The organism is Tsukamurella conjunctivitidis (assembly GCF_007858475.1).
GTDB lineage: Bacteria > Actinomycetota > Actinomycetes > Mycobacteriales > Mycobacteriaceae > Tsukamurella > Tsukamurella conjunctivitidis.
In genome coordinates this window covers 1-56,797 of record NZ_VIGX01000021.1, presented here as the reverse complement: position 1 = coordinate 56,797, position 56,797 = coordinate 1, and the positions used below count along the sequence as shown (strand labels likewise).

The 56,797-nt window shown below is 71.3% G+C and carries 49 protein-coding genes (1 of these 49 cut by a window edge); 28 read left to right on the top strand and 21 right to left on the bottom strand.

Going from position 1 to position 56,797, the window contains the following annotated elements; genetic code table 11:
* From FK530_RS21620 to FK530_RS21595, 6 genes are all read left to right on the top strand, one after another.
* A protein-coding gene (locus FK530_RS21620; protein WP_146489038.1) for a cutinase family protein crosses the window boundary here: on the top strand, positions 1 to 190 show its 3' portion. Its footprint begins 764 nt before the window's first position; the window shows 190 of its 954 coding nt (coding positions 765-954); the start codon falls outside the window, past its left edge; its stop codon occupies positions 188 to 190.
* A 383-nt stretch (positions 191 to 573) separates the two neighbouring features.
* On the top strand, positions 574 to 1,554 hold the full coding sequence (locus tag FK530_RS21615) for a TIGR03621 family F420-dependent LLM class oxidoreductase (protein WP_146489037.1): 981 nt from the start codon (positions 574 to 576) through the stop codon (positions 1,552 to 1,554).
* Between the two features lie 226 nt (positions 1,555 to 1,780).
* A complete protein-coding gene (gene fadD32 / locus FK530_RS21610; protein ID WP_146489036.1) occupies positions 1,781 to 3,691 on the top strand; it encodes a long-chain-fatty-acid--AMP ligase FadD32 in 1,911 nt (636 codons plus the stop codon).
* Between the two features lie 106 nt (positions 3,692 to 3,797).
* Entirely contained in the window at positions 3,798 to 8,897 is a 5,100-nt protein-coding gene (gene pks13 / locus FK530_RS21605) for a polyketide synthase Pks13 (RefSeq protein ID WP_146489035.1), read from the top strand.
* Between the two features lie 19 nt (positions 8,898 to 8,916).
* On the top strand, positions 8,917 to 10,491 hold the full coding sequence (locus FK530_RS21600; RefSeq protein WP_146489034.1) for an acyl-CoA carboxylase subunit beta: 1,575 nt from the start codon (positions 8,917 to 8,919) through the stop codon (positions 10,489 to 10,491).
* Complete coding sequence (locus tag FK530_RS21595; RefSeq protein WP_146489033.1) at positions 10,492 to 11,841, top strand: FAD-binding oxidoreductase; 1,350 nt, start codon at positions 10,492 to 10,494, stop codon at positions 11,839 to 11,841.
* A 126-nt stretch (positions 11,842 to 11,967) separates the two neighbouring features.
* On the opposite strand, the gene FK530_RS21590 is transcribed toward FK530_RS21595, so the two are convergent.
* Positions 11,968 to 12,453, bottom strand: coding sequence for a free L-methionine (R)-S-oxide reductase MsrC (locus FK530_RS21590; protein ID WP_205124235.1), 486 nt, complete (start codon positions 12,451 to 12,453; stop codon positions 11,968 to 11,970).
* A gap of 362 nt (positions 12,454 to 12,815) precedes the next feature.
* On the opposite strand from FK530_RS21590, the gene FK530_RS21585 reads away from it, so the two are divergent.
* From FK530_RS21585 to FK530_RS21575, 3 genes are all read left to right on the top strand, one after another.
* Complete coding sequence (locus tag FK530_RS21585; protein WP_146489031.1) at positions 12,816 to 13,793, top strand: alpha/beta hydrolase; 978 nt, start codon at positions 12,816 to 12,818, stop codon at positions 13,791 to 13,793.
* 301 nt (positions 13,794 to 14,094) lie between these two features.
* Complete coding sequence (locus FK530_RS21580; RefSeq protein WP_146489030.1) at positions 14,095 to 15,057, top strand: alpha/beta hydrolase; 963 nt, start codon at positions 14,095 to 14,097, stop codon at positions 15,055 to 15,057.
* A 114-nt stretch (positions 15,058 to 15,171) separates the two neighbouring features.
* On the top strand, positions 15,172 to 16,113 hold the full coding sequence (locus FK530_RS21575) for an HpcH/HpaI aldolase/citrate lyase family protein (protein WP_146489029.1): 942 nt from the start codon (positions 15,172 to 15,174) through the stop codon (positions 16,111 to 16,113).
* Between the two features lie 63 nt (positions 16,114 to 16,176).
* Here FK530_RS21575 and FK530_RS21570 read toward each other — a convergent pair whose 3' ends face one another.
* From FK530_RS21570 to FK530_RS21560, 3 genes are all read right to left on the bottom strand, one after another.
* Positions 16,177 to 16,713, bottom strand: a complete 537-nt coding sequence (locus tag FK530_RS21570; RefSeq protein ID WP_146489028.1) for a YceI family protein — start codon at positions 16,711 to 16,713, stop codon at positions 16,177 to 16,179.
* A 113-nt stretch (positions 16,714 to 16,826) separates the two neighbouring features.
* Positions 16,827 to 17,195 carry a VOC family protein gene (locus FK530_RS21565; protein WP_146489027.1) on the bottom strand — a complete coding sequence of 123 codons (369 nt, stop codon included), beginning with the start codon at positions 17,193 to 17,195 and terminating at the stop codon, positions 16,827 to 16,829.
* Between the two features lie 76 nt (positions 17,196 to 17,271).
* Positions 17,272 to 18,954 carry a putative PEP-binding protein gene (locus FK530_RS21560; RefSeq protein ID WP_146489026.1) on the bottom strand — a complete coding sequence of 561 codons (1,683 nt, stop codon included), beginning with the start codon at positions 18,952 to 18,954 and terminating at the stop codon, positions 17,272 to 17,274.
* A gap of 101 nt (positions 18,955 to 19,055) precedes the next feature.
* On the opposite strand from FK530_RS21560, the gene FK530_RS21555 reads away from it, so the two are divergent.
* The 4 genes from FK530_RS21555 (at position 19,056) to FK530_RS21540 (ending at position 23,237) form a co-directional block, all read left to right on the top strand.
* On the top strand, positions 19,056 to 19,829 hold the full coding sequence (locus FK530_RS21555) for a DeoR/GlpR family DNA-binding transcription regulator (RefSeq protein WP_146489025.1): 774 nt from the start codon (positions 19,056 to 19,058) through the stop codon (positions 19,827 to 19,829).
* Complete coding sequence (locus tag FK530_RS21550; protein ID WP_146489024.1) at positions 19,826 to 20,788, top strand: 1-phosphofructokinase family hexose kinase; 963 nt, start codon at positions 19,826 to 19,828, stop codon at positions 20,786 to 20,788. The genes FK530_RS21555 and FK530_RS21550 overlap by 4 nt, the downstream gene beginning before the upstream one ends.
* 44 nt (positions 20,789 to 20,832) lie before the next feature.
* The gene (locus FK530_RS21545; protein ID WP_146489023.1) at positions 20,833 to 22,911 is read left to right on the top strand and encodes a PTS fructose transporter subunit IIABC; all 2,079 of its coding nucleotides are present in this window, start codon (positions 20,833 to 20,835) and stop codon (positions 22,909 to 22,911) included.
* Between the two features lie 68 nt (positions 22,912 to 22,979).
* Positions 22,980 to 23,237, top strand: a complete 258-nt coding sequence (locus tag FK530_RS21540) for an HPr family phosphocarrier protein (protein ID WP_146489022.1) — start codon at positions 22,980 to 22,982, stop codon at positions 23,235 to 23,237.
* Between the two features lie 66 nt (positions 23,238 to 23,303).
* Here the strand turns inward: FK530_RS21540 and FK530_RS21535 are convergent, their stop codons facing one another.
* Positions 23,304 to 23,921, bottom strand: coding sequence for a hypothetical protein (locus FK530_RS21535; RefSeq protein WP_146489021.1), 618 nt, complete (start codon positions 23,919 to 23,921; stop codon positions 23,304 to 23,306).
* A 109-nt stretch (positions 23,922 to 24,030) separates the two neighbouring features.
* Here FK530_RS21535 and FK530_RS21530 point away from each other — a divergent pair, with 109 nt between their 5' ends.
* From FK530_RS21530 to pntB, 4 genes are all read left to right on the top strand, one after another.
* Positions 24,031 to 24,951 carry a D-isomer specific 2-hydroxyacid dehydrogenase family protein gene (locus FK530_RS21530; protein WP_146489020.1) on the top strand — a complete coding sequence of 307 codons (921 nt, stop codon included), beginning with the start codon at positions 24,031 to 24,033 and terminating at the stop codon, positions 24,949 to 24,951.
* Complete coding sequence (locus tag FK530_RS21525; RefSeq protein WP_146489019.1) at positions 24,951 to 25,457, top strand: MarR family winged helix-turn-helix transcriptional regulator; 507 nt, start codon at positions 24,951 to 24,953, stop codon at positions 25,455 to 25,457. The genes FK530_RS21530 and FK530_RS21525 overlap by 1 nt, the downstream gene beginning before the upstream one ends.
* 258 nt (positions 25,458 to 25,715) lie before the next feature.
* Complete coding sequence (locus FK530_RS21520; protein WP_146489018.1) at positions 25,716 to 27,242, top strand: Re/Si-specific NAD(P)(+) transhydrogenase subunit alpha; 1,527 nt, start codon at positions 25,716 to 25,718, stop codon at positions 27,240 to 27,242.
* Between the two features lie 7 nt (positions 27,243 to 27,249).
* Positions 27,250 to 28,698 carry a Re/Si-specific NAD(P)(+) transhydrogenase subunit beta gene (gene pntB, locus FK530_RS21515; protein WP_146489017.1) on the top strand — a complete coding sequence of 483 codons (1,449 nt, stop codon included), beginning with the start codon at positions 27,250 to 27,252 and terminating at the stop codon, positions 28,696 to 28,698.
* A 67-nt stretch (positions 28,699 to 28,765) separates the two neighbouring features.
* On the opposite strand, the gene FK530_RS21510 is transcribed toward pntB, so the two are convergent.
* Together FK530_RS21510 and FK530_RS21505 are read right to left on the bottom strand one after the other, a co-directional pair.
* Positions 28,766 to 29,416, bottom strand: coding sequence for an NAD(P)H-binding protein (locus FK530_RS21510; RefSeq protein WP_146489016.1), 651 nt, complete (start codon positions 29,414 to 29,416; stop codon positions 28,766 to 28,768).
* Between the two features lie 70 nt (positions 29,417 to 29,486).
* The gene (locus tag FK530_RS21505) at positions 29,487 to 30,098 is read right to left on the bottom strand and encodes a LysE/ArgO family amino acid transporter (protein WP_146489015.1); all 612 of its coding nucleotides are present in this window, start codon (positions 30,096 to 30,098) and stop codon (positions 29,487 to 29,489) included.
* A 71-nt stretch (positions 30,099 to 30,169) separates the two neighbouring features.
* Here FK530_RS21505 and FK530_RS21500 point away from each other — a divergent pair, with 71 nt between their 5' ends.
* Together FK530_RS21500 and FK530_RS21495 are read left to right on the top strand one after the other, a co-directional pair.
* On the top strand, positions 30,170 to 31,042 hold the full coding sequence (locus tag FK530_RS21500) for a LysR family transcriptional regulator ArgP (protein WP_146489014.1): 873 nt from the start codon (positions 30,170 to 30,172) through the stop codon (positions 31,040 to 31,042).
* 32 nt (positions 31,043 to 31,074) lie between these two features.
* Positions 31,075 to 32,571 (top strand): bifunctional phosphatase PAP2/diacylglycerol kinase family protein, encoded by a 1,497-nt coding sequence (locus FK530_RS21495; RefSeq protein WP_410468463.1) that lies wholly within the window; start codon positions 31,075 to 31,077, stop codon positions 32,569 to 32,571.
* Positions 32,572 to 32,574: 3 nt separating this feature from the next.
* Here the strand turns inward: FK530_RS21495 and FK530_RS21490 are convergent, their stop codons facing one another.
* Genes FK530_RS21490 through FK530_RS21470 form a run of 5 tightly spaced genes read right to left on the bottom strand, consistent with a single transcriptional unit; the run spans position 32,575 to position 37,586 of the window.
* Positions 32,575 to 33,399 (bottom strand): chymotrypsin family serine protease, encoded by an 825-nt coding sequence (locus FK530_RS21490; protein ID WP_146489012.1) that lies wholly within the window; start codon positions 33,397 to 33,399, stop codon positions 32,575 to 32,577.
* Positions 33,400 to 33,416: 17 nt separating this feature from the next.
* Positions 33,417 to 34,274 (bottom strand): P1 family peptidase, encoded by an 858-nt coding sequence (locus FK530_RS21485; protein WP_146489011.1) that lies wholly within the window; start codon positions 34,272 to 34,274, stop codon positions 33,417 to 33,419.
* 45 nt (positions 34,275 to 34,319) lie between these two features.
* Entirely contained in the window at positions 34,320 to 34,706 is a 387-nt protein-coding gene (locus tag FK530_RS21480; protein WP_146489010.1) for a DUF5313 family protein, read from the bottom strand.
* Complete coding sequence (locus FK530_RS21475; RefSeq protein WP_146489009.1) at positions 34,703 to 35,161, bottom strand: MarR family winged helix-turn-helix transcriptional regulator; 459 nt, start codon at positions 35,159 to 35,161, stop codon at positions 34,703 to 34,705. Before FK530_RS21475 ends, FK530_RS21480 begins: the two co-directional genes overlap by 4 nt.
* Before the next feature lie 43 nt (positions 35,162 to 35,204).
* Positions 35,205 to 37,586, bottom strand: coding sequence for an ATP-dependent DNA ligase (locus FK530_RS21470; protein WP_146489008.1), 2,382 nt, complete (start codon positions 37,584 to 37,586; stop codon positions 35,205 to 35,207).
* Between the two features lie 167 nt (positions 37,587 to 37,753).
* Between FK530_RS21470 and ku the strand changes: the two genes are divergently transcribed.
* Complete coding sequence (gene ku / locus FK530_RS21465) at positions 37,754 to 38,566, top strand: non-homologous end joining protein Ku (protein ID WP_146489007.1); 813 nt, start codon at positions 37,754 to 37,756, stop codon at positions 38,564 to 38,566.
* Here ku and FK530_RS21460 read toward each other — a convergent pair whose 3' ends face one another.
* The 3 genes from FK530_RS21460 to FK530_RS21450 form a co-directional block, all read right to left on the bottom strand.
* Positions 38,567 to 39,133, bottom strand: a complete 567-nt coding sequence (locus FK530_RS21460) for a TetR/AcrR family transcriptional regulator (RefSeq protein WP_146489006.1) — start codon at positions 39,131 to 39,133, stop codon at positions 38,567 to 38,569. It abuts the gene before it with no gap.
* Between the two features lie 9 nt (positions 39,134 to 39,142).
* Complete coding sequence (locus FK530_RS21455) at positions 39,143 to 40,027, bottom strand: SDR family oxidoreductase (RefSeq protein ID WP_146489005.1); 885 nt, start codon at positions 40,025 to 40,027, stop codon at positions 39,143 to 39,145.
* Between the two features lie 89 nt (positions 40,028 to 40,116).
* On the bottom strand, positions 40,117 to 41,874 hold the full coding sequence (locus FK530_RS21450; RefSeq protein WP_146489004.1) for a GNAT family N-acetyltransferase: 1,758 nt from the start codon (positions 41,872 to 41,874) through the stop codon (positions 40,117 to 40,119).
* Positions 41,875 to 41,925: 51 nt separating this feature from the next.
* Between FK530_RS21450 and FK530_RS21445 the strand changes: the two genes are divergently transcribed.
* The gene (locus tag FK530_RS21445) at positions 41,926 to 42,711 is read left to right on the top strand and encodes an alpha/beta fold hydrolase (RefSeq protein ID WP_146489003.1); all 786 of its coding nucleotides are present in this window, start codon (positions 41,926 to 41,928) and stop codon (positions 42,709 to 42,711) included.
* On the opposite strand, the gene FK530_RS21440 is transcribed toward FK530_RS21445, so the two are convergent.
* Positions 42,602 to 43,582, bottom strand: coding sequence for a DMT family transporter (locus FK530_RS21440; RefSeq protein ID WP_146489002.1), 981 nt, complete (start codon positions 43,580 to 43,582; stop codon positions 42,602 to 42,604). The two genes, FK530_RS21445 and FK530_RS21440, sit on opposite strands and share 110 nt — an antisense overlap.
* Positions 43,583 to 43,653: 71 nt before the next feature.
* On the opposite strand from FK530_RS21440, the gene FK530_RS21435 reads away from it, so the two are divergent.
* A complete protein-coding gene (locus FK530_RS21435; RefSeq protein WP_166443329.1) occupies positions 43,654 to 44,571 on the top strand; it encodes a LysR substrate-binding domain-containing protein in 918 nt (305 codons plus the stop codon).
* On the opposite strand, the gene FK530_RS21430 is transcribed toward FK530_RS21435, so the two are convergent.
* Positions 44,558 to 45,925, bottom strand: a complete 1,368-nt coding sequence (locus FK530_RS21430; protein WP_158645166.1) for an MFS transporter — start codon at positions 45,923 to 45,925, stop codon at positions 44,558 to 44,560. The genes FK530_RS21435 and FK530_RS21430 overlap by 14 nt on opposite strands.
* Before the next feature lie 85 nt (positions 45,926 to 46,010).
* On the opposite strand from FK530_RS21430, the gene FK530_RS21425 reads away from it, so the two are divergent.
* Both FK530_RS21425 and FK530_RS21420 read left to right on the top strand, forming a co-directional pair.
* The gene (locus tag FK530_RS21425) at positions 46,011 to 47,411 is read left to right on the top strand and encodes an MFS transporter (RefSeq protein ID WP_231706747.1); all 1,401 of its coding nucleotides are present in this window, start codon (positions 46,011 to 46,013) and stop codon (positions 47,409 to 47,411) included.
* A 10-nt stretch (positions 47,412 to 47,421) separates the two neighbouring features.
* Entirely contained in the window at positions 47,422 to 47,739 is a 318-nt protein-coding gene (locus FK530_RS21420; protein ID WP_146489000.1) for a helix-turn-helix domain-containing protein, read from the top strand.
* A 1-nt stretch (position 47,740) separates the two neighbouring features.
* On the opposite strand, the gene FK530_RS21415 is transcribed toward FK530_RS21420, so the two are convergent.
* The gene (locus tag FK530_RS21415) at positions 47,741 to 48,784 is read right to left on the bottom strand and encodes an adenylate/guanylate cyclase domain-containing protein (RefSeq protein ID WP_158645165.1); all 1,044 of its coding nucleotides are present in this window, start codon (positions 48,782 to 48,784) and stop codon (positions 47,741 to 47,743) included.
* Positions 48,785 to 48,815: 31 nt separating this feature from the next.
* Between FK530_RS21415 and FK530_RS21410 the strand changes: the two genes are divergently transcribed.
* From FK530_RS21410 to FK530_RS21400, 3 genes are read left to right on the top strand one after another with little or no spacing between them, the layout of a single operon-like run.
* Complete coding sequence (locus FK530_RS21410) at positions 48,816 to 50,204, top strand: L-serine ammonia-lyase (RefSeq protein WP_146488998.1); 1,389 nt, start codon at positions 48,816 to 48,818, stop codon at positions 50,202 to 50,204.
* 37 nt (positions 50,205 to 50,241) lie between these two features.
* Positions 50,242 to 50,646 (top strand): NUDIX hydrolase, encoded by a 405-nt coding sequence (locus tag FK530_RS21405; protein WP_146488997.1) that lies wholly within the window; start codon positions 50,242 to 50,244, stop codon positions 50,644 to 50,646.
* Entirely contained in the window at positions 50,643 to 51,800 is a 1,158-nt protein-coding gene (locus FK530_RS21400) for a winged helix-turn-helix domain-containing protein (RefSeq protein WP_146488996.1), read from the top strand. Before FK530_RS21405 ends, FK530_RS21400 begins: the two co-directional genes overlap by 4 nt.
* Here the strand turns inward: FK530_RS21400 and FK530_RS21395 are convergent, their stop codons facing one another.
* From FK530_RS21395 to FK530_RS21385, 3 genes are all read right to left on the bottom strand, one after another.
* Entirely contained in the window at positions 51,801 to 52,373 is a 573-nt protein-coding gene (locus FK530_RS21395) for a hypothetical protein (protein WP_146488995.1), read from the bottom strand.
* A gap of 41 nt (positions 52,374 to 52,414) precedes the next feature.
* Positions 52,415 to 53,221, bottom strand: coding sequence for a Fic/DOC family protein (locus FK530_RS21390; protein WP_146488994.1), 807 nt, complete (start codon positions 53,219 to 53,221; stop codon positions 52,415 to 52,417).
* 106 nt (positions 53,222 to 53,327) lie between these two features.
* Positions 53,328 to 54,863: an ATP-binding cassette domain-containing protein gene (locus FK530_RS21385; protein ID WP_146488993.1), complete on the bottom strand. Its 1,536-nt coding sequence runs from the start codon at positions 54,861 to 54,863 to the stop codon at positions 53,328 to 53,330.
* Positions 54,864 to 55,307: 444 nt separating this feature from the next.
* Here FK530_RS21385 and FK530_RS21380 point away from each other — a divergent pair, with 444 nt between their 5' ends.
* Positions 55,308 to 56,603 (top strand): ROK family transcriptional regulator, encoded by a 1,296-nt coding sequence (locus FK530_RS21380; protein ID WP_146488992.1) that lies wholly within the window; start codon positions 55,308 to 55,310, stop codon positions 56,601 to 56,603.
* Positions 56,604 to 56,797 lie beyond the last annotated feature (194 nt).

Genomic DNA, 56,797 nt, shown 5'->3' with positions numbered 1-56,797 from the left:
CTGCAACCAGCCCAAGGGCGGACTGCTCGGGCTCGCCACCGGCCTGCCGCAGGTGATCTCCACCATCACGCAGAACTCGCACGCCGCGTACGGCACCACCGCCAACTGGTCGCTCGACGGCAAGACCGCCACGCAGTGGCTCACCGGGTGGGCCACCGGCGTGATCGACAAGGCGCCTAAGACCAAGTAGCCGCGGCCCGCCCGCGCCTGAGTCAGGGACGGGCCGGCTGCTGCTGCGTCGCGCAGTGGATGCCGCCGCCCGCGGCGACGGGTCGGGACACCTACCGTCCCAGGTGTGACGACGGATCGCGATCGCCTGTCGCGGCGGTGTGGGCGCCGGCGACGACCGCGTGTGATTCCCCTCGCGCCCCTTGCCGAGCACGGGGTGAACGTGATCGACGTCTGCTGCTTACTCGCGCACTGAGCGGGCACCGCGAGTGGTCGCGGCGCCGTCGGACGCTCACGGAGGTGACCGGCACCGGAATCGCAGGGCGACCGAGGCACCGTCGGGCAGCGGTTAGGCTGTGCGCAACGTTGCACGACCGCACCCCAGTCGACCAGGAGTACCCACACGTGACCACTGAGCCCCGCAAGTTCCGGTTCGCGGCCGGCGGCGCCGGTAACGCCGACGAGGGCGGCGCGCGCAAGTTCGTCAAGCTGGCGCAGGAGGCCGAGGAGCTGGGCTTCGACACCTTCGCCATCCCGGACCGCCTGGACGCACAGGTGGGACCCCTGGCCGCGCTGGGCGCGCTGGCCGTGAGCACGGACAAGATCCGCCTGGCCACGTCGATGCTGGCCATGCCGTTCCGGCACCCCGCGGTGCTGGCCAAGGAGCTCACGACCATCGACGTGCTGTCCAAGGGCCGCCTCGAGATCGGCCTCGGCCTCGGCGCCTTCAAGGACGACTTCGACCAGTCGGGGATCGAGTTCGAGGCGCCCTCGCGCCGGCTGCAGCGCCTGGACGAGGGCCTGACGGTGCTCGACGCGCTGCTCCGCGGCCAGGAGGCCGAGTTCGAGGGCGAGGTCTTCCGGGTCAAGGAGCTCAAGGGCTACCCGCGCCCGCGGCAGGGCCCGCGCCCGCCGATCGCCATCGGCGCCGGCGCCCGCCGCACGCTCGAGCTGGCCGCCCGCCGGGCCGACGTGGTCTCCATCAACCCGCGCAGCTCGGCCGAGGGCAAGCTCAAGATCTCGGACATGTCGATGGACGCCGTGAAGAACAAGGTCGAGATCGTGAAGTCCGTCGCGGGCGAGCGCTTCGCCGACATCGAGCTCTCCTGGTCGATCGCCACCATCGTGGTGACCGACGACCGCGAGCAGGTCGCCGATTTCGCGCTCAAGGCCATCGAACGTGGACTCTCGGCCAACATCGAGGTCGACAAGGAGGTGACGATCGAGGACGTGCTGGGCTCGCCCTACCTCGCGATCGGCACCTTCGACGAGATCGCCGAGCAGGTCCGCGCCACCCGCGCCGCGACGGGCATGTCCTACGTCGGCGTCGTGCCCACCCAGATGGAGGCCTTCGCGCCCGTGCTGGAGCAGCTCAAGGGCGAGTGAATCCCGTCCGCCCCCGACCTCACGGTTTTCGTCCTGCCCGATGGTGCGCGGTACGATAGTCGGGTTTGCGGATTTTCACAGCGTGCGAACGCCCCGAACGGGTGAAACATGTTGCGGATATCAAGCACTATGAGGTGGCGCACAGGCCCGCAACGGGGCGTGCCCGCCACGCGATGTACCACTGTATGACTGTCAGCCGCCTGGCGACGGTTACGAGGAGCGATGCATGAACAACGAGTTTGACCAGTTTCTGGACGAAGACGGCAACATCTTCTTCCGCCCCGGAACCACACTGGTCGACTTCGTCGAGCGCAACGCACGGGAGCGCGCCGACACCCTCGCGTACCGGTTCATCGACTACAGCCGCGAGCGCGACGGCGTCGTCCACGAGCTGACCTGGTCGCAGTTCGGTGCCCGGCTGCGCGCGATCGGTGCCCGGCTGCAGCACATCACCAAGCGCGAGGACCGCGTCGCGATCCTGGCCCCGCAGGGTCTGGACTACGTGACCGCCTTCTTCGGCGCGCTCTACGCCGGCAACATCGCGGTGCCGCTGTTCAGCCCGGACGAGCCCGGTCACACCGACCGCCTGCGCATCGTTCTCGAGGACTGCAAGCCGACGGCGATCCTCACCTCCTCGGGCTCCGCCGAGGCCTGCCGCAACTTCTTCCGCCACCTCCCCGCCAAGGAGCGGCCGCGCATCATCGCCGTGGACGCCATCCCGGACTCGGTGGGCTCCACGCTCAAGCCCTTCCCGATCTACCGCGACACCATCGCGTACCTGCAGTACACGTCGGGCTCCACCCGGAACCCGGCCGGCGTGCAGATCACGTACGAGGCCGTCGGCACGAACGTGATCCAGATGATCCACGCGCTGGATCTCAACGAGAACTCGCGCGGCGTCACCTGGCTGCCGATGTTCCACGACATGGGCCTGCTCACGGTGATCCTGCCCGCGCTCGGCGGCAAGTTCATCACCATCATGAGCCCGTCGGCGTTCGTCCGCCGCCCCGGCCGCTGGATCAACGAGCTCGCCGCCGTCGAGGACGGTGCGGAGACCTTCGCCGCCGCCCCGAACTTCGCCTACGAGCACGCCGCCGCCCGCGGCCTGCCCAAGGAGGGCGAGACCCTCGACCTGTCGAACGTCAAGGGCCTGATCAACGGCTCCGAGCCGGTCACCGTCTCGTCGATGAAGAAGTTCAACGAGGCCTTCGCGCCCTACGGCCTCTCGCCGAAGGCGATCAAGCCCTGCTTCGGCATGGCCGAGGCGACGCTGTTCGTCAGCTCCACCCCCGTCGAGAACGAGGCCCGCGTCGTCTACGTCGACCGCGACCAGCTCGCCGCCGGCACCTTCGTCGTCTCCGAAGAGGGCGCCGAGGGCGCCGTCCCGCAGGTCTCCTGCGGCGACATCGCGCTGAGCCAGTGGGCCTGCATCGTCGACCCGGAGACCGGCAAGGAGGTGCCCGACGATTCCGTGGGCGAGATCTGGCTCCACGGCATGAACATCGGCTCGGGCTACTGGGAGCGCGACGAGGAGTCGCGCGAGACCTTCCAGAACTACCTCACCCCGCTCTCCGAGGGCAGCCACTCCGAGGGCGTGAAGAACCTCGAGAAGGCCAAGTGGATGCGCACCGGCGACTTCGGCGTCTACCACGGCGGCGAGCTGTACATCACCGGCCGCGTCAAGGACCTCGTCATCGTCGACGGCCGCAACCACTACCCGCAGGACCTGGAGTTCACCGCGCAGGAGTCGAACACCAAGTACATCCGCACCGGCTACGTCGCGGCCTTCTCCGTGCCGGCCAACGAGCTTCCGGCGGCGGTGTTCGAGAACGCCCACTCCGGCCTGACCTTCGACCCGAACGATCAGAGCGAGCAGCTGGTCATCGTCGCCGAGCTCGGCGCCGGCGGCGCCAAGCAGGACCAGCAGGCCCTCGCCGACGGCATCCGCTCGGCCGTGGGCGCCGCGCACGGTGTGCTGGCCCGCGACATCCTCCTGGTCCCCGGCGGCTCGCTGCCCCGCACCAGCTCGGGCAAGATCGCCCGCCGCGCGGGCCGCGCCGCCTACATCGACGGCACGCTCCGTGGCGGCTACACGCAGACGGCGTTCCCCGACGCCGACGCGAACAACGTCCAGTAGCGCCTGCAACCCGCTGCGCTGAGCATCACCCGGCGTACGGGACCACGACAACTTCATCACACGCGACTGGGTAACCCACGGTCTCGACGCGAAGGGTAGACACAACATGGCTGAGAACGAGTACACCCCCCATGAAGGCCCGACCGGCAAGGCCCGCGAGGATCTGAGCCTCGAGGAACTGCGTGCGTGGATGCGGCAGTGGATCGCCGACGCGACCAAGCAGCCGCTGGAGAACATCACCGACGACAAGTCGCTCGACGAGTTCGGCCTGGGCTCGCGCGACGCGGTCTCCATGGCCAGCGACATCGAGGACTTCACCGGCGTCCAGCTGACGGCCACCGTCGCCTTCCAGCACCCGACGATCGCCCTGCTCAGCCAGCGCATCATCGACGGTGACCCGGTGGTCTCCGACGACGACCTCGCGGCTGAGGCGGCGCAGTACGACCGCGGCGAGGAGTTCGAGGCGAACCGCGGCACGCACGACGTGGCCGTCGTCGGCCTCGCGACCCGCTTCCCCAAGGCCGGCGAGACCCCCGAGTCGACGTGGGAGTTCCTCATCGGGAACGGCGACGCCACCACGGATCTCCCCGAGGACCGCTGGCTCGAGTTCAAGCAGGACCCGCGCCTGAAGGCCGTCCTTGACGAGGCCAACACCTTCGGCGGCTACCTCGACGACGTGGCCTCCTTCGACGCCGAGTTCTTCCAGATGACCCCTCGCGAGGTCGAGATGGTCGACCCGCAGCAGCGGCTCGCGCTCGAGCTCACCTGGGAGGCGCTGGAGCAGGCCAACATCCCGCCCAGCTCGGTCAAGGGCACCCGCACGGGCGTGTGGATGGGCAGCTCGGCCAACGACTACCAGATGCTGGCCGTCGCCGACCCGACGAAGGCGAACCCGTACGCGCTCACCGGCACGTCGACCTCGATCGTCGCCAACCGCGTCTCCTACTTCTACGATTTCCACGGCCCGTCGGTCGCGATCGACACCGCGTGCAGCTCCTCGCTGGTCGCGATCCACCAGGCCGTGCGCAGTCTCCGCGACGGCGAGACCGACATGGCCGTCGCCGGCGGCGTGAACATGCTCATCGTGCCCGCCGCGACGCTGGGCTTCGACAGCCTCGGCGCGCAGGCGCCCGACGGCAAGATCAAGGCCTTCAGCTCCGACGCGAACGGCATGATCCGCGCCGAGGGCGGCGGCGTCGTGCTGCTCAAGCGCCTCGCCGACGCCGAGCGCGACGGCGACGACATCCTCGGCGTGATCGCGGGTTCGGCGGTCACCTCCGACGGCAAGTCCAACGGCATCTTCGCGCCGAACCCGGAGGCGCAGGTCATCAACCTGCGCGACGCGTACATCGACGCCGGCATCGACCCCCGCACCGTCGACTACCTCGAGGCGCACGGCACCGGCACCATCCTGGGCGACCCGCTCGAGGCCGACGCCATCGGCCGTGTCCTCGGCCGCGGCCGCGAGGCCGAGAAGCCGCTGCTGCTCGGCTCCGCGAAGACCAACTTCGGCCACCTCGAGGCGGCCGCGGGCATCGCGGGCGTCGCCAAGGTGCTGCTCGCCATCCGCAACGGCCGGATCCCGGCCTCGCTGAACTTCGCCGGCCCCAACCCGTACATCCAGTTCGAGGCGAACCGCCTGCTCATGGCGACGCGGAACACGGAGTGGCCCAAGTACTCCGGCGCGAAGCTCGCCGGCGTCACCGGCAACGGCTTCGGCGGCACCAACGCCCACGTGGTCATCAAGGAGTACGTCGCGCCCGAGGTCGTCGACGGTGCCGTCGATGCCGACGAGGCCCCGGCGGATGCCGTGCCGGACTTCCACCCCGCCACCGTCGAGGGCGCCGCGATCCCGCTGGTGCTCACGGCCTACGTCCCGTCGCGCCGGCGGGCCGCCGCCGCCGAGCTGCTCGCGTGGCTCGAGTCGGACGAGGCGAAGGAGTACACGCTCGCCGAGATCGGCCGCACGCTCGCGAGCCGCAACCACGGCCGCGTCCGCTCGGTGGTCATGGCCAAGGACCTCGACGAGGCGATCAAGGGCTTCCGCGCCATCGCGGAGGGCAAGAACGCCCCGAACGTGATCTCCGCCAACCAGCCCGACGCGAGCGGACCGGCGTTCATCTTCTCCGGCTTCGGCAGCCATCACCGCAAGATGGCCAAGCAGCTCTATCTCGAGGACGCCGTCTTCAAGCACTACTTCGACCAGGTCAACGAGCTCATCATCGACGAGTCGGGCAACGACTACGCCGACATGATCACCGACGACGAGCAGACCTTCCACATCGAGACCGGCCAGGTGGGCATCTTCGCCATCCAGGTCGCCCTCGTCGGTCTGTTCCGCCACTACGGCATCGAACCCGGTGTGGTGCTGCCGCACTCGATGGGTGAGGCCACCTCGGCGTGGGTCACCGGCGGCCTCTCGCTGGAGGACGCCGTCCGCGTGATCTGTCAGCGCTCGCGCCTCATGGGCGAGGGCGAGGAGATGCTGCCCGAGGAGATGGAGCGCTTCATGGCGCTCGTCGAGTACAGCGCCGCCGACATCGAGACCGTGCTCGGCGATTACGAGGGTCTGGAGATCTGCGTCTACGCGGCCCCCACCCACACCGTGCTCGGCGGCCCCGGCAAGGTCATCGACAAGATCGTCGCCGAGACCGAGGCCAAGGGGCTCATGGCGCGGAAGCTGGTGACCCGCGGCGCTTCCCACACCTCGCAGATGGATCCGCTGCTCGGTGAACTGCAGGCCGAGCTCATGGGCATCGAGCCGCACGCCCTGCAGTACCCCATGTACTCCACCGTGAACAAGGACGAGTTCTACAAGGCCGGCCACGCGCCGGTGCACGACGTGGACTACTGGATCAAGGGCCTGCGCCACAGCGTCTGGTTCACCCAGGCCGTGGAGAAGGCCGTCGAGGCCGGCTACCGCACCTTCATCGAGTTCTCGCCGAACCCGATCACGCTGATCTCCGTCGCCGCCGTCACGTTCGGCTCCGGCATCCAGGACGCCGCGCTGGTGCAGACGCTCAAGCGCAAGGAGGACGAGCCCGGCACGATCATGACGGCGCTCGCCACCGTCTTCGCGCGCGGACACCACGTGGACGTCGCCGCGCTGTTCGGCCCCGGCCGCTACGCGCCGGTGCCGCGAACGAAGTTCCAGCGCAAGCACATCTGGATCCAGACCAAGCTGCCCGACGGTGGCTCGGGCATGGTCCCCGGCGGCCACGTCGCGCTGCCCGACGGCCGGCACGTCTGGCAGCTCGACGCCGGCGCGCTCACCCTGGGCGACCAGACGCGCATCTCCCTGGTCGACCTGGCGAAGCACGCCGCCGTCCAGGTGCTCGACGGCGCCGCGGTCACCGCAGCGGTCGAGCACGGCGAGCCGAAGGACGGGCTCACCCTGACCACGACGCTGACGCCGCACCCCGGCGGCGCGTCGATCCAGGTGCACGAGAACACCGGTAAGGGCTTCCGGCTCCTGCTGGACGCCGTCGTCGTGGGCGGCGAGGCCTCCGGCACCGCCGCGGCGCCGCTCATCACCAAGGCCGCCGCGCCCGCGGTCGAGGAGATGGACGAGCTCGACGCCGAGCCCGCGATCACCGTCTCCGAGGAGACCGAGGCCCCCGCCCCCGAGGGCAGCGGCGAGCGCTGGTCGCCGGATTCGGGTGAGACGGTGGAACACCGCCTCGGCCTGATCATCGCCGAGATCATGGGCTTCGAGATCGAGGACCTCCCCAAGGAGATCCCGCTCATCGACCTGGGCATGGACTCGCTCATCGCGATGCGCATCAAGAACCGCGCCGAGTACGAGTTCGACATCCCGCCGATCCAGATCCAGGCGGTGCGCGACGCGTCGTTCAACGACGTGGTGCAGTTCGTCGAGTACGCGGTCGAGCACCGCGACCAGGTGGACGCGCTCGCCGAGCACCAGTCCGGGAGCGGCGAACTCGCCGACGCCGGGCAGCTCGCCGAGATGATGAAGGCCGCCAAGGCGGAGGCCGCGGCGAAGGCCGAGGCGCCCGCCGAGAGCCCGGCCGAGCCGGCTGCGGAGCCCGACGCGGCACCGTCGGACGAGAAGGCCGACACCCCGGACCTGCTCGACGGCGCGGCCGTCGCGGCGGCCGTGGGCGACGGCGTGCCCCCGCGCGACGCCGCGGAGCGCCTCACTTTCGCGACCTACGCGATTGTGGTGGGCAAGTCCCCCGGCGGCGTCTTCAACGAGCTCGACGTGCTGTCCGAGGACGTGGCGGAGAAGCTGACCGCCCGCCTCTCGGAGCGCGCCGGCGGCGAGATCGACATCGAGGACGTCATCGACTCGAAGAACATCGAGGAGATGGCGACCTACGTGGGCGCCGTCATGAACGAGGCGACCCCGGTGGAGGGCTTCGTCCGTACGCTGCGCAAGCCGGAGAACACGGACCGCAAGCCGCTCTTCCTCTTCCACCCCGCGGGCGGCAACACCACCGCCTACGAGGCGCTGCTGCGCAAGCTCCCGGACGACCTGCCGATCTACGGCTTCGAGCGCGTCGAGGGCGAGATCGAGGAGCGCGTCGCCGAGTACCTGCCCAGGCTCAAGGAGATCCAGCCGGAGGGGCCGTACCGGCTCGCGGGCTGGAGCCTCGGCGGCGCCTTCGCCTACGGGCTCGCGCGCGCGCTCGAGGACGAGGGCAAGGAGGTCGCGTACGTCGGTCTGCTCGACGTCGTGGCCCCGAAGGTCCCGCTCACCGACGAGCCTGCCGAGAAGAAGGCCCGCCTGGAGCGCTGGGAGAAGTTCGCGCGCAAGAACTACGACATCGGCGACGAGATCGAGCTGCCGATGGACCGGCTCAACGCGGCCGACGACGAGGGTCAGTTCCGGATCATCATGGAACTGGTGCAACTCTCCGACAAGAAGATCCCGACGTCGATGATCGAGCACCAGCGCACGTCCTTCGTGGACAACCGCATGCTGATCAAGGTGAACCCGGCCGACTACGGCACGTTCGGCGGCACGGTCACGCTGTACCGGGCGGACCGCATGCACGACGGTGCGGTCGAGCTGGAGCCGAACTTCGCCGACATCGCGCCGGACGGCGGCTGGGCACCGGTGGTCGAGGACCTGCGGATCGTCAAGATCGGCGGCGACCACCTGCAGATCATCGACGAGCCGTACGTCGGCAAGATCGCGACGCACATGGCGGACGAGCTCAACCGGGCCGACGGCGGCCGGTGAGCTCCGGGCAGGGGATAGGGTGACAGACGTGACGGACGTATCGGACCAGGTCGACCTCGGCACCACCGCGGGCAAGCTCGAGGATCTGTACCGCCGCCTCGAGGCGGCCAAGGACCCCGGCAGCGAGCGGGCGCGTGCCCGCCGTGACGCGAAGGGCCTGCCCAGCGCGCGCGGCCGCATGCGCATGCTGTTCGACGAGGGCACCTTCGTCGAGCTCGATCAGCTCGCGAAGTCGCCCGGCGACGACAAGATCAAGGACGGCGTGGTCATCGGCTACGGCCTGGTCAACGGCCGGAAGGTCGCGGCCTTCAGCCACGACCAGACCGTGGGCGCGGGCACCGTCGGCGAGATGTTCGGCCGCAAGATGGTCAAGTTGTACGACTTCGCGGCAGCCGCGGGCCTGCCGGTGGTCGGCATCAACGACTCGGGCGGCGCCCGGATCCAGGACGCGGCCACCTCGATCGCCTGGTACGCCGAGCTCGGCCGGCACCAGGACGGTCTCTGTGGCCAGGTCCCGCAGATCTCCATGATCCTCGGCACCTGCGTGGGCGGCGCGGTCTACGCGCCCGCCAACACCGACGTCCTCGTCGGCGTGCAGGACAACACCTACATGTTCGTCACCGGGCCCGAGGTGATCCGCCCGACCACGGGCGAGACCACCTCCGCGGAGGACCTCGGCGGCGCGATCAACCAGGCCCAGTGGGGCAACCTGCACCACGTCGCGGTCGACGAGCAGGCGGCCTTCGACTGGGTCAAGCGCTACCTGTCCTTCATGCCCGACTCGATCCACCAGCGCGCGCCCCTGATCAACCCGGGCCTGGAGCCGGAGATCACCGAGTCGGACCTCTCGCTCGAGTCGATCATCCCGGACGCCGACACCGCCGGCTACGACATCCACGACGTGATCCTGCGCGTCTTCGACGACGGCGACTTCCTTGAGTACGCGGAGCTGTGGGCGCCGAACATCGTGACCGGCTTCGCCCGCGTCGACGGCCAGCCCGTCGGCGTCGTCGGGAACCAGCCGATGCACATGGCCGGCACGCTCGACACCCAGGCCTCGGAGAAGGCCGCGCGGTTCGTGCGCCTGTGCAACTCCTTCAACATCCCGCTCGTCTTCCTCGTGGACGTGCCCGGCATCCTCCCCGGCGTCGAGGAGGAGAAGATCGGCACCATCCGCCGGTCGGGCAAGTTCATCTTCAGCTACGTCGAGGCGGCCGTCCCGAAGGTCACCATCATCCTGCGCAAGTCCTACGGCGGCGCGTGGGCCGTGATGGGCTCCAAGCAGCTGGGCGCCGACTTCGTCTTCGCGTGGCCGACGGCGCGCCTGGCCGTGATGGGCGCCGAGGGCGCAGCCGCGATCATCAAGCGGCGCGAGATCGAGGAGGCCGGTGAGAACGGCCCCGCGATCCGGCAGGCCTTCATCGACTTCTACAACCAGTTCATGGCGACGCCGTGGCTGGCGGCGGAGCGCGGCTACATCGACGGCGTGATCGAGCCGAAGGACACCCGTCTGCTGATCCGCAAGTCGATCGCGCAGCTGCGCGACAAGGAGCTGCAGCGCGTGCCGCGCCGCACCTACCTCATGCCCATGTAAATGGTGTCGCTGGAGAGTTTTCCGGAGATCACCGGATCGGTGCTCACCGATCCGGACGTGATGGCGGCCTATGCGGTGGACCACTGCTCCCCGGTGCACGGCGCTGTCCCGCTCGCGGTGGTGCTCGCCGAGACCACCGAGGACGTGGCCGCGGCCGCGGGCTGGTGCTACGCCAACGACGTGGTGATCGTGCCGCGCGGCGCGGGCAGCGGCCTCGCGGGCGGCGCCAGCGCCATCGAGGGCTGCGTGATCATCTCGCTCGCGAAGATGAACGCGGTCAAGGAGATCAACGCCCAAGACCAGTACGCGATCGCCGAGGCGGGCGTGATCAACGCCGACCTCGATCGCGCGGTCCGCGAGCACGGGCTCATGTATCCGCCGGACCCGTCGTCCTTCGAGATCTGCTCCATCGGCGGCAACGTCGCGACCAACGCCGGCGGCCTGCGCTGCGTCATGTACGGCGTCACCCGCGAGTACGTGCTCGGGCTCACCGTCGTGCTGCCCGACGGCCGGATCATCCGGACCGGCCGGCGCACGGTCAAGGGCGTGACCGGCTACGACCTGACCCAGTTGCTCGTCGGCAGCGAGGGCACCCTCGGCATCGTCACCGAGGTCACCGTCAAACTCCGTCCGGCGCCGGTGATCCCGCCGACGACCGTCGCCGCGTCCTTCCCGGACGTCGTGAGCGCCGCGGCCGCCGTCGCGGCGGTGGTCGGCACGGGCGTCGTGCCCGCGCTCATGGAACTCATGGACCGCCGCACGCTCGAGTGCGTGGAGGCGCTGCGCCCCTTCGGTCTCGAGGACGAGACCCGGGCGATGCTCATCGGTCAGGGGAGCACGCCGGAGGACGCCGCCGTGCTGGCGCGCGAGTTCGAGGCCGCCGGGGCGCACTACACGGTGGTCTCCGACGATCCGGCCGAGGCCGCCGAGCTGCTCGCGGTCCGGCGCGCGGCCTTCCACGCCTACGAGCACGCGGGCAACATCTTCTCCGAGGACGTGGGCGTACCCCGTTCGCAACTGCCGGAGATGTTCGCCCGGATCGAGGCGATCTCCGCGAAGTACGGCGTCGACATCCCCACCTGCGCGCACGCCGGCGACGGCAACCTGCACCCCACGCTGATCTACCCGCGCGGTGAGCGCGAGGTGCCCCAGGCGATCTGGGACGCCGCCGACGAGGTCTTCCAGGCGGCGCTGGCGTTGGGCGGCACCCTCACCGGCGAGCACGGCGTCGGCGTGCTCAAGGCGCGCTGGGTGGGCGAGGAGCTCTCCGACGACGTCCTCGAGCTGCACCGCGGCATCAAGGCCGTCTGGGACCCGAAGAACCTCCTAAATCCCGGCCGCGGCTTCTGACCCTCGCTGCGCTCGGTGGCCGCCCTAGCGGGGCGGTCGCCTCCCCAGGTCCATGGACAGGGGGAGTGCACGACATGCGGAGGCGATGCCCGTCCCGCTAGGGGAGGTACGACGGGCGCCGCCGCGTCAGCGCAGCGACTCCACGAAGACGGCGGCGATCGCTTCGAGGCCGCGTTGGTCGTCGTCGCTGAACCGCGCGATGCGCTCGCTGTCGAGGTCGAAGACGCCGATCAGCTCACCGTCGCGCACGAGCGGCACGACGAGCTCGGAGTTGGTGGCACCGTCGCAGGCGATGTGGTCGGCGACGGCGTGGACGTCGTCGACGCGCTGCGTCTCGCGGGTGCGTGCGGCCGCGCCGCACACGCCCCGGTCGAGGGGGATGCGGATGCACGCCGGGAGGCCCTGGAACGGCCCGACGACGAGCTCGGCACCGTCGAAGAAGTAGAAGCCGACCCAGTTGAGGTCGGGCACCGTCGCCTTCACCAGGGCCGAGAGGTTCGCGGCGTTGGCGATGCGATCGGGCTCGCCGTCGACGAGGGCCCGGGCGTAGGCCTCCAGCTCGGCGTAGCGCTCGGCGGGGGAATCGGAGAGGTCCGGAAGTGTGAACGACACGCCCCGACGGTACGGGGTCCGACGGTGCCTCGACACCCTCCCGCAGGGCATGAGTCTGGGCGGAAGCTGAGAGCATCGGGGAAACGAAACCGGCGTGATCGAGACCGAAAAACACCTCATGTACAGCGCTGACCTGCCTCGGCGCATCGATCTTCACCAGTGGTTGTAACAGGGTGACGCGGCGCTCCGACTAAGAGTTTGTCAGGAACTGAGATCTCGCATACAGTGCCTGACGAGCACTGAACCGCTCGCGTTGGCGTGTCACGGGGTCCTCCTGTGGTACCGACGGTGCCGCACACCGGCGCCGCGCAGGCGGTTCGCACGCGCCCACCGGGCGGAAACACTGAGGAAGAGAGTCTCGTATGCGTATGCGCAACGGCTGGGCCAAGAAGGCCACCGCCGCCGCGGTCACCGTGGCTGCCATTCCGGCCCTGACGATCGCCGGCACGGGCGCCGCGAACGCCTGGGGCCCCGGCAGCGCCAAGAACCCGCCGAAGGGCTTCAAGCAGGCCTTCGTCAACGGCGCCGGCATGCCGAACGTCAAGGTCCGCAGCTGGGCCTCGACCACCACCGACCCCAAGAAGGCCCCCACCGTCGTTCTGCTCGACGGTCTGCGCGCCACCTGGGACGTCTCGGGCTGGGAGCGCGACTCCAACGTGGCCTTCCTGTCGCAGAAGGGCATCAACGTCGTGACGCCCGTCGGCGGCACCTCGAGCTGGTACACCGACTGGCAGGCGCCGTCGTCGACGAACAAGCAGCCCTACCGCTACACCTGGGCCTCGTTCCTCAAGAACAGCCTTCCGCAGTACATCCGCAGCCTCGGCTTCAGCGACAACGTCTCGCTGGTCGGTCTGTCGATGTCCGGCAGCGCCGCGATCATCAACACCCTCGAGTCGAACGGCTACTACAAGCGCGCCGCTTCGCTCTCCGGCCTGAACAACATCTCGGCGCCCGGCATCCCGATCGCCGTCGGCATCGCGTCGCTGGACTCGAGCGGCTACAACGCCGGCCTCGACATGTGGGGCGGCCCGTTCGACTCGCGCTGGGCCAAGAACGACCCGACCGTGCAGGTGAACCGCCTGAAGAACATCCCGCTGTGGATCTCGGCCGGTAACGGCGTCTTCGGCAAGTACACGCCGAACCCGGGCCCCGCCGACGTCATCCAGGGCGTGCCGCTCGAGTGGCTCGCGCTGTCGCAGTCGCGGTCCTTCGAGGGTGCGGCCAAGCGCGCGGGCCTGACCAAGGTGCACTACGACTTCCCGCCGGCCGGTACCCACACGTGGGGCTACTGGCAGGACCAGGTGTGGCAGATGCAGCGCACCGGCTGGTTCTCGAAGTAATCCCTTCGCGATTGCACGAACAGATCACACGACAGGCGGCCTCGTTCGGACGAACGGGGTCGCTTGTCGTATTGTGAGCTGGACGACTTTCCTGAGGAAAATGGGAGGGTCTGTAACGACTTACCCTGTGATTTCGATGAGACCCAGGGAGAGTGTCGCTCATGTGACTGATGTGAAGTATGTGACATGTGTGACGAACGATGTTAGAGTGACGGCTGTGACATGGCTGGTCGAGTGCGACCATCCGTCCGGTCCACCAGCTACTGCGCGGAGACTCCGCGTGAATAAGGAGAGGTCAGCAATGCGAGCAGCCTGGGGTAAGCGAGCGGGTGCGGCGGTTCTCACCGCGGCCATGGTGCCCGCCCTCGCCGGTATGGGTGCCGGCGTCGCCGGTGCCTGGGGTCCGGGGTCGGCGAAGAATCCGCCCAAGGGCTTCAAGTCCGAGAAGGTCGACGGAGCCGGCATGCCGGCCGTCACGGTGCGTTCGTGGGCTTCCACCACGACCGACCCGGCGAAGGCCCCGACCGTCGTCCTCCTCGACGGTCTGCGCGCCACGCAGGACGTCTCCGGCTGGGAGCGCGACTCCAACGTCGCCTTCCTGTCGCAGAAGGGCATCAACGTCGTCATGCCCGTCGGCGGTACCGCCAGCTTCTACACGAACTGGGCGAACACCTCCAAGCACGGCAACGGCACCTACAAGGCCACCTGGGGCAACTTCCTCGCCACGAGCCTGCCGAACTACATCAAGTCGCGCGGCTTCTCGAGCAACCTGTCGCTCGTCGGCATCTCGATGGGTGGCGGCGCCGCCCTCATCAACGCCGCGAACAACCCGGGCGTCTACAAGCGCGCCGCTGCGCTGTCGGGCTTCCTGAACACCTCGGCCCCCGGCATGCCGGTCGCCGTGGGCGTCGCCATGCTGGATGCGGGCGGCTACAACGTCCTCGACATGTGGGGCGGCCCGTTCGACGCCAACTGGGCGAAGAACGACCCGACCGTCCAGGTCAGCCGCCTGAAGGGCACCAAGCTGTGGATCACCGCGTCGACCGGTGAGCCCGGCAAGTACACCCCGAACCCGTCGCCCGCCGACATCGTTCAGGGCGTGCCGCTCGAGATCCTCGCCAAGTCGCAGTCGGAGGCCTTCAAGGCCGCCGCCGACAAGGCCGGCGTGAGCGCTCACTACGACTTCTCGTCGGTGGGCACCCACACGTGGGGCTACTGGAGCGACCAGGTGTGGCAGATGCAGCGCACCGGTTGGTTCAACTGATCACGCGCTGATCTCACGATCGCAAGGAAGGCCCCGGGCACCTGCCCGGGGCCTTCCGGCGTATCGGTACGCTTTCCAGCGAACCCACACGAGAGAGTCGAGGTTGCAGCCCTCATGACCCCGCCGGCCCCGCTCACCCCCACGACCGCCGACACCGACGAGCCCCTCGGTTTCCGGATCGATCCCGTGCTCGCGCGCAGCTGGCTGCTCGTCAACGCCGCGCAGCCCGAGCGTTTCGATGCGGCGGCCCGCTCGCGCGCGGACATCGTGGTGCTGGACATCGAGGACGCCGTCGCTCCGAAGGACAAGACGGCTGCGCGCACCAACGTGGTGGACTGGCTGAACCGCGAGGTCGACGGGAAGCCGAACGACGGCTGGGTGCGCGTCAACGGCTTCGGCACGCAGTGGTGGGCCGACGACCTCGAGGCCCTGCGCGGGGCGAAGCACCTCGGCGGCGTGATGCTCGCGATGGTGGAGTCGATGGACCACGTCACCGAGACGGCGAAGCGGCTGCCGGACACGCTCATCGTCGCGCTGGTCGAGACCGCGCGCGGACTGGAGCGGATCAGTGAGATCGCGTCCGCCAAGGGAACCTTCCGGCTGGCCTTCGGCATCGGCGACTTCCGCCGCGACACCGGCTTCGGCGGCGACCCGACGACGCTGGCCTACGCCCGCTCGCGGTTCACCATCGCGGCCAAGGCGGCCCATCTCCCGGGCGCGATCGACGGGCCGACCGTCGGGTCGAAGGGCCTGTTGCTGACGGAGGCCACTGCGGTCTCCGCCGAGTTCGGCATGACCGGCAAGATCTGCCTCACGCCCGACCAGTGCCACCCGGTGAACGAGGGCCTGAGCCCGTCGCCGGAGGACATCCGCTGGTCGCGCGAGTTCTTCGCGGACTTCGACCGCGACGGCGGCGAGATCCGTAACGGCTCGGACCTGCCGCGTATCGCACGGGCCACCAAGATCCTGGACCTGGCCCGCGCGTACGGCATCGTCGTGGCCGACGGGCTCGAGGGCGAGCACGCTCCGGCGCCGTCGGACACCTTCCACTACTGACGCCGACGACGAAGCCCCCGCACGCCGCTCACGGGCTGTGCGGGGGCTTCGTCGTGCGATGGATCAGGCCTGGCGCAGGGCCTCGATGTCGAGCGTGAGGGTGATCTTGTCGCCGATCACCTTGCCGCCGGTCTCGAGCGGCATGTCGATGGAGATGCCGAAGTCCTGGCGGGTGATGACGGTGCTGGCCTCGAACGCGGCGACCTCGCCCTGGCCCATGCCCGGGTTGGTACCGAGGAACTCGAGATCGAACTGCACGGGCTTGGTGACGCCGCGCAGCGTCAGCTCGCCGGAGAGCACGTAGTTCGAGCCCTTCTCCGCGACGCCGGTCGAGAGGAAGGTGGCCTTCGGGTGGTTCTCGGCGTCGAAGAAGTCGGCCGTGCGGATGTGGGCGTCGCGCTGCGCGTTGCGGGTGTTCACGGAGGTCACGTCGACCTCGGCGGAGAGCGACGCGGTGCCGTCCTCGGCCACGGTGATCGTGCCGCTGAACTCGTCGAAGCGTCCCTTGACCTTGCTCACCATCAGGTGGCGCACGGAGAACTCGACGGACGAGTGGACGGGGTCGACGACGTAGGTGCCGGCGGGGAGGACGTTGCTCATGAGGATGCTCCTTCGTTGATTGAACGCTCAAGACTCAACGAGCATAACCGGACCGCGGTCCGATGTATTCCTGCGCGGGCGGATCCGCCCGGAACATCCCCGGATGACCGTTCCTAGGCGGCCCCGTGGAAGACCGCCTCCACGTTGTTGCCATCGGGATCCCGCACGAAGGCGCCGTAGTAGCCGGGATGGTATTCGGGCCACAGGCGCGGCGCGTGCAGCGATTCCGCGCCCAGTTCGAGCGCGACGCGGTGGAACTCGTCGACGGTCGCGGTATCGGCCGCGGCGAAGGCGATGTGCGCCTCCCGGTTCGACGCACCCCCCGCCGCGCCGGAGATCCAGAAGACGGGCTGCTCCGAGCCGTACCCCACGGCCACGTCGAAGTCCATGAGCCGCCGCGAGCCCAGCACCGCCAGCACGCCGTCGTAGAACCGCTTCGCGGCGTCCAGGTCGGCACAGTTGATCCCGAAGTGGTCGATCATGACGGCTCCTCGCCCGATGCCGGGCGCCCGCTGCGCCCGCGACGTCCTCAGGTGTAGCACCCCCGGACGACAGGTTTCAGGCCAATGCGGCGCGTGCCGCCTCCCGCGCGGCGTGCGGGTCCGTGGCGGCGACCGCGGCCTCCGCCGCCCACCGGCACTGCTGCAGCGTCACGCCGCCGACCCTCGCGCCGACCGCGGCCGCGGCGCCCGCAGCGCACGACAGCGACGTCACGCCCAGGCCCACGAGCACGCACGCGAGCAGCGGGTCGGCCGCGGCCTCGCCGCACACGCCCACCGGCTTGTCCGCATCGGTGCCGGCCTGCGCGGTGAGCTGGATCAGGCGCAGCACTGCGGGCTGCCACGGATCGGTGAGGGCGGCGAGCTCGGTGCTCATCCGGTCGGCCGCCATCGCGTACTGGGTGAGGTCGTTGGTGCCGATCGAGACGAAGTCGACCTCCGCCAGGACGGCGGCGGCGCACAGCGCCACGGCCGGGACCTCGACCATGACCCCCGCAGTCAGGCCCCGGCCGCGGCATTTCGCGGCGAAGTCGCGGGCCTCCGCCGCGGTGGCGATCATCGGGGCCATCACCCACGGCTGCGCGGCCGCGCCCTCGGCCGCGGCGGCGATCGCGTCCAGCTGCCGGTCCAGCAGCCCGGGATCGGTCTCGGCGATCCGGATGCCGCGCACGCCCAGCGCGGGGTTCTCCTCCTCGCCGTGATCGATGAACTTGAGCGGCTTGTCCGAGCCCGCGTCCAACGTGCGGATCACGACCTTCTGCCCGGGGAAGGCGTCGATCACCTCGCGGTACAGCGCCGCCTGCTCCTCGACGGCGGGCTCGTCGACGCGGTCGAGGAAGGCGAGTTCGGTCCGGAACAGCCCGACGCCCTCCACCTGCCGCTCGGCAGCGGCGCGCGCCCCGGCGCCGTCCTGCACGTTGGCGAGGATGGCGACCGGGGCACCGTCGGACGTGTGGCCGGGGCCGCGCCACCGCGCGATCTCGGCCGCCTCCCGCGCCGCCTCCGCGACGCGACGCTGCGCCTCGCCCGCCTCCGGGGCGACGGTGACGGTGCCCGCGCCGCCGTCGAGCAGCACGGGCGTGCCCGCGTCGACGGTGCCGGCCTCCGCGAGTCCGACGATGCAGGGGATCCCGAGCTGCCGCGCGATGATCGCGGTGTGGCTGGTCGCGCCGCCGAGCCGGGTGCCGATCCCCACGATGAGTGCGGGATCGAGGCCGGCGGTATCGGCGGGCGCGAGGTCGTCGGCCAGCAGGATCGACGGTGCCTCCGGGACCGGCACGCCGGGCTCGGGTCCGCCGAGCAGCTCGGCGACGACGCGGTCGCGCACGTCGCGCAGGTCCGTCACCCGCTCGGCCATGAGGCCTCCGAGCTTGGTGAACATGTCCGCGAACTGCTCGGTCGCGGCGGCGACGGCGTTCGCGGCGGGCGTTCCGGTGCGGATCAGCTTCTCGGTCGTGCCGATCCAGGCCTTGTCGGAGGCGAGGCCCGCGTTCGCCCCGAGCACCTCGGCCGCGGCGCCCTGGGCCTGTGCGGCGCGCATCCGGAGCCGGTCGGCGACCGCCTGCGCTGCGGTCGAGAACCGCGCGGCCTCGGCGTCCCGGTCGCCCTCGGGAAGGTCGACGGGCGGCGGGACCTCGGGGCGCGCGCCCGGCCACATGACGGGGGCGTAGGCGACGCCGGGCACGACGGGGGTGCCGCTCAGGACGATGAGGTCACGTGCGGGCGCCTGCTGCGAAGTCATGTGACACAGATTACGAAATCCTCTTGACTTGTCAACACAAACAGGCGTAAAAACAGAAAAATCAAATCCATAACCACAGAAACCCACGAAATCGGAGGGTCATGTACGCGGAGGAACGACAGCGCGCGATCAGTGAACTGGTCGGCGGCCGTGGCCGCGCATCGGTCATGGAGCTGGCGGAACGGTTCGACGTGACCCCGGAGACGGTGCGCCGCGATCTGGACGTACTCGAGCGGCTCGGCGGCGTCCGCCGCGTGCACGGCGGCGTCGTGGCGGCGGGCGTTCTGGCCGGTGCCGAGTCCGGCCTGGGGGAGCGCGAGGGCACCAACGCCGAGGGGAAGCGCGCCATCGGCGTCGCCGCCCGGCGCTTCCTCCCGCCGGCCGGCGGCTCGGTGCTGTTCGACGCCGGGACCACGACCATCGCCGCCGCCCGCGAGGTTCCCGCCAACCTGCACATCACCGCGATCACCAACTCGGTGCCCGTGGCCGCGGCGCTGTCCATCCGCGAGACCGTGGAACTGCGACTGCTCGGCGGCCGCGTCCGGGGCCTCACCCAGGCCGCGGTCGGGGCGGGCACGGTAGCGGAGATCGCCGGCCTGCGGACCGACGTGGCGATCCTCGGGGCCAACGGCCTCAGCGCCGAGCGCGGCCTCTCCACGCCCGATGCCGACGAGGCCGCCGTCAAGACCGCGATGGTCCGTGCCGCCGACGTCGTGGTCCTGGTCGCCGACTCGTCCAAGTTCGCGCGGGAGAGCCTCGTCGCCTTCGCCGGGCTGGACGCGATCGATGTGCTGGTCACCGACGCGGCGCCCACCGGTGCGCTCGCGGCTGCGCTCGCGGATCATCGCGTCGACGTCGAGGTCGCCGCCCGATGATCGTGACCGTCACGGCCAACCCCAGCCTGGACCGATTGGTCGCGCTCGGCGCACCGCTGCGCCGCGGAGCCGTGCACCGCGCCGTCGGCGCGGCCGCCGACCCCGGCGGCAAGGGCGTCAACGTCTCCCGCGTGGTGCACGCCGCGGGCGAGGGCACCGTCGCCGTGCTCCCCGCCGATCAGGGCGATCCGCTGCTCGCCGGTCTCTCCCACCTCGGCGTCCCCGCCATCCCCGTGCCCGTGGGCCACGAGGTCCGCAGCAATATCACCGTGACCGAGCCCGACGGCACCACCACCAAGCTCAATGCGCCGGGGGCGCCACTGACGCCGGAGACCGTGCGCGCGCTCGAGGAGGCGATCGCCGCCGCCGCCGACGGTGCCGCATGGCTCGCCCTGTGCGGTTCGCTCCCGCCCGGCCTGCCGGACGACTGGTACGCGAGGCTCGCCGCGCGGCTCGGCGATCGCGCCGGCGGTGGCCCGCGCATCGCCGTCGACACGTCCGGCGCCGCGCTCGCCGCCTCCGCGGTGCGCGGCGTCGCGCTGCTCAAGCCCAACGCCGAGGAGCTCGCCGAACTGGTCGGGCTGGGCCCCCGTGCCGGCGCCGAGCTCGAATCCCGCGCCGCCGCCGGTGATCTCGCGCCCGCGCGCGCCGCCGCCGAGGATCTGCACCGCAGCACCGGCGGAACCGTGCTGGCCACGCTCGGCGCTGCGGGCGCGCTCCTCGTCACCGACGACGGTGCCTGGGCCGCGAGCCCGCCGCCGATCACGGTGCGCAGCACCGTCGGCGCCGGCGACAGTTCGCTCGCCGGCTACCTCATCGCTCACGCGCGCGGTGCGACGCCGCCGCAGCGCCTGTCCCTCGCGGTCGCCTACGGCGCCGCGGCCGCCGCACTGCCGGGCACCCGGGCGCCCCGACCGCAGGAACTCGCCGTCGCCGACGTGCGCGTCACCGACCTGTAATCCCCCTCGACCCCGATCCACCAGCAGAACCGGAGAACACTCCCATGACCGCACCGATCATCGCGCCCGAACTGGTCGCGCTCGACGTCTCGGCCGGTACCGACAAGTCCGAGGTGATCGCCTACCTCGCCGGCCGGATCGCCGAGGCCGGCCGTTCCCCCTCGGTCGACGGGCTGGTCGAGGCGGCGCTCGCCCGCGAGTCCCAGTCCGCGACCGGGCTGCCCGGCGGCATCGCCATCCCGCACTGCCGCACCGCGGCCGTCACCGCCGCGAGCCTCGGCTTCGCCCGGCTCGATCCGAAGGTCGACTTCGGCGCCCCCGACGGCGGTGCCGACCTCGTCTTCCTGATCGCCGCACCGGAATCCGGCGGCTCCCAGCACATGAAGCTGCTCAGCTCGCTCGCGCGGGCCCTGGTCCGGCCCGAGTTCACCGCCGCCCTCCGCGCGGCCGCGACCCCGCAGGAGGTCGTCGCGCTCGTCGAGGAGGTCATCGCCCCGAAGCCCGCGGAACCCAAGCCCGCGGAACAGAAGTCCACAGAACCCAAGCCCGAGCCGGCCGCTGCCGCCGCGGCGCCTGCGGCCCGGGCCGAGGGGAGCGCACCGTCGGGCAAGCCCTCGCTGGTCGCGATCACGGCCTGCCCCACGGGGATCGCGCACACCTACATGGCCGCCGACGCCCTCAAGCTGGCCGCCGAGCGCGCCGGCGTGGAGCTGACGGTCGAGACCCAGGGCTCCTCCGGTTCCACGCCGTTGTCGGCGCAGACCATCGCCGACGCGGGCGCCGTCATCTTCGCCACCGACGTGGGCGTCAAGGGGCGCGAGCGCTTCGCGGGCAAACCCGTCATCACCTCGGGCGTCAAGCGCGGCATCAACGAGCCGGACGCGATGATCGCCGAAGCCGTCGCCGCGGCCACCGATCCGCACGCCGTGACGGTCGACGGTGCCGGCGCCACGAGCGCCGAATCCGCCCCTGCGCAGGCGGGTCTCGGCGGACAGCTCAAGCGCGCCCTGCTCACCGGCGTGAGCTACATGATCCCGTTCGTCGCGGCGGGCGGCCTGCTCATGGCTCTCGGCTTCCTCCTGGCGGGTTACGAGATCGGCAGCGATCACGGCGCCGACGGCGTCTCGAACGGTGCCTACTTCGCGCTGCACAACTCTCTATGGAACCTGCCCGACGGAGGGTTGCTGCAGTACCTCGGCGGCGTGAGCTTCGCGATCGGGAAGGCCGCGATGGGGCTGATGATCCCCGTACTCGCCGGGTACATCGCCTACGCGATCGCCGACCGGCCGGGGCTCGCACCGGGATTCGTCGCGGGCGTGCTCGCGGGCACGGTGGACGCCGGCTTCATCGGCGGCGTGATCGGCGGTCTCCTCGCGGGCGTCGTCGCACTGTGGCTCTCGCGGATCCCGCTGCCGCAGTGGGCCCGCGGTCTGCAGCCCGTGGTGATCATCCCGCTGCTCGGCACCCTCGTCACCGGTGGCGTCATGTACATGTTCCTGGCCGGTCCGCTGCGCTGGGTCAACCAGGCGATGACCGATGCGCTCAACGGCATGAGCGGCAGCAGCAAGATCGCGCTCGGCGTGGTCCTCGGCCTCATGATGTGCTTCGACCTGGGCGGCCCGGTCAACAAGGCCGCCTACGCCTTCGGCGTCGCGGGCATCGGCCTTGGCACCGCCGGGGTGCCGCAGTGGGAGATCATGGCCGCGGTCATGGCGGCGGGCATGGTGCCGCCGCTGGCCCTCGCCCTCGCGACCTTCGTCCGGCCCGGCCTGTTCACCGAGCCCGAGCGGGAGAACGGCAAGGCGGCCCTGCCGCTCGGTCTGTGCTTCATCTCCGAGGGGGCCATCCCGTTCGCGGCGGCGGACCCGCTGCGGGTGATCCCCTCGATGATGCTCGGCGGCGCGGTCACGGGCGGCCTGTCGATGGCGCTCAGCGCGCAACTGCGCGCCCCGCACGGCGGTGTCTTCGTCATGTTCGCGACGAACGGGACCTGGCCGAAGTTCCTGCTCGCGCTCGTCGTCGGCGTCCTGGTGAGCGCCGTGGCCGTCGTCGCGGCGAAGAGCCTCGCCGGCCGGAGCGCCGCTGCGGCCGAATCCGCACAGCCCGCGGCCGTCGCCGCGTAATACTGGTCCGGACCACATCCGCCGCCGACCGGCTGCGCGGACTCCACCACCACCCCACGAGGAGAGACATGCCCAGCACCACCGTCGCCGTCGGATCGGCCGTCGGCCTGCACGCCCGCCCCGCCGCCGTGATCGCGAACGCCGTCAACGAGTCGGGCCACGAGGTCACCCTGTCCGTCGCCGGCGGCGAGCCGGTGGACGCCGGATCCGCGCTGATGATCATGACCCTGGGCGCCGAGCAGGGCGTGGAGGTCACCGTCGAATCCGCCGATCAGGGCACCGTCGACGCGATCGCGTCCCTCGTCGCCCAGGACCTCGACGCCTGAGCGGACCGTGCGACGCAGAAGGGGCGGCCGGATCGATCCGGCCGCCCCTTCTGCGTCGAGCCCGGTCTAGGTGACCGGCGCGATGCAGTAGCTCATGCGCTGCGGTGCGGCGTAGTTCAGGGCCGCCGAGCCGCGGCAGGTCAGCGGGGCGCCGGCCGCGCGCTCGATCACGCGGATCACGTTCGACGGTGCGCTGCCCAGCGCGGTCGGGCAGTCGACGGGGCGGATGTCGGTGGTGGCGACCCGGTCCTGCTTGACCTGGTAGCAGTTGCCCAGTGCGAGCTTGGGGACCACGCACAGCACCGAGCCGGCCGATTCGACGCGGGCGTAGCTCGGCAGGCTGCAGGCGGTCTTCGCGGCGGCCTTCTCGGCGACGGCGAAGCTGAAACCGTCGCCGTCGCATCCGGTGCGGGTGACGCGGTCCCCGGAGACGGTGACGCAGTCGCCGACCTCGACGGAACTGACCTGCGCGACCTCCGGGCTCGACGGCTTGACGCCGAGCAGCAGCGCCGCGGCGCCCACCACGAGCGCGGCGATCAGGCCGGAGTAGATCACCGAGCTGACCACCTTCCAGGTGGTGGTCGGCCGCACCTCGTCCAGCCGCCGGCCCACGGGCGTCGCCTCGAGGCGACGCCGGAGCGCGGCGAGACGCGGCTGCGCGGGCTGCAGAAAGGGCATCGACATAGTCTCAATCTTAACTTGAGACTCACTAGGTAACACAAGTCTCAGTTTTCACACATTGATCGGCGCGGCTGACCCACGGCGCCGACGCGGGCTCATTAGGCTTTGCGGCATGTCATTCGACGACGCGCCCGTCATCGCCGTGGGGCCGAAGCCCGATCCCGACTTCGACGCCGCGATCAGCGCCGGCGGCGGCGAGCCCGGCCCGTTGGCGCGGGCCGACGGCCTGGTCTGGACCGACTCCCGTGCGCCCCTGCCCACGCTGCCGCCGAGCGTGCGCTGGGTCCAACTGCCCTTCGCCGGTGTCGAGGGCTTCCTCGACAGCGGCGTCGTCACCGCCAACCCGAAGGTCGTCTTCACCTCGGCGGCCGGGGCATACTCCGGCACCGTCGCCGAGCAGGCGATCGCGCTCCTCCTCGCCGGCGTGCGCGGGCTCTGGCGGCGCGAGACCGCGTGGGACGCGGCCGGCGCCGCCGCGCGCACGGGCCGGCTCGGCGGCACGACGGTGGCGATCGTCGGCGCGGGCGGCATCGGACGGGACCTCATCCCGGCGCTCCGCGGACTCGGCGTCAAGGTCGTCGCCGTCAACCGGTCGGGTACCGACGTCTCCGACGCCGTGGTGGTGACCGCGGACCGGCTCGACGAGGTCTGGGCCGCCGTGGACCACGTGATCCTGGCGGCACCGTCGACCGCGGAGACCCGCGCCCTGGTGAACGCGAAGGTGCTGGAGCAGCTCAAGCCGCACTCGTGGATCATCAACGTCGCGCGGGGCTCGCTGATCGATACGGACGCCCTGGTCGCCGCGCTGCGCAAGGGCGCGATCGGCGGCGTCGGCCTGGATGTGACCGATCCCGAACCGCTGCCCGACGACCACCCGCTGTGGTCGATCCCCAACGCGATCATCACGCCGCACGTCGCGAACCCGCCGCAGCACCTTCGCCCCGCACTGCTCGCCCGCGTCGAGGTGAACGTTCGCCGCTTCGCCAACGACATGGAGCCGCTCGCCGTGATCGACGCCGACCGGGGCTACTGATGTCAGGCGGCCTCCCGGGGGCGCCGCCACCGGATCCGGATGAGGTCGACCTCATCGTCCGAGGCATCGTCGGGCTGGCCAAACGGATCCGCAGCGACGCCCGGTTCGTCGGCGCGGAGGTCTCCTACGTCGACTTCACGCTGCTGTTCGTCCTGCACGAATCTCCGGGGATCCGCGCGGTCGACCTGGCGGAGGCCGTCTCGATCGACAAGTCCACCGCCAGTCGCCAACTCGCGGGCCTGGAACGTCGGGGTCTGATCACCCGCGATGTCGATCCCGGCAACCCCCGCTCACGGCAGCTGCGCCTGACCGAGCGGGCCGAGCGGGTGCTGGCCGAGACGGACCGCGAATGGCGCCGCCGGATCGAGGCTCGGACGGCCGATTGGTCGCGTGAGGAATTGCGCACATTCGCGACACTGATCGACCGCTACATGAGCGTCGATCTGCCCGGCGATACCGCCCTCGACCAGCCCATTGTCGCCGCTAAGGACCCTACTTTCGAGTAAGTTTGGGTGTGTTATGGTCAGCCCACTGTTCTGTGCATCAGGCGACCAGCGTGCCCTCGCGATGCCCGGCGACCCCGGGCCTTCCGCGTAAATTCGCCTCCGTTCACACCGCGGCGGGGTCGTACACGCACGGATTCGCCGCGTTGCCGGAGCTCCGGGCGCGCATCCGCGGCCCGGTAGGGACGACAGGAACGAATCAATGAATGTCGGTGGACCGACCATGACCCCGCATCCGGGTCGGCAGTGGGAGTGCTGCGCATGATCATCGGAGCTTTGAAAGAGGCGCAGCCGGGCGAGACCCGCGTCGCCGCAACCCCCGCCACGGTGGCCCAGCTGATCAAGCTCGGCTACGAGGTGGTCGTGGACTCGGGCGCCGGTGCGGCGTCCTCGTTCGCGGATGAGGCCTACGTGGAGGCAGGCGCGTCGATCGGTGACGCTCGCGCCGCCGACATCGTGCTCGGTGTCAACGCCCCGTCGGCGGCCCAGCTCGACGGAATCCGCCCGGGCGCGACCGTCGCCGGGCTCCTTGCGCCCGCGCAGAACCCCGAGCTGCTCGAGGATCTGCGCCGCCGCGAGCTGACGGCTCTGGCCATGGAGTCGGTGCCGCGCATCTCGCGCGCGCAGTCGATGGACGTGCTGTCGTCGATGGCGAACATCGCCGGCTACCGCGCCGTGGTCGAGGCCGCGCACGTCTTCGGTCGCTTCTTCACCGGCCAGGTCACGGCGGCCGGCAAGGTCCCGCCGGCCAAGGTGCTCGTGGTGGGCGCCGGCGTCGCCGGTCTCGCCGCGATCGGCGCCGCCGGATCGCTGGGCGCCATCGTCCGCGCGACCGATCCGCGTCCCGAGGTGGCCGACCAGGTCGCGTCGCTGGGCGGCGAGTACCTCTCCGTGGCGAACGAGCAGGCCGAGGTCTCGGCCACCGGCTACGCCAAGGAGATGGACGACGACTACAAGGCACGCGAGGCGCAGCTGTACGCCGAGCAGTGCAAGGACGTCGACATCATCATCACCACGGCCCTGATCCCCGGGCGCCCGGCGCCGCGGATCATCTCCGAGGAGATGGTCGCGTCGATGAAGCCCGGCAGCGTCATCGTCGACATGGCGGCGCAGAACGGCGGCAACGTCGCGGGCACCGTCAAGGACGAGGCGATCGTCACGCCGAACGGCGTCACCATCATCGGCTACACCGACCTCGCGGGCCGCCTGCCCGCGCAGGCCTCGCAGCTGTACGGCACGAACCTCGTCAACCTGCTCAAGCTGGTGACGCCCGAGAAGGACGGGCAGCTCGTGCTCGACTTCGAGGACCCGGTCCAGCGGTCGATCACCGTGACCCGCGCGGGTGAGCTGCTGTTCCCGCCGCCGCCCGTGCAGGTGTCGGCCGCGCCCAAGGCGGCGCCCGCCGCCGAGGCCGAGGCGAAGCCCGTCAAGGAGCCGATGTCGGCCTCGAAGAAGGTCTCGCTCACCCTCGTGGGGGTCGTCCTCTTCGGCCTGCTCATCAGCTTCTCGCCGAACCCGCTGCCGCAGCACTTCACCGTGCTCATGCTGGCGATCGTCATCGGCTACTACGTCATCGGCAACGTGGCGCACGCGCTGCACACGCCGCTGATGTCGGTCACCAACGCCATCTCCGGCGTGGTGGTGGTCGGCGCCCTGCTGCAGGTCGCCACCAACACCACCACGGTCCTGGTGCTGTCGACGATCGCGATCCTGGTCGCGTCGATCAACATCTTCGGTGGCTTCGCGGTCACCCGCCGCATGCTCGCCATGTTCAGCAAGGGGGCATGAGCCAACCATGAGTATCACTGCAATCTCCGTTGCGGCGTACATCGTCGCGTCGCTGCTGTTCATCCTCTCGCTGGCCGGGCTGTCGAAGCACGAGACCTCCAAGAGCGGCCTGACCTACGGCATCGCCGGCATGGGTATCGCCCTCGTGGCGACGATCGCGCTGGTGATCGACAAGGTCCTGCAGCCCGAGCTCGACCTGACCTGGCTGCCGGTGGCCCTGCTGGTCGGCGCCATCATCGTCGGCGCCCTCATCGGTTTCTGGCGCGCGCGCATCGTCGAGATGACGGGCATGCCCGAGCTCATCGCGCTGCTGCACTCCTTCGTGGGCCTGGCCGCCGTCCTCATCGGCTGGAACGGCGCGATCGAGGGCTTCGACACCACGGGCGTCAACCCCGATGACATCCGGTCGCTGACCAACATCCACGAGGCCGAGATCGCGATCGGCATCTTCATCGGTGCGGTCACCCTGACCGGCTCGATCGTCGCCAACCGCAAGCTGTCCGGGAAGATGAAGTCGGCGCCGCTCATGCTGCCCGGCAAGAACCTCATCAACGTCGGCTCGATCGTGGTCTTCGTCGTGCTCACCGCCGTGTACGTCTCGCGCGACACGCACCACGACACGACCTCGCTGATCCTGCTCGGCGTCATCACCGCGCTCGCCCTGTTCCTGGGGTGGCACCTGGTCGCCTCGATCGGCGGCGGCGACATGCCCGTCGTCATCTCGATGCTCAACAGCTACTCGGGTTGGGCCGCGGCCGCGTCGGGCTTCCTGCTGAGCAACGACCTGCTCATCGTGACCGGTGCGCTCGTCGGCTCCTCGGGTGCGTACCTGAGCTACATCATGTGCAAGGCGATGAACCGCTCGTTCATCTCCGTGATCGCGGGCGGCTTCGGCATCGAGGCCGGCCCGGCCGACGACAAGGACTACGGCGAGCACCGCGAGGTCAACGCCGACCAGGTCGCCGAGCTCCTCACCGGCGCGAAGTCCGTCGTCATCACCCCGGGCTACGGCATGGCCGTCGCCCAGGCGCAGTACGGCGTGGCCGAGCTGACCAGCGAGCTCCGGAAGAAGGGCGTGAACGTCCGGTTCGGCATCCACCCGGTCGCGGGTCGCCTGCCCGGCCACATGAACGTGCTCCTCGCCGAGGCGAAGGTGCCGTACGACGTGGTGCTCGAGATGGACGAGATCAACGACGACTTCCCCGAGACCGACGTGGTCCTGGTGATCGGCGCCAACGACACCGTGAACCCGGCGGCGGCCGAGGATCCGAGCAGCCCCATCGCGGGCATGCCCGTCCTCGAGGTCTGGAACGCCGAGAACGTGATCGTCTTCAAGCGGTCCATGGCCGCCGGTTACGCCGGCGTCCAGAACCCGCTGTTCTTCCGCGAGAACTCGGCGATGCTCTTCGGCGACGCCAAGGACCGCGTGCAGGACATCCTCTCCGCGATGCGCTGACGCGCGGAGGGACCTCGGGCCCGGCATCGTCCAAGGACGGTGCCGGGCCCGAGTCGTTTCCGAGGGCCTAGGTCCAGGCCTCCTCGATGCGCACGTCGCCGTCGGTGAACGGCAGATCCTTCCCGACGGTGTCCGGACGATCCAGTACCGAGGCCGCTACCAGCGCGACGTTCGCGCGCGACGTGCCGGGGTTGTCCGCGGACCGCACCGCCTCGGGATCCACCCGCCCCGTGGGCTCGTCGAGGGTGAGGCGGCCCGGCATGAGCACGGTCCAATCCAGGTCGGAGGCCCGCAGCGCCACGTCCGCGGCGGCCTTCGCCTCGGCGTAGGGGAAGAAGGAATCCGTCTCCGGGACGCCGTGATCGGGGGCGGCGCCGAGGTAGGAGACCATCACGTAGCGCTTCGCGCCGGCGGCTTCGGCGGCCTGGACGGAGCGGATCGCCGCGTCGCGGTCCACCGCGTAGGTGCGCGCCGGGTCGCCGCCGCCGGCGCCCGCGGAGAAGACCACCGCGTCGGCGCCCGCGAGCGCCGCCGCGATCTCCTCGCGCGACGCCTGCTCCACGTCGAGGACGAGGGGTTTCGCGCCGGTCGCGGCGACGTCCGCCGCGTGCTCCGGATTGCGGATCCACGAGGTGACCGCGTCGCCCCGGGAGCTGAGGACGCGCGCCAGGATCAGCGCGATCTTGCCGTGTCCACCGATGATCGTGACAGCTGCCATGCATTCCAACGTACGCGCCTCGACGTGTGTGGGATCGTGACCGCTCAGCGGCGACGATCGCACACTCGTGTCAGCCGCCGAGGGGCATCGTCGCGAGCCGCAGGGCCAGGAGCAGGAGCAGGGCTCCGATGCCGAGGTTGATCCCGCGCCACACCGCCGGCCGTCCGAGGACTCCGGACATGCGCCGCGCGCCGAAGCCGAGCAGGCAGAACCAGGCGATGCTCGCGACCACGGCGCCGAGAGCGAACCACCAGCGGTCGCCCGCGTAGCGCGTGGACGCCGAGCCGAGCAGCAGCACGGTGTCGAGGTAGACGTGCGGGTTCAGCCAGGTGAGCGCCACCACTCCCGTCACGACGGCCGCGACGGACGCGCCCCCGTCGCCGCCCGCGACGAGTCCCTCGGACCGGCGCGCCGACCACAGCGATCGCAGGCCGTAGCCGACCAGCACGACGACGCCCGCCCACTTCACCACCTCGAGGAGCAGCGGCCGCCCCGAGACGGCGGCGCCGAGGCCCGCGACCCCGGCGAGGATCAGGGCCACATCCGAGGCGATGCACACCGCGATCACGGCGCCCAGACCGCGGCCGCGCACGCCCACCTGCAGGACGTAGGCGTTCTGGGCGCCGATCGCCACGATGAGCGAGAGTCCGAGCCCGAGGCCGGCGAGGAGTGCGGAGGTCATGGCGTCGACGCTAGGAGGGCGGTGCGCATTAGCGCCAATGCGAAAAGTCGATCACCCATTAGAATCACTTCATGCTGAGCGGGCATCATCTGGAGACCCTCATCGCGGTGGTCGAGGAGGAGAGCTTCGGCGCCGCCGCGTCCCGATTGCGCATCACGCAGTCCGCGGTCAGCCAGCGGATCCGTGCGCTCGAACAGCAGGTGGGCCACGTCGTGGTCACGCGGGAGGGCCCCTGCCGCCCCACCGCGCAGGGCGAGGTGCTGCTCGGCCTGGCACGCGGCGTCGCCTCCCTGGAGGCCGATGCGCTGGGCCGGCTCGCGGGCGGCGCGCGGTCGGCCGTGCTCGACGTGGGCGTGAACGCGGACTCGCTCGCCACCTGGTTCCGGGACGTCATCGCAGCCGTCGCCGCCCTTCCCGACGGTCCGCTGTTGCGTCTCGTCGTCGACGACGAGCACCACACCGCGGACCTGCTCCGCGCCGGCTCGGTGCTCGCCGCCATCACCACGGACCCGGAACCGGTGCAGGGCTGCGCCGTCGAGTACCTCGGAACCATGCGCTACCTCCCCGTGTGCACGCCGGCGTACGCGGCGCGGTGGCGCATCGCCGGGCGGTGGCGGTGGCGCGAGATGCCGGTCGTCCAGTTCGACCTGCGCAAGGACGAACTGCAGAACAAGGTGCTCCACCGCCGCGGGATCAAGGAGGCCCCGCCGATGCACCGGATCCCGTCCTCCGAGGCCTTCACGCACGCCGTCCGCGCCGGGCTCGGCTGGGGCAGCCTGCCCGAGGCGGACCTCGGCGACGCCCTCGACCGCGGCGCGCTGATCCGACTCACGGACGACACCGTGGACGTGAAGCTGTACTGGCAGTCGTGGCGGTTGCACACGCGCGCCACCGAGCGGCTGGCCGACGCGATCCACGCCGCGGCGGCGGTCCACCTGCGCTGATATCTCGCCGTCCGGCGGTGCGCGGGGGTACCTTGGCGCTCATGCCGGATCACGCAGCGCCGCACCCGCTCCGCACGCTCCACGAGGGGCTCACCGACCTCGATCGCCGGCTCTTCGACGCCGTCGCCGACTCGCCCAGCCCGCTCCTCGACCTCACCATGCGGCCGCTGTCCGCCGCGGCCGACCACTCGAAACTGTGGATGGTCGTCGCCGCGGGCCTCGGCGGCGTGGGCGGACTGTCCGCACGCCGCGGCGCCGTGCGCGGCATCGCCTCGCTCGCGGTCACGAGCCTCGTCGTCAACCAGGGGCTCAAGCGGACCTTCCCGCGGCGACGCCCGGTCCACGCCGGCGTGCCGCTCAAACGGGCCCGCCGCCAGCCCACGTCGACCTCGTTCCCCTCCGGGCACTCCGCCGCCGCGGCCGCCTTCGCGATCGGTGTCGGCTTGGAGAACCGCATCGCCGGGTACGCGCTCGCGGGCCTCGCCGGCGCGGTGGGCTTCTCCCGGATCGCGACGGGCGCCCACTACCCCGGCGACGTGCTGGCGGGATTCGCCGTCGGCGCGGGCATCGCGGTCGCGGGTGCCCGCCTCGTGCCGCCCGTCGACGACAGCCGCACCATGACGCCGGAGCCCACCGTCGAGCGGATCGAGACGGATCCCGACGGTGCCGGCCTCGTCGTGGTGCTCAACCCCGCCTCGGGCGACGGCACGGGCACCCGGGTCGCCGAGGAGATCCGGCGCACCCTCCCGCGGGCAGAGATCGTGGAGCTGGATCGGGATTCCGATATCGATGCCATCGCCGCCGACGCGGCGGAACGCGCACAGTTGCTCGGCGTCGCCGGTGGCGACGGCACGGTCGCCACCCTCGCCGCGCACGCCGTCGCGGCGCAGAAGCCGCTGGCGGTCTTCCCCGCCGGCACCTTCAACCACTTCGCGAAGGACATCGGCGCCGAGACCGTCGCCGCGGTCGTGGAGTCGATCCGCAGCGGCCGGATCGCCCACGTCGACGTCGTCTGGCTCAACGACGAGAAGCTCCTGCTCAACACCGCCAGCATCGGCGCCTACCCGGAGTTCGTCCGGACCCGCACGCGGTATCAGCGGCGCCGGATCGGCCGCATCGCCGCGACCGTGCGCGCGATGCGCAAGATCATGCGCGACTCGGCGCCGGTCACGGTGCGGATCGAGGGCAGACCGGCCGTCGTCTCGTTCTTCTTCCTCGGGAACTCGATGTACGGCGCGCCGAGTTTCGTGCCGGGCCGCCGCTCCCGCCTCGACGACGGCGTGCTCGACGTGCGGTACCTCGAGGACGGGCACCGCAATGCCACGGCCCGCCTGTTCGCCTCGTGGATCAGCGGGCGGATCCGCAACTCCAAGGTCTACCGCGAGGTGCAGGCCCCCGTCGTCACCATCGAGGCCGACGAGCCCTTCCGCGTGGCGCACGACGGCGAGGCCGGGGAACTGCACACCCGCGCGCGGTTCCGGGTGGACTACCGCGCGCTGCGGGTCTTCGGGACCAGCCTCACGCGGTGAATCTCACGAGAGCCCCAGCAGGGTCATCTCGTTCGCCGCGATGTCCGCGGCGATGAGTGTGCCGGTGCCGCCGCCCGTCCCGGTCCCGTCGGGGCGGGTGTGCACGGTGTTGACCACCCCGACGGCGGTGAACGTCCCGTCGGGCCAGCGGGCGTAGACGGGGCCGCCCGAGTCGCCCTCCACGGCCGGGATCCCGGCCCAGGTGACCCGGGTGCCGGTCACGTCGTCGAGGACCCCGCAGTGCCGGCCGGTCCGGGCGCCGACGATGCAGATCTCCGGCCGTCCCGCGCGCAGTTCCTCGGTGGCGCTGACGCCGCGGACGGGGCCGATCGCGGGGGCGACGGGGGCGACGTCGCTCCCCGCCAGTTGGATGATCGCGATGTCCTGGCCGCGGTCGTTGCGCGTGGCCTTGATGTACTCCCCGAACGGTGTGCTGCCGCCGCCGGGCGTCAGGTACCGGGCGACGGGCGTGCGGCCGGGCTGCGCCTTCCCGGCCTGCTCGGCGCAGTGCCCCGCGGTGAAGGCCACGACCTCGCCGCCGGGGTAGCGGGCCAGGAAGCCCAGCGTGCAGACGCTCGAATCCACGCCGAACGGGTCGGCGAAGGTCGTGATCCCCGCGCCGGTCGTGGGCTTCGGGGCCGTTGCGGGGGTGAGGCCCGGCGCGACCACGTCGTACGGCCGCACGACGGGGGTCGTCGCCACGACCCCCGGGCTCGACGGTGCCTGCGGCGCCGCGACCTCGTCCTGCTGGATCACCGCGCAGCCGCCGAGTACGGCGAAGCCCATTGCGCACGCCGCGACCCGCAGCGGGCGGCGGGTGGTGGTCACCGACCCAGCGTAGGGCGTCAGGCCCGCGAGCGGATGGCCTCGGCGACGGCGGAGATCGCCAGCGCCCGCACCACGTCGACCTTGGCCTCCACCTGCCCGGTGGCGGCGGAGATGAAGGCATCGCCGTCGAAACGGGTGTGCGGGGGATCGATGGCGCGGGCGAGACCGTCGTGCGCGCCCTGCGCGAGGATCAGGCACTCGATCTTCGTGAGCTTCGCGTTGGTGATCACCACCCCGATGGTGGTGTTCTGGCGGTTGCCGCCGAAGGGCTCGTAGTCCCCGAAGTCGGTGCCCCCGGCCTCGCCGGTGAGGATCTCGCCGAAGGCGTTCACCGCGCACAGTGCGCCCACGACCACCTCGCCCGCGCGGACCTCGGCGTACGCCAGGCCGGCGTCGTGGAGGTTCTCGAGGCCGCGCGCCTTGCCGGTGGTGGCGCCGGTGCCCGCGCCGATCAGGCCGTGCAGCTCGACGTCGTCGCTCGCGGAAGCGGCTGCCGCGTAGCCGTTCTCTGCGGTCGGGCGGACCGTCGGATCGCCCACCATGAGGTCGAACAGGCCCAGCGTGGGAACGATCGGCACACGGCCGGCGACGGTCTCCACGCCGCGGCCCTCCTCCTCGAGGCGGCGCATCACCCCGTCGGCGGCGGCGAGCCCGAAGGCCGAACCGCCCGTGAGCACCGCGGCGTGGATCTCCTCGACGGAGCGCTCGGGGGAGAGCAGGTCGAACTCGCGGGAGGCGGGCGCGCCGCCGCGCACCTCCCCGGACCCGACGGTTCCGTCGGGGAAGGTCACGACGGTGCAGCCGGTGCGCGCGGCGGCGTCGGTGAAGTGGCCGACGCGGACGCCGGGGACGGTGACGCTCGGGACGACGGGCATGTCCCCCAGGCTACGACGGTGCCTCCGACCGCGGGCGGCCGCGGGTCAGGCGCGGCCGGGCGCGTACGCCGCTTCGTACGCGGCGCGCGTCGCATCGCGGCGCTCGGCGACGGCCGGGTTCTCGAGCTCCGGGTCGAGCCCGTTCTTCTCCAGCCGGCGGGCGCGGTTGGGGCGCATGTACGCGGCGTTGTAGAAGACGGCGAGCAGCGCGCCGAGCAGCACCGTGGCGCCGCGCAGCGCCAGTGGCCCGGGCAGGAGCATCAGGAGGGCGTACACCGGCAGGACCGCGAGCTGGCCGCGGACCAGGTGCCGCGCCGCCCAGGTGCGGCGGGTGAGGGTGCGGCGCACCCACTCCCGGTTCCTCGCCGGCAGCGAGCCGGTGTAGACCCAGGCGAGGTAGTGCAGCGGATCCGGGCGGTGGACGGCGTTCATCGGGACTCCTTCAGTGCGCCCGCGGCGAGCGCTTTGGCGTTGACGGTGGTGAGCACGCGGTGCAGGGCCTCGAGCTCGGCGAGACTGGCGCCGAGGCTCTCGATCACGGCGGGCGGCACCGCGAGGGCGCGCTCGCGCAGCTCGCGGCCGGCGTCGGTGAGCTCGACGTCGATCCGCCGCTCGTCGTCGGCGGCGCGGCCGCGGGTGAGCAGGCCCTGCGCCTCGAGCCGCTTGAGCAGCGGGCTCAGCGTCGGCGAGTCCAGCTGCAGCGCCTCGGCGATCTCCTTGACCGACCGGGGCGATGCCTCCCACAGCGCGAGCATCACGAGGTACTGCGGATGCGTGAGCCCCATCGGCGCGAGGATCGGCCGGTAGACCGAGAGGACGGCGCGGTTGGCGACGGCCAGCGCGAAGCAGACCTGGCGCTCCAGGGCGAGCGGATCGGGATCTGTCATACCCCGACGCTAGCAGATAGGTAGTGCACTAATCAATAGTGCACTAATCAATCTCCGGTCCCTCCCAGGGTGCCTCATCGGCGCTGGGCAGATCGCCCGGCAGCAGATCGCGACGAAAGCCCCGCCAGCTCGGTTGCCGCAGGCGGCCGCCGCGGCGCAGCGATGAGTAGCGCACGTCGCCGATCACCTTCGGCAGCACCCAGACGGCGTCGCGGGCCTCGGGGTCGTCGATCGGCGTTGTGAACGGCGAGCGCCGCATGCGCAGCGGTTCCAACTCCTCGGCGAGCGCGGCCAGGTCGCGGTCGCTGAACCCCGACCCCACGGCGCCCAGGTAGACGAGCCCCGTCTCGGCGGGCAGTCCCACCAGCACCGAGCCGATCCCGTTCGCCCGCGACCCCTTCCCGGGTTTCCAGCCCCCGATCGCGACCTGCAGGTCGCGCCAGTTCTTGTGCTTGATCCACGCGCGGACCCGCTGCCCGGGCAGATACGGCGAGTCGCGGCGCTTGGCGATGATCCCCTCCCAGCCGAGCTCGGCGCTGAGGGCCGCCGCCTCCGCGCCGGTCCGCGCGTCCACGAGCGGGGGCACGCTCACCGCCGTGTCGGCCTCGAGCAGCGGCGCGAGGCCCTCCAGTACCTGGCGGCGCACCGTCCACGGCCGCATCGTCAGGTCGACCCCGTTGAGCGAGAGCACGTCGAAGAGGTGGAGCCGCACCGCGCCGGCCCGGGTGTCGCCGCCCGCCATCAGGTGGAACGACGGGACGCCGCTCGGATCGAGCACCACTGCCTCCCCGTCGAGCACCACGTCCATGCCATCGAGATCCTGTGCCAGTGACTCGAACTCGGGGAACTCCCCGGTCACGGTCCGCCCCGACCGGGTGCGGAGGGAGACGGTGCCACCGCGCACCGTCGCGATCATGCGGTAGCCGTCCCACTTGCCCTCGAAGGCCCAGTCCGTGCCGGAGAGCCCGTCGATCGAGGACTCGGTCGGCAGCATGGGGTCCGGCGCGAGGGTGGACGTCGGCTTGGCGGGCGCCGACTTGTCCTTCGTGAGGTGTGCCAACCAGTTCTTCTCACCGGTGCGGATCAGTGCGTACCGCTTGCCCTGCAGGCGATTCCCGTGCAGGGTCACGATCACCTCGCCCGAGCGCCACTTCTCCAGCTCGTAGGTGCCGTGGTCCCAGATGGTCACCTCGCCACCGCCGTACTCGCCCTTCGGGATGCTGCCCTCGAACGCCGCGTAGTCCATCGGGTGGTCCTCGGTGCGGACGGCCAGGTGGTTGATCTCCGGATCGTCGGGGAGGTTCTTCGGCACCGCCCACGAGGCGAGCACACCGTCGTGTTCCAGGCGGAAGTCGTAGTGCAGCCGCCGGGCGTGGTGCTCCTGGATGACGAAGATCGGATCGCCGGCCGACGGTGCGCCGCCGAAGGGCTCGGGCGTTCTCCGCGCGTCGCGCTTGGCGCGGTACTCGCCCAGGTCGACGGGCTCGGGCGGCGGCGCCGCGGCCCCACCGGGCGCGGGCGGCGAGACCCCGGCCCCGTCGAGGCCGGCCAGGAGGTCCCCGTCGGCCAGGGCGCGCGCGAGCACCTCGCCGAAGTCGAGCTGGCGCAGGCCCGGCCGGGTCAGTTCGTCCCAGGTGCGCGGCGCGGCGACCCACGGATGGTCGCGGCCGCGGAGCGAGTACGGGGCGACGGTGGTCTTGGAGGCGCTGTTCTGCGACCAGTCGACGAAGATGCGGCCGCCGCGCTGGTCCTTCGCCATCGACGCGGTGACCAGCTCGGGGGACTCCGCCTCGAGTTGCGAGGCGATGGCGTGTGCGACCTTGCGCGCCCCCTGCGCGGAGATCCCGGCGGGCAGCGGCGCGTAGACGTGCAGACCCTTGGAGCCGCTGGTCACCGGGTATCCGTCCATGCCCATCGCGGCGAGCAGGTCCCGGATGCGCAGCGCCAGCGCGGCGCAGTCGTCGAGCGTGACGTCGGGGCCGGGATCGAGGTCGAGCACGAGGCGGTTCGGTGGCCCGGGGACGTCGGGGCGGTCGGGGTCGGCATCGTCGGGCACGAAAGTCCACTGCGGGACGTGCAGCTCCAACGCCGCCTGCTGACCCAGCCACACCATGCCGGCGGCGTTCTCGATGATCGGATAGAGGGATTCGCCGTCGGAGTGATGCTGGGCGCCGCGGCGGATCCATGCGGGCGCGTGACTCGGCAGCCGCTTCTCGAAGAAGGACGTCCTGTCGACGCCGTTGGGCCAGCGCTTGCGGGTGAGCGGGCGGTCCCGCAGGTGCGGGAGCGCGAACGGAGCGATGGCCTGGAAGTAGTCGATGACCTCGGCCTTCGTGGTGCCCGTGGCGGGATAGAGCACCTTGTCGAGGTTCGTCAGCTGCACGCCGACGCCGTCGACCTCGCGATTCTCCCGGATCTGCGCCACGGATCCATTATCGAGCCCGTCGAGCCGGGACGGGGGCAACCGACGTCACTGAAACGGTGATGCGCGCTCCGCATCGCCCTTCCCCAGGAAGGAGCCCCGCTCAGAGCTCGGAGGTGGGTGCGGGAACTCCTCTCGCAATATGGCTCCTCACCAGTCACAATGGTCACATGCGCGCGATATGGACGGGAGAGCTGTCGTTCGGGCTCGTGAACGTGCCCGTGAAGGTGTACTCCGCGATCGAGAGTCACGACGCGAAGTCGCACCAGGTGGACTCGAAGGACGGGGTCCGCATCCGGTACAAGCGCGTGCGCGAGGGCACCGACGACGAGGTGGAGTTCGCGAACATCGCGAACGCCTACGAGTCCGACGAGGGCGACACGGTGGTGCTCTCGAAGGAGGACATCAAGTCGATGCCCGTGGAGAAGCACCGGGAGATCGCGGTCACGGAGTTCGTGCCGCGCGAGGACGTCGACCCGATCATGTTCGACAAGCCCTACTTCCTGGAGCCCTCGTCGAAGTCGCCGAAGGCCTACGTGCTGCTGCGGCAGGCGCTGCAGGAGACCGACCGGCTCGCGATCTGCACGTTCACCCTGCGCAACCGGACTCGGCTGTGCGCGCTCCGCGTGGTCGGCAACGTGATGGTGCTGCAGACGCTGCTGTGGCCCGATGAGGTGCGCACGCCCGAGTTCCCCGCCCTCACCGAGGACGTGAAGATCCGCCCGCAGGAGCTGGCGATGGCGGCGTCGCTCATCGACTCGATGGCCACGGACTTCGATCCAGAGCAGTACGAGGACGACTACCAGGTGCAGCTGCGCCAGCTGATCGAGGCGAAGGCCACCGGCGGCACCGCCTTCCCCGAGGCGCCCGAGGAGGAGACCGAGGACGACGAGGTCGCCGACCTGCTGGCCGCGCTCAAGGCGTCCGTGAAGAATCGCGAGGCCAAGTCCGAGCGTCCCGCCCGCAAGCGCACCGCGAGCTGATCACCGCCCGGCCGTGCCGTCCCGCAGGTCCGCGAAGGCCCGGAGGGTCAACTCCTCCAGGTCGTCGGTGCCCTCCGCCGCGATCCACTCCTCGTAGGCCGCGCTGAAGGCGGCGACCCCCGCGCCGGCGACGATGCGGGCGGCACGGGGTGTGCCGCCCCGCCCGCCCAGTGCGGCGGCCAGGGCACGGCCCAGGGAGTCCATCTTGTGCAGCTCGCGCTCGCGCAGGGCGGGCGTCGCGTCGATGATGCGCTGGCGCTCGATCGGCCGGGTGCCGCGCCCGGCGATCAGCCGCGCCATCGTGCGGAACGCGGCCTCGACCACGTCGATCGGTGCGGTGTCCGGCGCGGCCTCGGCGACCTGCGCGGCGAGCGCCTCCTCGAGCAGTCGCTGCCCCCAGAACAGGACCTCCTTCTTGTCGGCGTAGTGCCGGAAGAAGGTGCGCTCGGTGAGGCCGGCGCGCGCGGCGATCTGTGCGACGGTGGTGGCCTCGAAGTTCTGCTCGGCGAACAGCGCGAGCGCCGCCTCCTCGAGCCGCTCCTGCGCGTTCGGCTGCCACCGTGCCATGCGTCGAGCCTACGAAACGGCCTCGGGGTCCCAGCGCGCGATGTCGTCGAGCAGGCCCGCACCCTCGGGCGTCCACCCCAGTGCGGTACGGGTCCGTTCGGTCGACGCCGTCGTGTCGAGCGCGAGCAACGGCGCGAGGAAACCGAACCGCGCCTCGGCGTCGCCGTCCCCGACGGCGTCGGTCGGGACGTTCATGAGGCGGCCGACGGCGGCGGCGATGTCGGCCACCGGAACCGCCTCGCTCGTCGCGTGGAAGACCGAGCCCGCGGCGCCGTCCTCCGCGGCCAGCCGGAAGAGCCGCGCCGCGTCGCGGCGGTGCACCGCGGGCCACCGCTGCGCACCGTCGCCGACGTACCCGGACCGCCCCGCGGCGCGGGCGATCCCGGCGAGGAGGCCGACGAAGCCCGCGGGAACGTCGTCGTGCACCGACGGGGCCAGGCGGACCACGGACGACCGGACGCCCCGCCCCGCGAGCGCGAGTGCGGCGGCGAACCCGGCGCTGCGCGGGGACGGCGGCATGGGGTCGGTCTCGAGCGCCGCGCGGCCGCTGGCGAGCCCGAGCAGACCGGAGGCGATGACCAGGGGCCGCCCGGACCCGGCGAGCTCGTCGCCGATCGCCTCGATGGCCGCGACCTCGACCCGTGCCGACTCCGCGAACTGCGAGAAGTCGTGGTTGAACGCGAGGTGGATGACCCCGTCCGCGGCCGCGGCGGCCGAGCGGAGCACGGTCGCCTCCTCGATGGTGCCGAGGATCGGCTCGGCGCCCAGCGCGCGAACGGTGTCGGCGGCGTGCTCGGACCGCACCAGGCCGGTGACGTGGTGGCCGGCATCGAGGAGCTCGGTGACCACGGCGGAGCCGACGAAGCCGGATGCGCCCGTGACGAAGAATTGCATGGCAGTGACCTCCGGAGAAGGTGATGACAGTTGCTGACATCACCGACTGTACGCCTGATGTCAGCAACTGTCATCATGTTCGGGCCGGACTACAACGTGCGCTTGAGCCCCACGTGCTCGGAGCGGTATCCGAGCCGGGTGTAGAAGGCGCGCGCCCGCTCGCGGGAGACGTCGGTGGTGAGCTGGGAGAGCACGGCACCGTGCGTCCGGCCGTGGTGGTGCGCCCACTCGATCATCGCGGTGCCCAGACCCCGCGAGCGGTGCTCGCGGGCCACGCGAACCCCTTCGATCTGCAGCCGCGTCGAACCGCCGCGCGACAGGCCCGGAATGACGGTGAGGTGCATGGTCCCCACGATGCCGCCGAGTTCGTCGCGGACCACGGCGAGGTACTGGGCGCGGTCACGGGTGACCAGCTCGAAGGCGCTGTCGTACTCCGCGGCGTCGCCCATCTCGCGGGTCGCCCCGAGTTCGTCATCGGCGAGCAGTGCGACGATCGCGGGCACGTCGTCGCGGCGCGCGCGCTCGACCCGATAGGTGCCGCCGATGCCGCGGAGCACACCGCCGACGGAGGCCCGGGCCTGCAGCTCGCGGACCACCCCGTCGAGCCAGGCCCCCACGTTCGCGCGCGCCTCGAGCGTGTCCGGATAGCGGCAGCGCAGGTGCAGCCCGGCTTCGTCGAGGATGAACCACAGCATCACGCCGTCGGTGCGGATGGTGGCGCCCACGTACTGCGCGTCGAGCCGCGTCGCGTCCACGCGGACGGGCAATCGGCGCAGGTCCAGCCACGAGATCGCGAACATGCCCGGGGCCTCGGGCATGCCGCCCCACTCCTCGAGCACGTCGGCGAGCGGCCACGACCCGAGCCGCACCGCCTCCTTCACCGCCTCCGCCGCCGCGGTCGGCTCCGCGGACGGGGAGTCCAGCACCGAGTTGGTGATGAACCAGCCCACGGAGTCGTGCCAGGTCTCGTCGTAACGGCTGTGCACGGGGAAGACGGCGCGCAGCGGCGCGCCGGAGAGGTCCAGGGTGACGCGAGTCAGTGCCGCCACCGTCGCCGACAGGGTGGACACGCCCGCCGCCCGGGCGGCTGCGGCGAAGGCCGCGACCTCGTCGGTGCCGAAGACGTCCCGGACCTCCACGCGTTCCCGATGCGCCTCGGGGGTGCCCAGCGGCAGTGGGAACAGGGGCATGACTCCGCCGCTGGCGGTGATGATCTCGGCCCAGCGGCGTCGCACGTCGTCGGGCGCGGCGGGGCGGTCCGTCAGGGCCCGGGTGTGGTCGACGAACGGCGGCACGGGATCCGTCGACGGTTCCCGTCCCGCCCGGACGTCCTCGAGCGCGGCGAGCAGGTCGCGTGCGATCACCAGCATCGACCACATGTCGGTGTGCGAGTGGTCGGCGGCCACGATCACCGTCGGCCCGGCGGCCGTCTCCAGGACGCAGAGCCGGTGCGCCGGACGGCGATAGGGCGAGCAGGCGTCGTCGAGCACGTCCCGCAGCGCGTCGTTGACCGCCTGGCCGGGGCCGATGGGGTGCTCCACCCACGCGCCCGGCCCGACGGTGATCTCGTGCAGGGTCGGGCCGCCGGGCCCGGGGAGGAAGGCGGTCCGCAGTGTTCCGTGGCGCGCGATCACCGCGAGCCAGGCGGCGGCGAGCTGTTCGCGCGGTACGGGTTCGGGCAGTCGGAAGGACAGCGCCATCCACGATCCCGGGCGGTCCCCGCCGCCCACGTGCCGTGCCTGGTCGAAGGACACCGGCAGCGCTGCGCCCGGCTCCGACGCCGCGACGTCGTAGCCGTACAGCCGGCCGAAGGGCAGGCGCAGGTGGGCGACGTTGGTCAGGCGCATGGGCGGTACCCTAGCCCTCCGACGAACCCTCCGCGCGGCGAGAGAAGGCCGATGACCAGCTTCGACGTTCCCGGGGCGCAGCTCGCCGCCGAGTACAGCGACGAGGGCGGACACCCCGTGGTGCAGCTGCACGGCCTCACGTCGAGCCGGGCGCGCGACCGGGTGCTGGATCTCGATCTCGGACGCGGCCTCAGCGGAACCCGGCTGCTGCGCTACGACGCCCGAGGGCACGGCGCCTCCACCGGGCGGCCGGTTCCCGAGGACTACCGCTGGCCGAACCTCGCCGACGATCTCCTCCGCCTCCTCGACCACTGGTTCCCCGGCGAGCGCGTGCACGGCGTCGGGCCGTCGATGGGTACCTCCACGCTCCTGCATGCGGCCGTGCGCGACCCGGAACGCTTCAGTGGTCTCACCCTCATGGTGCCGCCGACCGCGTGGGAGACGCGCGTGGCCAAGGCCGACGAATATCGCACCGCCGCAACGCTCATCGAGAAGCAGGGGCTGGAGGTCTTCCTCGCCGCGGGGGAGGGCGCGGTGCCGCCGCCGGCCACCGTCGGTCATCCGCCGACGGTGCCCGACGTCCCGGAACCGTTGCTGCCGTCCCTGTTCCGCGGCGCCGCCGCGAGCGATCTCCCCGACCCCGGGGAGATCGCCCGCATCGCCGTGCCGGTCACCCTGCTCGCGTGGGTCGACGACCCGTCGCATCCGGTGTCGACGGCGGAGCGGCTCAGCAGGACGCTCCCGCGGGCGTCGCTGTCGGTCGCGCGGACTCCGCAGGAGGTCGCGCAGTGGCCGTCGGTGCTGCGCCGGGACGTCGGCCCGACGAGCCGATCCTGATCCGCGAGACCGCCACGCCCACGAGGCACAGCGCGCCGCCGAGCAGGCCCCACGCGGTGGGCGTCTCGGACAGGAAGATCCAGCTGAGCAGGATCGACAGCGCCGGGACGGCGTAGGACGAGGACGCGGCGACGCCCGCCGAGGTGTGCGCCAGCGCGTACGCCCAGAGCAGGAAGGCCAGGGCCGTGGGGACCAGCCCGAGGTAGACGACGCCGACCGTGCTGCCGATCGGCGCGGCAGCGAGCTCGTCGAAGAGGCGGGGCGCCCAGGGGAGCAGGACGATCGCGCCGACGCCGGCACCCAGGGCGGTCGCGGTCAGCGGGTCGACGGTGCGCAGCACCAGCTTCTGCGCGACGACGCTGATCCCGTAGAGCAGCGCCGCGGCGACGGCCAGGGCGACGCCGGCACCGTCGCGCCTGCCGTCGCCGGTGAAGGCGATGACGGCCGCGCCCGCGAAGCTGATCGCGATGCCGACCACCAGGAGCGGCGGAAAGCCCTCGTGGAGGAAGGCACCGGCCAGGACCGCGACGATGATCGGCGCGATGTTCACCAACAGGGCGGTCGTGCCGGCGTCGAGGTGCTGTTCTGCGGCGTTGACCAGCACGGTGTACAGCGCGAACCAGAGTGCGCCGTATCCGACGGTGAGCGCGAGCGTGCGGCCGCGGGGCAAGCGGACACCTCCGTTGTACAGGGCGTTCATCCCCCAGATCACGCCGAGGACCGCGGCGCCCACCAGGAGGCGGCCCTCGGCCATGGCGATGGGGGAGATGTGCGGGGCGGGGCCGGACCCGAGCCCGCGGATCACCACGAAGGCGGAGGCCCACGCGAACATGACGGCCACGAGGGCGAGGGCGGGGAGTCGTTTCGTCATGTCACCTACTCTGCGACCGGCTGGAAGTAAGCACAAGCGCACATTTCTGCACTATCATTCAGTGAGACTGAATGGAGAATTCCATGCTCGACGCGCACCGACTCATGATCTTCCGCTCCGTGGCGGCCACGGGGTCGGTCGCCGCGGCCGCGGCCAGCCTCGGCTACACGCCGTCGGCCGTCTCGCAGCACGTCGCCGCCCTGCAGCGGGAGACGGGGCTCAAGCTGCTGGAGCGCGTCGGACGGGGCGTCGAGCTCACCCCCGCGGGGCGGGTCCTCGCCACCGAGGCCGACGGGGTGCTCAGCAGCCTCAACGACCTCGGCGCCACCGTCGACGATCTGCGCGCCGGCAAGGCCAACCGGATCACCATGAACGTCTTCGCGACCGCGGGCACGCACTGGATGCCCTCGGTCGTGCAGACGCTGAGCGCGGAGTTCCCCGACACCCGCCTGCGCCTGCGGATCGAGGATGAGGTCACCGAGATCGCGGCCAGGCGGCCCGATCTCGCGGTCGCGGTGCGGCAGGAGCACTCGCAGACGACGGCGGTGGCGGGGTTCTCGCACGAGGACCTCGTGGTCGAGTCGTACGTCGCGGTGGTGCCGGAGGGGCACGAGTTCGCCGGCCGGGAGCTGGTGGACATGGCGGAGCTCGAGCACGAGCGGTGGATCGACAACGACGTGCGGCGCGGTGCCTGTCGCCAGGCCGTGCTCGACGCCTGTGCCGCAGCGGGATTCACACCCCGGTTCGTCGTGGAGACCACCGACTACCCGTCGGCTCTGCGCTTCGTCGCGCGGGGAGTGGGCGTCACGGTGCTGCCCCGGCTCGGCGCCACCGAGCTGCCGCCCGGCACGGTCGCCGTGGACGTCTGCAACCCCGCCCCGCGGCGCACCATCGTCGCCTACGTCAAGGACTCCGAGTGCCGGAACCCCGTGGTGCGCCGGGCGATGCACCTGCTTCGCGAGGCCGCGGCTGCGGCTAGTCGCCCCTGAGCCGGGAGGCGACGAGCACCGTCAGGACACCGGCGGTGATCGGCACCAGCATCGTGACCGCGAATCCCGTGTGGCCCCAATCGAGCACCTGGGCGAAGACGGCGCCGGCGCAGGCGATGGTGAGAGCCGTGCCCACGGAGTCCGCGAGCTTGAGGGCGCTGGAGTTGGCGCCCTGCTCGTCGTCGGCGCTGGCGCCGAGGACCAGGACCGACAGCGTCGGATAGGTCAGTCCCATGCCGAGGCCGCCGATCGCCCACGCCGCGAAGATCACCGGCCACGGGGCGTCCACCGCGAAGGAGATCGCGACCCCGACGAGCGATGCGAGCACCAGGGAGGAGCCGATCAGCGGTAGCCGGCGCCGCGCCGGCCCCGATGCCGGGACCCGCGCCTGCACCTGCGCCGCCCCGGCCCAGAGCAGGGCGGCTCCGGTCATCACCGATCCGGCGGCGAAGGGCGACATCGCGTCGATGTGCACCAGGTACAGCGGCACGTAGATCTCCGCCGCGAAGAAGGTGCCCGCCATCAGCAGGTTGGTCAGCACCAGGCGCGGAATTCCGCTGCGGCCCACGAGGGATCCGGCCGGCAGCATGCGGCGCGTGGCGGCGATCGCCACCACCAGGCAGGCGGCGGTGAGGACGAGGAAGCCCGCGCCGCGGGGCGCGGCGAACTGGGCGACGGCCGTCGACGCACCCGCGACCAGGGCCGCCACCAGGACGGTGCGGTTCGGCGCACCGTCGGAGACGAACCCGGTCTCGTCCAGCCCGACGGTGGCCCGCAGTGTCGCCGCGAGCGCGGCGAAGGCGGGAACGGCGATGCCGAGGAAGACCCACCGCCAGCCGACGGTGTCGGCGGTGAGCCCGGCGATGGCCGGACCCACGAGCGAGGGGACGACCCACGCGGTGGAGAAGGCGGCGAAGATCCTCGGCCGCCCGTCGGCGGGGATCAGCCGCCCCACCATCGCGTACAGCACCACGCTGAGCACGCCACTGCCGAGGCCCTGCACCGCGCGGCCCAGCGCGAGCACGTTCATGCCCTGCGCCGAGCCGACGAGCACGAGCCCGGCGACGAACAGGATGCCGCCGACCACGAGCGGCGGCCGGACGCCGCTGCGGTCCACCCACGGCCCCGCCCAGGCGATCGCCACGATCATGGCCGCGAAGGCGGCCCCGAAGGCCACCGAGTACTCCGCCGTCGCACCGAACTGCGCAGCGGCCTTCGGCAGCACCGTCCCGACGGCGAGCGCCTCGAACGCCAGGAACGAGATGAGGGCGACCGAGCCCACCTGGAACCACCGGACCGAGCCCTGGTCGAGGCGCGGTTCGGTGGTCGTTCCGGTGGGCGGTGCTGCGGTCATTGCCAGCACGCTAATACGTCGACCCAGGTTGAGGTCAACCGGAAATTCGGTTGATGGAACCGGCCCGTGACGGCATCGTGAAAAGGTGCATACCGACCTCGGCGCCCCCGCGCGCATGCCCCGCATGCTGCGGCCTCTGCTGCGCCGGGATTACCGCCTCCTCTTCGTGACGCTGCTGTGCGCGTTGGTCACCGACGGCATGTGGCTGGTCTCCGTGGTGTGGCAGGTGATCCACATGGGCGGCTCCGCCACCAGCGTCTCGCTGGTCTCCGGAGCGGCCTCGATCGGCCTGCTCGTCTCCACTCTGGCGGGCGGCGTCCTCGCGGACCGGGTGTCGCAGCAGCGCATCCTGTTCGTCCTCGAACTGCTCAAGGTGCTGGTGATCGGCGGCATCGGTGCGCTCATCGTGACCGGCGCCGTCACGGTACCGATCCTCATGGCGGGCTCCCTCGCGCTGGGCCTCGTGTCCGGCTTCTACTTCCCCGCCTATTCCGCGCTCGTCCCGCGGTTGGTTCCGCCCGACGAGTTGCTCGCGGTCAACGGCTACGAGTCCGCGGTCCGCCCCGCTGCGGCGATGGCCGTCGGGCCGGCCGTCGCGGCGTGGATCATCGCCGTCGCGGACCCCGGCGCAGCGCTCCTGGTGGCGGGCGGGATCTGCCTGCTCGCCGCCCTCTGGGTGGTCCGGATCCGGGTGCCGGAGGCCGACGGTGCCGACGAGGGCGAGCAGCCCGGCTCTCCGCTGCGTGAGCTGTGGGAGGGGATCCGGTACGTGCGGCGGACCCCCTGGCTGCTGGCGACCCTCCTGTTCGCGAGCCTGATGGTGCTCGTGACCGTGGGGCCGATCGACGTCCTGCTGCCCTTCGCGATCAAGGATCAGGCGCACGGCGCCGCGAGCGAGCACTCGATGATATTGGCCGCCTACGGTTTCGGCGGTGTGGCCGGCGCGCTGGTCATGGCCGCCCGGAAGATGCCGCATCGCTACCTCACCGTGATGATGGGCATCTGGGGTGTCGCGTCCCTGCCGATGCTGGTGTTCGGCATCGCCGAGACCGTGTGGCCCATGGTGATCGCGGGCTTCGTTCTCGGTGTGCTGTTCGAGGCGCCGGTGGTGATCTGGGGCACGCTGCTGCAGCGACGGGTGCCGCGGCGTCTGCTCGGTCGCGTCTCCAGCCTCGACTTCTTCGTCTCGCTGGTGTTCATGCCGCTCTCCTTCGCCCTGGCGGGCCCGGTGAGTCAGGCGATCGGCCTCACCGCGACCTTCGCCCTGGCCGCGCTGGTCCCGGTGCCGCTCGCGGTGATCGCGATCCTCGCGGCGCGGATGCCCAGCGACGAGCTGGAGCATCCCCTCCGCGATGACGAGGACGGCCCCGACGGGGGAGCGTCCGATCCGACCGTCGCAGCGGAGGACGGCGGAGCCGGGGCACCCGGCGACGCGCCGGTTTCGCCGACCGTGAACGCTCCGCCCGGCGAGCGCACCGTCGGATAGGCTGAGTCGTATGACGAGCGGGGTGGCGAGCATCGAGACGCACGAGTCGGCGGAGGCCGCGCGTCCGCCGCTGCTGCGCGAGGTGTTCGGTCGCGTACTGCGGCAGGAGCGCACCCGCCAGGGCCGCACGTTGGCGGAGGTCGCGCGCGACGCCGGCGTCTCCACGCAGTACCTCTCCGAGGTCGAGCGCGGTCGCAAGGAGGCCTCGTCGGAGGTGCTCGCCAGCGTCTGCGACGCCCTCGGCGGCTCCATGATCGAGTTCGTGGGCGGAGTGCACCGCGAGCTGCTCGGCGCGCGTCCGAGCCCCGTCGCCCTCGCCGCGGCCTGACCTACTCCGCGCCGGCCTCGGCCTCCGCGGCTTCGGCGTTCTGGGCCTCCTTGGCCGCGCGGGTGTCCTTGTCGTAGCGCAGCAGATGCGGGTGCACCGCACGGAAGCCGCGAGCCCGGTAGGCGCGCAGGCTGCGGGTCTCCAGCCCCGGCTCGTCGGCGATCGCCTGCGTGAAGTTGTCGTCGATGAGCACGGTCCCCGGGCGCGCGGCGCTGGTCAGCCGGGCGGCGAGATTGACCACGCTGCCGAACAGGTCGCCGTAGCGCTGCAGCACCTCGCCGTAGGCCATGCCCACGCGGAGCTGCGGGAACTCGATCTCGATGACGTCGAGCTCGGGGTACACGTGCGGTTCCTGCAGTTCGAGGCCGATGCGCGCCGCCGCGGCCGGATCCTCCGCCGCGAACATCACCTCGTCGCCGACGCCCTTGATGATCCACCCGCCGCCGCCGTAGATCACCGCCTGCATCCGCGCCTCGAACGTCGCGACCAGGGTGTTGAGCTCCTCGACGGCGAGGCCGCGGCTCAGCCGCGTGTAGCCGACCATGTCCGCGAACCCGACCGCCATCATCGCGGTCAAGGCGTCGGACGAGTCGTGCGTGACCAGGCGCTGCGTTGCCGTGGAGAGGTGCCGGCGCCAGACGTGGGCCTGCAGGTTCTCCATCTTGTCGATGATCTGCGCCACCCCCGCGGCCGGGTTCGTCGCCCCGGCGTCGTGGGCGGTGTGGAGGTGGGCCTTGACGATGCCGGCCTGCCATTCGGCGAGCCGGTACATGGCCTGGCCGAGCGACTGCGCCCCGGGCAGGACGGCCTCGCGGTCGATGACGTCGAGGGCGAACAGGTCGGCGAGGTCCTTGACGATCGCCACGTCGTCGCGGGTGAAGGCCTTCTGGTCGTCGTCGCGCAGATCCGCGAAGCCGGCGGAGGTCCACCAGACGCGCAGGTCCTCCACGTCGATGCCGCCCTGCTCGGCGAGCTCACGGAAGGTGTACTTGCGTTCGCCCGGGAGAAGCAGAGCGTCGATGTCCAGATCTTCGGCGTCGCCCATACGACCACTGTATGGGGCATAGGCTGGAGGGGTGACGATCAGTGTGTTCGAGCTGTTCTCGGTGGGCATCGGCCCGTCGAGTTCGCACACCGTCGGGCCCATGCGGGCCGGTGCGGATTTCGCCGACGAGCTGCGGTCCTCCCCGTCGACGGTGCGCGCCGTGCACGTCGACCTGTACGGCTCGCTCGCCGCCACGGGGCGCGGGCACGGCACCTTCGCGGCCGTGCTCCTGGGGCTCGAGGGCAACCGGCCGGAGACCGTCGATCCCGAGTACGTCGAGAAGCGCGGGGCCGAGATCGAGGCCACCCGCACGGTGCTCTTCGCGGGCCGCGACGAGGTGCCGCTGTGCGCCGAGCAGATCGTGCTGCACCCGCTGACGGTGCTGCCGCGGCACACCAACGGGATCCGCTTCCGCGCCGAGCTCGCCGACGGTGGCGAGCACGAGGCCGTCTACTACTCCGTGGGCGGCGGCTTCGTCGAGCGGGAGTCCGGTGCCGAGACGGTGAATCCGCTGGCCGGCAGCCCCGGCGTTCCCCACGACTTCGACACCGCTGCTTCGCTGCTGGAGACCTGCCCGCGCACCGGTCGAACCGTGCCCGAGCTCATGCTGGAGAACGAGATCGCACTCCGTCGGGCCCGTACGGGCGAGGACGAGCACGTGGCGGAGCGCGAGGTGCGTGCCGGGCTGCTGCACATCTGGGAGGTCATGGAGGCGTGCATCGAGCGGGGCTTCCGCGCCGAGGGCATGCTCCCCGGCGGACTGGGGGTCAAGCGGCGCGCGCCGGGGCTGTACCGCCGGATCATCGATTCCGACGGTGCCGACGCGATGGACTGGCTCAACGTGGCGGCCATGGCCGTGAACGAGGAGAACGCGTGCGGCGGCCGCATCGTGACCGCGCCGACCAACGGCGCGGCCGGGATCGTGCCGGCGGTGCTGTACTACGCGCTCAAGTTCCGGCCGCATCTCGCGGAACGTCGCGAGGAGACGGTGTGCGACTACCTCCTCACCGCCGCCGCGATCGCTGTGCTCTACAAGCGACGGGCCTCGATCTCCGGCGCCGAGGTGGGCTGCCAGGGCGAGGTGGGCTCCGCGTGCTCCATGGCCGCGGGCGCGCTGGCGCAGGTCATGGGCGCCACGCCGGCGCAGGTGGAGAACGCCGCCGAGATCGGGATCGAGCACAACCTGGGCCTGACCTGCGACCCGATCGGCGGGCTCGTACAGATCCCGTGCATCGAACGCAACGCCATCGCCTCCGTGAAGGCCGTCAACGCGGCGCGCATCGCCCTGCACGGCGACGGGACGCATCGTGTCTCGCTGGATCAGGCCATCGAGACCATGCGCCAGACCGGTGCCGACATGTTGTCGAAGTACAAGGAGACATCCCTCGGCGGTCTCGCCGTGAACGTGCCGGAGTGCTGAGACGAAACCTGTCGGACGCCCTCGCTAGGGTGGCGGCATGGACGTGCTGACGGTGGCGGCGGTGTGTTTCCGGGACGAGGCCGGACGGGTTCTGACGGTGCGCAAACGCGGCACCGACGCGTTCATGCTGCCCGGCGGCAAGCTGGAGCCGGGGGAGGCCGCGATCGACTGCGCGGTCCGCGAGATCGACGAGGAACTCGGCGTCGCGCTGACGACGGACGACCTCACCCACCTGGTGTCCTGGCGCGGGCCCGCCGCGAACGAGGCGAACACCGACATCGAATCCACCGTCTTCGCCACCGAGCTGCGCGTGGAGCCGCGGGCCGCGGCGGAGATCGCCGAGGCCCGGTGGCTGGACCCCGCGGACCACGGCGCGGTGACCATCGCACCGATGCTCGAGCAGTACCTCTTCCCGCGGCTGGCGGGCGCGCCGAGCGCATGAGGATCACGCAGCCCCAGGCGCGGCGGATCGCGCTCGCGGCCCAGGGCTTCGAATCCGGCTTCGCGGGCTCGGCGGCCCCGACGATGCGGCAGGTCCAGAAGAGCATCGACCGCCTGAAACTGATTCAGATCGACAGCGTCAACGTGGTCACGCGCAGCCAGTACCTCCCGGTCTTCGCGCGGCTCGGCGACTACGACACCGCGTTGCTCGACCGCGCCCGCGACAAGAATCCGCGGCGGCTCGTCGAGGCGTGGGCGCACGAAGCCTCGCTGGTGCCGCCCGAGACCTGGCCGCTGCTGCGGCACCGCCGGACCGCGGACCGGGTGGCCCAGCGGTTCGCGAGCTACGAGTCCCGCAACCCCGGCCAGCTGGACCGGTTGCGCGCCGAGCTGGCGGCGCTGCCGCCGCTCACCGCCCGCGCGCTGGAGGCGCACCTCGAGCACGACCAGGTGGTGGAGAAGACGCACTGGGGGTGGAACTGGTCGTCGGTGAAGGAGGGGCTCGAAGTGCTTTTCCATGCCGGCGAGGTCACCAGCGCCGGCCGCACCAGCCAATTCGAGCGGCTCTACGCCCCGACCGCGTCGGTGCTCGGCGATCTCGCGGAGCAGGAGGTCTCCGACGAGGACGCCTACGTCGAGTTGATGCGGCAATCGGCGAAGGCACACGGCATCGGGACGTTGCGCTGCCTGCGTGACTACTTCCGCCTGTCCACCGCCCAGGCGGCGCCTGCCGTCGAGAAGCTGGTAGCGGCAGGCGAACTCGTGCCGGTGGAGGCCGACTGGTGGCCCGGCACCGTCTACCTGCATGCGGAAGCCAAGCGGCCCCGGGGGATTGCGGCGCGGGCGCTGCTCTCGCCCTTCGATCCCGTGGTGTGGCAACGCGAGCGGGCCGAGGTGCTCTTCGACTTCTTCTACCGGATCGAGATCTACACGCCGAAGGAGAAGCGGGTGCACGGCTACTACGTGCTGCCCTTCCTGTTCGGCGACCGGATCGTCGCCCGCTGCGACGTCAAGGCCGACCGGGCGGCAGGGGAGTTGCTCGTGCACTCCACGTCGTGGGAGCCGGGCGGCCGGGATGCGGCGTCCGAAGCCGCGCTGGAGCAGACCGTCGCCGAGATGGCCGGCTGGCTGGGACTCGAGGGTTACCGACTCTGACTACTCGTTGCGGTTCCGAGGTCGGCGCTTCTTCGCGGACGCGCGGACCCGGTCCTCGAGCCGCAGAAGCGGGTACGCGATGACCAGCGCCACGAGCACCACGATGACCTTCGCGACGAATGGTGACGGGTCCATCCAGCGGACGACGGTCGACTTCACGATGTACACCGCCGCGACGATCGCGGGGACCAGCACGATCAGGTTAAGAAACAGGCCCACCCAGTCGACGCCGCCGAAGAACAGCTTGCCCATGTCCTTGCGGAGCGTCGTCGCGTTCTCGCCGTCGGTCGGAGCGCCGCGTCGTCGTCGCAGCGAGAGCACGGCCCGGTCGTAGCAGCGGGCGAGTCCGATGGTGGTGGCGATCGCGAGCGCGATCTCGGCAAGGGTCCACCAGCCCCAGGGGATGGCGGAAGTAGAGCTGAACACCCAGCTCAACGCGGCATCGATCGCGACCAGACACGCTATGAACACGAGTAGGTGGACCGCCAGGTACACGAAGCTGACCACGATGAACACCGGGATCGCGAGCAGTCCCCAGGCCGCGTACCGATCCTTCTGCGATGCGAACCCCACGATGGCAGTCTATGACGAATACGGCAGTGTGTATCGGTCGGTCAGTATTCGGTGTGAATCTCGGCGGTCGTGGTGATGGCGCCGAAGACGCGGAACAGGGCGTGCGCGTCGGGGCGGTAGTGCCCGTAGTCCGGGGCGGACCGCCGCGAGGCGCCGTCCCACTGCTTCTTCGTCACCGCGGCGAAGTCGAGCCGGTACCCGTGCCGCGCCGCCAGGAGCTGCAGCAGGGTCTTCGATGCGCGACCGTTGCCCTCGCGAAACGGGTGCGCGCAGTTCAGGTACGCGTAGGCCTCGGCGAGGTGGTGCGCGTAACCGCGGCGGTCCAGGTGCTCGACGGGCTTGCGGAGGATCGCGGCGGCGTCGCCGAGGTACCGCTCGATCCACGCCGCGCGGAAGGTCTGATGCCGAAGGTCCATGTCGTACCGGCGGAAGACGCCCGCCCACGGGTAGACGTCGCCGAACAGGGCGCGGTGGATCGCGATGAGGTGCACGCCGTCGAAGGTCGCCGGCACGTCGATCAGCCCGGCCTCGATGCCGAACTGGCACGCCGTGCCGATCTCGAACTCGAGCTGCTGCAAGGTGCCCGCGTCGCGGATCCCGAAGCGGTTGCGCAGGATCCGCGTGCGCGGATAGAACGAGTCGGGGAAGTCGAGCGGCACGTCGATGCAGTCCGGCGGCCCGACTTCTCCCGCCCGCAGTGCGCGGTCGATCGATGCGGCGACGTACGCATCGAGGCGCACCGTGCCCGCTGCCAGCGCGAGGAGGCGCTCGACGTCCAGCGCCGTCGGCGCCCAGCCCTCGAGAGCGCTGTTCGCGATCGCCCCGCGCAGCACGACCGCTGGATCCATCCCCGCAGCATATCGAGCGATGCGAATCCCCGGAGATTTCGCGCTCAGGGGCAGTCCGAGGCCGAATTCGGCTTCGGATGCCCGCAGAATGCGAAATTCCCGAGGGCTATCGGGTGATCTCGACCTCCCGCGTGAGGTCCAGCAGGTCGAGGAAGGCGCGGTCGTGCGAGACCACCACCAGCGCACCCTCCCAGGACTTCAGCGCTTCCACCAGCAGTTCCACCGACGGGACGTCGAGGTTGTTGGTGGGCTCGTCCAGCGCCAGGAGCGACGGCGCCGGGTCCCCGAGCAGCGCGATCGCCAGCGCGAGCCGCAGCCGCTCCCCACCGCTGAGGGTGTTCACGATCCGCTCCGACTGCCGCCCCCGGAACAGCATCCGCGCCAGCGCGGCGTGGGCATGCTGCGCGTCGAGGTCCGGGTGGGCGTCGCGGACGGCGTCGAGCAGCGTGGCCTCCTCGGCGGTCCCGAACCGCACGTCCTGCGGGACGTAGCCGATCATCGTCGGCGGCTCCGCGGCGCGGGCGGCCGCGATGGCGCGGTGCAGCACCGTCGTCTTGCCGGCGCCGTTCGGGCCGACGAGCGCGATCCGCTCCGGGCCCACGACCTGCAGCGGACCGTCGTCGAGTTGGAGCCGGTGCAGGCCCGGGCCCGGTTCGGGCATGGCGATGCGGACGGAGCGGTCGTCACGGACGCCCTCCTTGGCGGCGTCGAGGGCGTCGCGCGCGGAGTCCACGCGGTCCTCGTGCAGGCCCCGGTGCTTGCCCGCGGAGACCTCGGCGGCGTTCTTCCGCAGGCCCGCGATGATCTTCGGCACCCGTTTCTCCGCCTCCGCCTTCGCGGCGAACCGTGCGCGACGGTCGAGCTTGACCTGCGCCTCCACGAGGTCGCGGCGCTGCGCCTTGAGATCCACCTTCGCCGAGGTCACGGCCTGTTCCGCGGCGGCCTGCTCGGCGTCGAGCACCTCGCGGTAGTGCGAGTACGGGCCGCCGAAGACGCGGACGGCGCCGCGGTAGAGCTCGACGGTCGAATCCATCCGCTCGAGCAGCGTCAGGTCGTGGCTGACCACTACGGCCGTGCCGCCGAAGCGTTCCAACGCCTCGGTGAGCAGGCCGCGGGCCCGCTCGTCGAGGTTGTTGGTCGGTTCATCGAGGAGCAGGGTGTCGGGCCGCAGGAGCAGTTGGCCGGCGATGGCGAGCAAGGTTGCCTCGCCACCGGACAGGGTCCCGACGGTGCGGTCCAGTGCCCCGAGACGCAGGCCCAGGCCGTCGAGGACGGCGGTCGCCCGCTCCTCGACGTCCCAGTCGTCGCCGACGGCCTCGAAGTCCTCGGGTTCGGCCGAGCCGCCCTCGATGCGCCGGAGCGCGGCGACGGTGCCGCCGATGCCCAGCGCGTCGGCGAGGCTGTCCTCGGGGCGCGCCTGCGGGTGCTGCGGGACGTAGCCGACGACGCCGGTGCCACTCACGGAGCCCGAGGTGGGCTGGATCCGACCTGCGAGGATGCGCAGCAGGGTGCTCTTGCCGGCGCCGTTCGCACCGACCAGGGCCGCGCGTCCGGCGGGGATGGTGAAGCTCAGGTCGTTGAAGACCGTCGTGCCGTCGGGCCAGCGGAGGGACAGTGCGGAGACAGCGAGAGAGGTAGCCATGAATGCTCCTTGAGGTCGTCAGGGGCCGCGAGGGGTGGAGTGGTCACACCGGGTGCGTGGCGGCAGGGCCGAGGACGTCTCAGGACAGCATGGCGACGAGTGTAGACAAAGGTGCTTGTGCTTCGCACGGGAATTTCCCCGGGAACGGAATGTGATCTGCGTCCCACTGTGGGCCGCGACGCTTGTGCGCCGCGCGGTGTGTGGTGCTACTTTCAAACCATGTCCGGGAGTCTTGAGGCCCATCTGCGCGTCGGTTATGAGACCGTCGCGCTGGGCTGCCGTCTCCCCATGGTTCGCGTGCACTGTCGAATGTGTTGCTGCTGAGCGTTCCCGCTCGCAATTCAGCCGGCCCCGTCATCGGGTCGATCCGTTCGACAACTCCATCTTCACGCCAGCGCCCGGGGTAGCCCGGAGGTCGCGGCGTACGCACACCTTCGAGGAACCATGACCGTCGTTGACCTTCCCGCCGCTTCCACCACCCGCGCTCCGCAGGCCCGCACCACCCGGCCGCGCAATCCCCTGGCCCGGCCCGCCGCGGGCGAGCGCCAGGCACGCGCCGCCGCTCCCGCCCGCGTCTTCGCCCCGCAGCTGCGGGTCTCGGAGAAGCCCGCCGCGGCCGTGCTGCGCGTGATCCGCCGCGGTGGCCTCGTGCTCCGCGATGAAATCGTGCGCGAGACCCAGCTGTCCGCCGCCACCGTGAACCGTCAGGTCACGGCGCTGATCGAGGCCGGCCTGGTGCGCGAGCGCGCCGACCGCGCGGCGAGCGGCGTCGTCGGCCGGCCCCGCCTGCCCCTCGAGGTCGACCCGAACGGCCCTGTCGCCCTGGGCATCCACATCGGATTCCGGGTGAGCACCGTGACCATGCACGACGTCGCCGGGAAGGTCGTCGGCGCGATCCAGATCCCCACGCCCGAGAGCGGCGAGCCCGGCGAGGTGCTGTCGGTGATCGCCACCAGCGCGCGCCGGTTCCTCGCCCGTTGGGACGGTCGTACCGTCCTGGGCGCCGGCGTCGCCATCGGCGGCCGCGTCGACGACCGCGGTGTGGTCGCCGACCACCCGCGTCTGGGCTGGAAGGACGTCGCTCTCGGCGAACGGCTTTCGGGTGCGATCGGGCTGCCCGTGACGGTGGCCCCGCACGTCGAGGCGATGGCCGCCGCCGAACTGCACCTGTCCGAGGAGTACGAGTCGCAGGGCTCCACGCTGTACTTCTACGGCCGCGAGACCGTCGGTGTCGCCCTCGCGCTGCACGGCGCGGTGCACTCGCCGAAGTCGGGCCCGCACACCATCGGTCATCTGCCGACGCGGAACGTCGAGCTGCTCGATCCGAAGCGCACCGGCCGGCTCGAGGACGCCGTCACCGACACCGCCGTCGTGGATGCCGCACGCGGGCAGAAGCTTCCGGTCCGGACCATCGCGGACCTGCACAAGCTGGCCGACGGCGGCAACGAGACCGCGCGGGCGATCGTCGCCGAGCGCGGACGCGTGCTGGGGGAGGCCGCCGCCCTGGTCGCCGACATCTTCAACCCCGACCGCCTGATCCTGGGCGGCCAGGCCTTCACCGACCACACCGCGATCCTGCCGCACGTCTCCGCGGCGCTGAAGGCCACCTCGGCCGAGCCCGGTCGGTCGGTGCGGGTCAGCGGGGCAGGTGGGCGCGTGCAGCAGCAGGCCGCCGGAGCCGCCGCGCTCGACGGTGTCTACACGGATCCGCTCGGCGCGGTCTCCCGCGCGACCGCCTGATAGTTCTCCTCCTGCACGCATCGGCGGGCGGCTCGTTGCCGCCCGCCGATGCGTGTTCGTGCCCGCGTCGGCCCGACGTCCGTCCGCGTCCCCGTCCCGGCGGAGCATCGTGGGGCCGGTTGCACTGCGGGGCCGCTCCCGCCGGCGCAGCGGGTGCCGATCGTGACGGGGAACGCTCCGATACGAAAATTACT

Excerpts from the sequence above, each read along its gene's own strand:
- fadD32 (WP_146489036.1), top strand. The coding sequence starts at position 1,781 with ATGAACAACGAGTTTGACCAGTTTCTGGACGAAGACGGCAACATCTTC.
- pks13 (WP_146489035.1), top strand. The coding sequence starts at position 3,798 with ATGGCTGAGAACGAGTACACCCCCCATGAAGGCCCGACCGGCAAGGCC.
- FK530_RS21595 (WP_146489033.1), top strand. The coding sequence starts at position 10,492 with ATGGTGTCGCTGGAGAGTTTTCCGGAGATCACCGGATCGGTGCTCACC.
- FK530_RS21585 (WP_146489031.1), top strand. The coding sequence starts at position 12,816 with ATGCGTATGCGCAACGGCTGGGCCAAGAAGGCCACCGCCGCCGCGGTC.
- FK530_RS21580 (WP_146489030.1), top strand. The coding sequence starts at position 14,095 with ATGCGAGCAGCCTGGGGTAAGCGAGCGGGTGCGGCGGTTCTCACCGCG.
- FK530_RS21575 (WP_146489029.1), top strand. The coding sequence starts at position 15,172 with ATGACCCCGCCGGCCCCGCTCACCCCCACGACCGCCGACACCGACGAG.
- FK530_RS21570 (WP_146489028.1), bottom strand. The coding sequence starts at position 16,713 with ATGAGCAACGTCCTCCCCGCCGGCACCTACGTCGTCGACCCCGTCCAC.
- FK530_RS21565 (WP_146489027.1), bottom strand. The coding sequence starts at position 17,195 with ATGATCGACCACTTCGGGATCAACTGTGCCGACCTGGACGCCGCGAAG.
- FK530_RS21560 (WP_146489026.1), bottom strand. The coding sequence starts at position 18,954 with ATGACTTCGCAGCAGGCGCCCGCACGTGACCTCATCGTCCTGAGCGGC.
- FK530_RS21555 (WP_146489025.1), top strand. The coding sequence starts at position 19,056 with ATGTACGCGGAGGAACGACAGCGCGCGATCAGTGAACTGGTCGGCGGC.
- FK530_RS21550 (WP_146489024.1), top strand. The coding sequence starts at position 19,826 with ATGATCGTGACCGTCACGGCCAACCCCAGCCTGGACCGATTGGTCGCG.
- FK530_RS21545 (WP_146489023.1), top strand. The coding sequence starts at position 20,833 with ATGACCGCACCGATCATCGCGCCCGAACTGGTCGCGCTCGACGTCTCG.
- FK530_RS21540 (WP_146489022.1), top strand. The coding sequence starts at position 22,980 with ATGCCCAGCACCACCGTCGCCGTCGGATCGGCCGTCGGCCTGCACGCC.
- FK530_RS21535 (WP_146489021.1), bottom strand. The coding sequence starts at position 23,921 with ATGTCGATGCCCTTTCTGCAGCCCGCGCAGCCGCGTCTCGCCGCGCTC.
- FK530_RS21530 (WP_146489020.1), top strand. The coding sequence starts at position 24,031 with ATGTCATTCGACGACGCGCCCGTCATCGCCGTGGGGCCGAAGCCCGAT.
- FK530_RS21525 (WP_146489019.1), top strand. The coding sequence starts at position 24,951 with ATGTCAGGCGGCCTCCCGGGGGCGCCGCCACCGGATCCGGATGAGGTC.
- FK530_RS21520 (WP_146489018.1), top strand. The coding sequence starts at position 25,716 with ATGATCATCGGAGCTTTGAAAGAGGCGCAGCCGGGCGAGACCCGCGTC.
- pntB (WP_146489017.1), top strand. The coding sequence starts at position 27,250 with ATGAGTATCACTGCAATCTCCGTTGCGGCGTACATCGTCGCGTCGCTG.
- FK530_RS21510 (WP_146489016.1), bottom strand. The coding sequence starts at position 29,416 with ATGGCAGCTGTCACGATCATCGGTGGACACGGCAAGATCGCGCTGATC.
- FK530_RS21505 (WP_146489015.1), bottom strand. The coding sequence starts at position 30,098 with ATGACCTCCGCACTCCTCGCCGGCCTCGGGCTCGGACTCTCGCTCATC.
- FK530_RS21500 (WP_146489014.1), top strand. The coding sequence starts at position 30,170 with ATGCTGAGCGGGCATCATCTGGAGACCCTCATCGCGGTGGTCGAGGAG.
- FK530_RS21485 (WP_146489011.1), bottom strand. The coding sequence starts at position 34,274 with ATGCCCGTCGTCCCGAGCGTCACCGTCCCCGGCGTCCGCGTCGGCCAC.
- FK530_RS21480 (WP_146489010.1), bottom strand. The coding sequence starts at position 34,706 with ATGAACGCCGTCCACCGCCCGGATCCGCTGCACTACCTCGCCTGGGTC.
- FK530_RS21475 (WP_146489009.1), bottom strand. The coding sequence starts at position 35,161 with ATGACAGATCCCGATCCGCTCGCCCTGGAGCGCCAGGTCTGCTTCGCG.
- ku (WP_146489007.1), top strand. The coding sequence starts at position 37,754 with ATGCGCGCGATATGGACGGGAGAGCTGTCGTTCGGGCTCGTGAACGTG.
- FK530_RS21460 (WP_146489006.1), bottom strand. The coding sequence starts at position 39,133 with ATGGCACGGTGGCAGCCGAACGCGCAGGAGCGGCTCGAGGAGGCGGCG.
- FK530_RS21455 (WP_146489005.1), bottom strand. The coding sequence starts at position 40,027 with ATGCAATTCTTCGTCACGGGCGCATCCGGCTTCGTCGGCTCCGCCGTG.
- FK530_RS21450 (WP_146489004.1), bottom strand. The coding sequence starts at position 41,874 with ATGCGCCTGACCAACGTCGCCCACCTGCGCCTGCCCTTCGGCCGGCTG.
- FK530_RS21445 (WP_146489003.1), top strand. The coding sequence starts at position 41,926 with ATGACCAGCTTCGACGTTCCCGGGGCGCAGCTCGCCGCCGAGTACAGC.
- FK530_RS21440 (WP_146489002.1), bottom strand. The coding sequence starts at position 43,582 with ATGACGAAACGACTCCCCGCCCTCGCCCTCGTGGCCGTCATGTTCGCG.
- FK530_RS21435 (WP_166443329.1), top strand. The coding sequence starts at position 43,654 with ATGGAGAATTCCATGCTCGACGCGCACCGACTCATGATCTTCCGCTCC.
- FK530_RS21430 (WP_158645166.1), bottom strand. The coding sequence starts at position 45,925 with ATGACCGCAGCACCGCCCACCGGAACGACCACCGAACCGCGCCTCGAC.
- FK530_RS21420 (WP_146489000.1), top strand. The coding sequence starts at position 47,422 with ATGACGAGCGGGGTGGCGAGCATCGAGACGCACGAGTCGGCGGAGGCC.
- FK530_RS21415 (WP_158645165.1), bottom strand. The coding sequence starts at position 48,784 with ATGGGCGACGCCGAAGATCTGGACATCGACGCTCTGCTTCTCCCGGGC.
- FK530_RS21405 (WP_146488997.1), top strand. The coding sequence starts at position 50,242 with ATGGACGTGCTGACGGTGGCGGCGGTGTGTTTCCGGGACGAGGCCGGA.
- FK530_RS21400 (WP_146488996.1), top strand. The coding sequence starts at position 50,643 with ATGAGGATCACGCAGCCCCAGGCGCGGCGGATCGCGCTCGCGGCCCAG.
- FK530_RS21390 (WP_146488994.1), bottom strand. The coding sequence starts at position 53,221 with ATGGATCCAGCGGTCGTGCTGCGCGGGGCGATCGCGAACAGCGCTCTC.
- FK530_RS21385 (WP_146488993.1), bottom strand. The coding sequence starts at position 54,863 with ATGGCTACCTCTCTCGCTGTCTCCGCACTGTCCCTCCGCTGGCCCGAC.
- FK530_RS21380 (WP_146488992.1), top strand. The coding sequence starts at position 55,308 with ATGACCGTCGTTGACCTTCCCGCCGCTTCCACCACCCGCGCTCCGCAG.